General features: G+C 68.3%; 52 protein-coding genes (1 of these 52 cut by a window edge). 38 read left to right on the top strand and 14 right to left on the bottom strand.

All coding sequences use genetic code 11. The features are described 5' to 3' along the window. The 4 genes in view from argB to coaBC are tightly spaced (at most 42 nt apart) and all read right to left on the bottom strand, a layout consistent with a single transcriptional unit that may run on beyond the window. Positions 1–158, bottom strand: partial view of an acetylglutamate kinase gene (gene argB, locus MYL53_RS15175; RefSeq protein WP_247854789.1) — the start only. 745 nt of this gene lie to the left of the window's left edge; 158 of the gene's 903 nt are visible here — the first part of the coding sequence; its start codon is at positions 156–158; the stop codon falls past the left edge of the window. Between the two features lie 32 nt (positions 159–190). Then, on the bottom strand, positions 191–1,588 hold the full coding sequence (locus MYL53_RS15170) for a phosphomannomutase/phosphoglucomutase (protein ID WP_247854788.1): 1,398 nt from the start codon (positions 1,586–1,588) through the stop codon (positions 191–193). A 28-nt stretch (positions 1,589–1,616) separates the two neighbouring features. Then, positions 1,617–2,084, bottom strand: a complete 468-nt coding sequence (gene dut / locus MYL53_RS15165; RefSeq protein WP_247854787.1) for a dUTP diphosphatase — start codon at positions 2,082–2,084, stop codon at positions 1,617–1,619. 42 nt (positions 2,085–2,126) lie between these two features. After that, positions 2,127–3,356: a bifunctional phosphopantothenoylcysteine decarboxylase/phosphopantothenate--cysteine ligase CoaBC gene (coaBC, locus tag MYL53_RS15160; protein WP_247854786.1), complete on the bottom strand. Its 1,230-nt coding sequence runs from the start codon at positions 3,354–3,356 to the stop codon at positions 2,127–2,129. A 281-nt stretch (positions 3,357–3,637) separates the two neighbouring features. On the opposite strand from coaBC, the gene radC reads away from it, so the two are divergent. The 9 genes from radC to MYL53_RS15115 all read left to right on the top strand — a co-directional run bounded on the left by radC (position 3,638) and on the right by MYL53_RS15115 (position 11,942). Further along, complete coding sequence (gene radC / locus MYL53_RS15155) at positions 3,638–4,312, top strand: RadC family protein (RefSeq protein WP_247854785.1); 675 nt, start codon at positions 3,638–3,640, stop codon at positions 4,310–4,312. A 241-nt stretch (positions 4,313–4,553) separates the two neighbouring features. Further along, positions 4,554–4,790 (top strand): 50S ribosomal protein L28, encoded by a 237-nt coding sequence (gene rpmB / locus MYL53_RS15150; protein ID WP_035592734.1) that lies wholly within the window; start codon positions 4,554–4,556, stop codon positions 4,788–4,790. Between the two features lie 24 nt (positions 4,791–4,814). Continuing rightward, entirely contained in the window at positions 4,815–4,970 is a 156-nt protein-coding gene (rpmG, locus tag MYL53_RS15145) for a 50S ribosomal protein L33 (RefSeq protein ID WP_016856547.1), read from the top strand. 123 nt (positions 4,971–5,093) lie between these two features. After that, positions 5,094–5,915, top strand: a complete 822-nt coding sequence (mutM, locus tag MYL53_RS15140; RefSeq protein ID WP_247854784.1) for a bifunctional DNA-formamidopyrimidine glycosylase/DNA-(apurinic or apyrimidinic site) lyase — start codon at positions 5,094–5,096, stop codon at positions 5,913–5,915. A 91-nt stretch (positions 5,916–6,006) separates the two neighbouring features. After that, the gene (locus tag MYL53_RS15135; protein ID WP_247854783.1) at positions 6,007–7,203 is read left to right on the top strand and encodes a class I SAM-dependent rRNA methyltransferase; all 1,197 of its coding nucleotides are present in this window, start codon (positions 6,007–6,009) and stop codon (positions 7,201–7,203) included. Positions 7,204–7,267: 64 nt separating this feature from the next. Further along, positions 7,268–7,588 (top strand): putative signal transducing protein, encoded by a 321-nt coding sequence (locus tag MYL53_RS15130; RefSeq protein WP_247854782.1) that lies wholly within the window; start codon positions 7,268–7,270, stop codon positions 7,586–7,588. Positions 7,589–7,786: 198 nt separating this feature from the next. Continuing rightward, positions 7,787–8,902 carry an alanine dehydrogenase gene (gene ald, locus MYL53_RS15125; RefSeq protein ID WP_247854781.1) on the top strand — a complete coding sequence of 372 codons (1,116 nt, stop codon included), beginning with the start codon at positions 7,787–7,789 and terminating at the stop codon, positions 8,900–8,902. Between the two features lie 203 nt (positions 8,903–9,105). Continuing rightward, positions 9,106–10,131 carry a tryptophan--tRNA ligase gene (locus MYL53_RS15120; protein WP_247854780.1) on the top strand — a complete coding sequence of 342 codons (1,026 nt, stop codon included), beginning with the start codon at positions 9,106–9,108 and terminating at the stop codon, positions 10,129–10,131. Positions 10,132–10,262: 131 nt separating this feature from the next. Continuing rightward, a complete protein-coding gene (locus MYL53_RS15115) occupies positions 10,263–11,942 on the top strand; it encodes an NAD-dependent malic enzyme (RefSeq protein ID WP_282103617.1) in 1,680 nt (559 codons plus the stop codon). Between the two features lie 176 nt (positions 11,943–12,118). On the opposite strand, the gene acnA is transcribed toward MYL53_RS15115, so the two are convergent. Continuing rightward, entirely contained in the window at positions 12,119–14,866 is a 2,748-nt protein-coding gene (acnA, locus tag MYL53_RS15110) for an aconitate hydratase AcnA (protein ID WP_247854779.1), read from the bottom strand. A gap of 171 nt (positions 14,867–15,037) precedes the next feature. On the opposite strand from acnA, the gene MYL53_RS15105 reads away from it, so the two are divergent. The 3 genes from MYL53_RS15105 to trxB all read left to right on the top strand — a co-directional run bounded on the left by MYL53_RS15105 (position 15,038) and on the right by trxB (position 17,101). Further along, positions 15,038–15,247, top strand: coding sequence for a zinc ribbon domain-containing protein (locus MYL53_RS15105; protein WP_247854778.1), 210 nt, complete (start codon positions 15,038–15,040; stop codon positions 15,245–15,247). A gap of 172 nt (positions 15,248–15,419) precedes the next feature. Continuing rightward, positions 15,420–16,022, top strand: coding sequence for a peroxiredoxin (locus MYL53_RS15100; RefSeq protein ID WP_247854777.1), 603 nt, complete (start codon positions 15,420–15,422; stop codon positions 16,020–16,022). Between the two features lie 128 nt (positions 16,023–16,150). After that, positions 16,151–17,101 carry a thioredoxin-disulfide reductase gene (gene trxB, locus MYL53_RS15095; RefSeq protein WP_247854776.1) on the top strand — a complete coding sequence of 317 codons (951 nt, stop codon included), beginning with the start codon at positions 16,151–16,153 and terminating at the stop codon, positions 17,099–17,101. Between the two features lie 105 nt (positions 17,102–17,206). On the opposite strand, the gene MYL53_RS15090 is transcribed toward trxB, so the two are convergent. After that, a complete protein-coding gene (locus MYL53_RS15090) occupies positions 17,207–17,452 on the bottom strand; it encodes a SlyX family protein (RefSeq protein WP_247854775.1) in 246 nt (81 codons plus the stop codon). Between the two features lie 184 nt (positions 17,453–17,636). Between MYL53_RS15090 and MYL53_RS17295 the strand changes: the two genes are divergently transcribed. Further along, positions 17,637–18,101 (top strand): cold-shock protein, encoded by a 465-nt coding sequence (locus MYL53_RS17295; RefSeq protein WP_282103615.1) that lies wholly within the window; start codon positions 17,637–17,639, stop codon positions 18,099–18,101. 188 nt (positions 18,102–18,289) lie between these two features. Here the strand turns inward: MYL53_RS17295 and MYL53_RS15080 are convergent, their stop codons facing one another. From MYL53_RS15080 to map, 7 genes are all read right to left on the bottom strand, one after another. Beyond that, entirely contained in the window at positions 18,290–18,676 is a 387-nt protein-coding gene (locus MYL53_RS15080) for a hypothetical protein (RefSeq protein ID WP_247854774.1), read from the bottom strand. Positions 18,677–18,683: 7 nt separating this feature from the next. Beyond that, positions 18,684–19,859 (bottom strand): succinyl-diaminopimelate desuccinylase, encoded by a 1,176-nt coding sequence (gene dapE / locus MYL53_RS15075; RefSeq protein ID WP_247854773.1) that lies wholly within the window; start codon positions 19,857–19,859, stop codon positions 18,684–18,686. Between the two features lie 51 nt (positions 19,860–19,910). Continuing rightward, the gene (gene dapD / locus MYL53_RS15070) at positions 19,911–20,936 is read right to left on the bottom strand and encodes a 2,3,4,5-tetrahydropyridine-2,6-dicarboxylate N-succinyltransferase (RefSeq protein ID WP_247854772.1); all 1,026 of its coding nucleotides are present in this window, start codon (positions 20,934–20,936) and stop codon (positions 19,911–19,913) included. 42 nt (positions 20,937–20,978) lie between these two features. After that, a complete protein-coding gene (locus MYL53_RS15065; protein ID WP_247854771.1) occupies positions 20,979–21,317 on the bottom strand; it encodes an arsenate reductase in 339 nt (112 codons plus the stop codon). 16 nt (positions 21,318–21,333) lie between these two features. After that, positions 21,334–22,533: a succinyldiaminopimelate transaminase gene (gene dapC, locus MYL53_RS15060; protein ID WP_247854770.1), complete on the bottom strand. Its 1,200-nt coding sequence runs from the start codon at positions 22,531–22,533 to the stop codon at positions 21,334–21,336. A 91-nt stretch (positions 22,534–22,624) separates the two neighbouring features. Continuing rightward, on the bottom strand, positions 22,625–25,303 hold the full coding sequence (locus tag MYL53_RS15055; RefSeq protein WP_247854769.1) for a [protein-PII] uridylyltransferase: 2,679 nt from the start codon (positions 25,301–25,303) through the stop codon (positions 22,625–22,627). Positions 25,304–25,313: 10 nt separating this feature from the next. Next, a complete protein-coding gene (map, locus tag MYL53_RS15050) occupies positions 25,314–26,105 on the bottom strand; it encodes a type I methionyl aminopeptidase (RefSeq protein ID WP_247854768.1) in 792 nt (263 codons plus the stop codon). Positions 26,106–26,390: 285 nt separating this feature from the next. Here map and rpsB point away from each other — a divergent pair, with 285 nt between their 5' ends. The 17 genes from rpsB (at position 26,391) to tilS (ending at position 46,794) form a co-directional block, all read left to right on the top strand. Continuing rightward, a complete protein-coding gene (rpsB, locus tag MYL53_RS15045) occupies positions 26,391–27,131 on the top strand; it encodes a 30S ribosomal protein S2 (protein WP_247854767.1) in 741 nt (246 codons plus the stop codon). Between the two features lie 146 nt (positions 27,132–27,277). Continuing rightward, positions 27,278–28,147: a translation elongation factor Ts gene (gene tsf, locus MYL53_RS15040; protein ID WP_247854766.1), complete on the top strand. Its 870-nt coding sequence runs from the start codon at positions 27,278–27,280 to the stop codon at positions 28,145–28,147. A 110-nt stretch (positions 28,148–28,257) separates the two neighbouring features. Then, positions 28,258–29,022, top strand: coding sequence for a UMP kinase (gene pyrH, locus MYL53_RS15035; protein WP_247854765.1), 765 nt, complete (start codon positions 28,258–28,260; stop codon positions 29,020–29,022). 4 nt (positions 29,023–29,026) lie between these two features. Next, complete coding sequence (frr, locus tag MYL53_RS15030; protein ID WP_247854764.1) at positions 29,027–29,584, top strand: ribosome recycling factor; 558 nt, start codon at positions 29,027–29,029, stop codon at positions 29,582–29,584. Between the two features lie 70 nt (positions 29,585–29,654). Next, positions 29,655–30,413, top strand: coding sequence for a polyprenyl diphosphate synthase (gene uppS / locus MYL53_RS15025; RefSeq protein WP_247854763.1), 759 nt, complete (start codon positions 29,655–29,657; stop codon positions 30,411–30,413). Continuing rightward, the gene (locus tag MYL53_RS15020) at positions 30,406–31,212 is read left to right on the top strand and encodes a phosphatidate cytidylyltransferase (RefSeq protein ID WP_247854762.1); all 807 of its coding nucleotides are present in this window, start codon (positions 30,406–30,408) and stop codon (positions 31,210–31,212) included. Before uppS ends, MYL53_RS15020 begins: the two co-directional genes overlap by 8 nt. Further along, positions 31,209–32,393, top strand: a complete 1,185-nt coding sequence (ispC, locus tag MYL53_RS15015) for a 1-deoxy-D-xylulose-5-phosphate reductoisomerase (protein ID WP_247854761.1) — start codon at positions 31,209–31,211, stop codon at positions 32,391–32,393. Before MYL53_RS15020 ends, ispC begins: the two co-directional genes overlap by 4 nt. Positions 32,394–32,426: 33 nt before the next feature. Continuing rightward, a complete protein-coding gene (rseP, locus tag MYL53_RS15010) occupies positions 32,427–33,785 on the top strand; it encodes a sigma E protease regulator RseP (RefSeq protein WP_247854760.1) in 1,359 nt (452 codons plus the stop codon). 87 nt (positions 33,786–33,872) lie between these two features. Then, positions 33,873–36,230 (top strand): outer membrane protein assembly factor BamA, encoded by a 2,358-nt coding sequence (gene bamA, locus MYL53_RS15005; protein ID WP_247854759.1) that lies wholly within the window; start codon positions 33,873–33,875, stop codon positions 36,228–36,230. A gap of 239 nt (positions 36,231–36,469) precedes the next feature. Then, the gene (lpxD, locus tag MYL53_RS15000) at positions 36,470–37,507 is read left to right on the top strand and encodes a UDP-3-O-(3-hydroxymyristoyl)glucosamine N-acyltransferase (RefSeq protein ID WP_247854758.1); all 1,038 of its coding nucleotides are present in this window, start codon (positions 36,470–36,472) and stop codon (positions 37,505–37,507) included. 104 nt (positions 37,508–37,611) lie between these two features. After that, positions 37,612–38,055, top strand: coding sequence for a 3-hydroxyacyl-ACP dehydratase FabZ (gene fabZ, locus MYL53_RS14995; RefSeq protein ID WP_026068244.1), 444 nt, complete (start codon positions 37,612–37,614; stop codon positions 38,053–38,055). Further along, entirely contained in the window at positions 38,052–38,819 is a 768-nt protein-coding gene (gene lpxA, locus MYL53_RS14990) for an acyl-ACP--UDP-N-acetylglucosamine O-acyltransferase (protein WP_247854757.1), read from the top strand. Before fabZ ends, lpxA begins: the two co-directional genes overlap by 4 nt. Before the next feature lie 4 nt (positions 38,820–38,823). Next, positions 38,824–40,032, top strand: a complete 1,209-nt coding sequence (lpxB, locus tag MYL53_RS14985; protein ID WP_247854756.1) for a lipid-A-disaccharide synthase — start codon at positions 38,824–38,826, stop codon at positions 40,030–40,032. Then, on the top strand, positions 40,029–40,640 hold the full coding sequence (gene rnhB / locus MYL53_RS14980; RefSeq protein WP_247854755.1) for a ribonuclease HII: 612 nt from the start codon (positions 40,029–40,031) through the stop codon (positions 40,638–40,640). The genes lpxB and rnhB overlap by 4 nt, the downstream gene beginning before the upstream one ends. 103 nt (positions 40,641–40,743) lie before the next feature. Next, the gene (gene dnaE / locus MYL53_RS14975; protein ID WP_247854754.1) at positions 40,744–44,253 is read left to right on the top strand and encodes a DNA polymerase III subunit alpha; all 3,510 of its coding nucleotides are present in this window, start codon (positions 40,744–40,746) and stop codon (positions 44,251–44,253) included. Positions 44,254–44,380: 127 nt separating this feature from the next. Further along, positions 44,381–45,334: an acetyl-CoA carboxylase carboxyltransferase subunit alpha gene (locus tag MYL53_RS14970; protein ID WP_247854753.1), complete on the top strand. Its 954-nt coding sequence runs from the start codon at positions 44,381–44,383 to the stop codon at positions 45,332–45,334. A gap of 179 nt (positions 45,335–45,513) precedes the next feature. Continuing rightward, positions 45,514–46,794, top strand: a complete 1,281-nt coding sequence (gene tilS / locus MYL53_RS14965) for a tRNA lysidine(34) synthetase TilS (protein WP_247854752.1) — start codon at positions 45,514–45,516, stop codon at positions 46,792–46,794. A gap of 23 nt (positions 46,795–46,817) precedes the next feature. On the opposite strand, the gene ppx is transcribed toward tilS, so the two are convergent. Then, the gene (gene ppx / locus MYL53_RS14960; RefSeq protein ID WP_247854751.1) at positions 46,818–48,350 is read right to left on the bottom strand and encodes an exopolyphosphatase; all 1,533 of its coding nucleotides are present in this window, start codon (positions 48,348–48,350) and stop codon (positions 46,818–46,820) included. A gap of 444 nt (positions 48,351–48,794) precedes the next feature. Here ppx and rho point away from each other — a divergent pair, with 444 nt between their 5' ends. The 8 genes from rho to MYL53_RS14925 all read left to right on the top strand — a co-directional run bounded on the left by rho (position 48,795) and on the right by MYL53_RS14925 (position 55,154). Next, positions 48,795–50,054, top strand: coding sequence for a transcription termination factor Rho (gene rho, locus MYL53_RS14955; RefSeq protein WP_016853467.1), 1,260 nt, complete (start codon positions 48,795–48,797; stop codon positions 50,052–50,054). Between the two features lie 335 nt (positions 50,055–50,389). Next, positions 50,390–51,883 carry a 4-hydroxy-3-polyprenylbenzoate decarboxylase gene (gene ubiD, locus MYL53_RS14950; protein ID WP_247854750.1) on the top strand — a complete coding sequence of 498 codons (1,494 nt, stop codon included), beginning with the start codon at positions 50,390–50,392 and terminating at the stop codon, positions 51,881–51,883. Further along, positions 51,880–52,665 carry an NAD(P)H-flavin reductase gene (locus MYL53_RS14945; protein WP_247854749.1) on the top strand — a complete coding sequence of 262 codons (786 nt, stop codon included), beginning with the start codon at positions 51,880–51,882 and terminating at the stop codon, positions 52,663–52,665. The genes ubiD and MYL53_RS14945 overlap by 4 nt, the downstream gene beginning before the upstream one ends. Then, on the top strand, positions 52,662–53,375 hold the full coding sequence (gene folM, locus MYL53_RS14940) for a dihydromonapterin reductase (protein ID WP_247854748.1): 714 nt from the start codon (positions 52,662–52,664) through the stop codon (positions 53,373–53,375). The genes MYL53_RS14945 and folM overlap by 4 nt, the downstream gene beginning before the upstream one ends. Before the next feature lie 64 nt (positions 53,376–53,439). After that, the gene (locus MYL53_RS17290) at positions 53,440–53,568 is read left to right on the top strand and encodes a hypothetical protein (protein ID WP_282103611.1); all 129 of its coding nucleotides are present in this window, start codon (positions 53,440–53,442) and stop codon (positions 53,566–53,568) included. Between the two features lie 78 nt (positions 53,569–53,646). Then, entirely contained in the window at positions 53,647–53,793 is a 147-nt protein-coding gene (locus tag MYL53_RS14935) for a hypothetical protein (RefSeq protein WP_247854747.1), read from the top strand. A gap of 122 nt (positions 53,794–53,915) precedes the next feature. Beyond that, a complete protein-coding gene (locus MYL53_RS14930) occupies positions 53,916–54,080 on the top strand; it encodes a hypothetical protein (RefSeq protein WP_247854746.1) in 165 nt (54 codons plus the stop codon). A gap of 6 nt (positions 54,081–54,086) precedes the next feature. Then, positions 54,087–55,154, top strand: a complete 1,068-nt coding sequence (locus MYL53_RS14925) for a 3-deoxy-7-phosphoheptulonate synthase (RefSeq protein ID WP_247854745.1) — start codon at positions 54,087–54,089, stop codon at positions 55,152–55,154. The last annotated feature ends 491 nt before the right edge of the window (positions 55,155–55,645 follow it).

Genomic DNA, 55,645 nt, shown 5'->3' with positions numbered 1-55,645 from the left:
ACCATGTCGCGGGCGAAGGAATCGATCAGGGTGTCCTCGGTCATGGCGTTGCCGCCGTACTTGACCACCACGGTCTTGCCGGAGAAGCGCTGGATGTAGGGCAGGGCCTCCGAGAGCACCTCCACTACCTGGCGCGGGTCGCGGTTCTGTTCGCTCATGTCTTCCTTCCTGGTCGTGTCTTTGTCGTGGCTCACAGCGCGAGCTCGAGGTCCGGGGCCACCTGGGCGAGGGCGTCGGCAAAGCGGGCGCGGATGCGCTCGAGGGCGGCCTCGCTCTTGCCCTCGAAGCGCAGCACCAGCACCGGAGTGGTGTTGGAGGCGCGGCACAGGCCCCAGCCGTCCGGGTAGTCGACGCGGATGCCGTCGAGGGTGGTCTTGACGCCATCGTCGCCGAAGTCGCCTTCCCGGGCCAGTCGCGCCACCAGCTCGAACTTGGTCTCGTCGGTGACGCCGACGTTGATCTCCGGGGTGCCTATGTCCTGCGGATAGCGGGCGAAGAAGGCGTCGGCGTCTTCCGCCTGACGCGACAGCACCTCCAGCAGCCGGGCGGCGCCGTAGAGGCCGTCGTCGAAGCCGTACCAGCGCTCCTTGAAGAAGATGTGGCCGCTCATCTCGCCGGCGAGCTGGGCGCCGGTCTCCTTCATGCGCGCCTTGATCAGCGAGTGGCCGGTGCGCCACATCTCCGGGGTGCCGCCGGCCTCATCGATGACGCGGGCCAGGTTGCCGGTGCATTTGACATCGAAGATCACCCGCGCGCCGGGGTTGCGCTCGAGCATGTCCTCGGCGAAGGCCATCATCAGGTGATCGGGATAGATCAGCTGTCCCCGGGGCGTGATCACGCCCAGGCGGTCGCCGTCGCCGTCGAAGGCCAGGCCAATGTCGGCGTCGTGCTCGCGTACGGCGCGGATCAGGTCCTCGAGGTTCTCGGGCTTGCCCGGGTCCGGATGATGGTGGGGGAAGGTGCCGTCGATCTCGGCGAACAGCGGGATCGTCTCGGCCCCCAGGCGCTCGACCAGCTTGGGGCCGAGCTCGCCGGCCACGCCGTTGCCGCAGTCCACCACCGCCTTGAGCGGGCGCGTCAGGGCCACGTCGCCGAGGATGCGCTCGAGATAGGCCTCGCGCACGTCTTCCTCGTGCACCTCGCCGGCACCCTCGGCCAGGTCGCCTTCCTCGATCCGGCGGTGCAGGTCGGTGATCGCCTCGCCGGACAGCGTCTCGCCGCCGAGCACGATCTTGAAGCCGTTGTAGTCCGGCGGGTTGTGGCTGCCGGTGACCATCACGCCGGAGGCGGTGCCGTCGAGCACGTGGGTGGCGAAGTAGAGCACCGGGGTCGGCACCATGCCGATGTCGATCACGTCGCAGCCGCTGGCGGTCAGGCCGCGGGTCAGGGCGTCCTTGAGCCGCGGGCCGGAGAGGCGGCCGTCGCGGGCCACCACCACCCGGTTCTCGCCGCGGGCGAGGGCGGCACTGCCGATGGCCTGACCGATGCCTTCGACCCCGGCCTCGGTGAGGGTGTCATCGACGATGCCGCGGATGTCGTAGGCGCGAAAGATCGAGGCCGGAGCCTGGCGAGTGCTGTCCTGAGTCATGTCGTCGTCCCTGTGTGGAAAGTCGTTGTCAGTGGCGGCCCGAGCTGCCGAAGCCGCCGTCGCCGCGCAGGCTGGCGTCGAAGTCGTCGACCAGCTCGAGCTCGGCCTGCACCACCGGCACCAGCACGTACTGGGCCAGGCGCTCGAAGGGCTCGAGGGTGAAGGTCGTGCTGCCGCGGTTCCACACCGAGACCATCAGCTCGCCCTGATAGTCGGAGTCGATCAGCCCGACCAGGTTGCCGAGCACGATGCCGTGCTTGTGGCCGAGCCCGGAGCGGGGAAGGATCACGCCGGCCAGGCCCGGATCGGCGATGTGGATGGCCAGGCCGGTGCGCACCAGCTGGCAGTCGCCGGGCTCGAGCGTCAGTGGCGCGTCGAGCAGGGCGCGCAGGTCCATGCCGGCGGAGCCCTGGGTGGCGTAGTGGGGCAGGTGGTCGCGCATCCGCTCGTCGAGCAGTTTGACGGCGAGGCGGGGGCGGGCGGCGGTAGTCGGCATCGTGTGGCTTCCAGGAGTAAAAAGGAGCGATATCGGGTGGCGTCAGTCGGCGTCGTCGGTCGACGGGGCCAGGCGCTCGAGCGCGCGGCGGATCACGGCCTCGGCGAGTTCGGCCTTGGGCTGGGGCGGCAGGTCGGCCTGACCGGTGGTGTCGCCCTCGCGCCACAGCAGCAGAGCGGCGTTGTCGTCGGCGCCGAAGCCGAGCCCGGCGCGGGAGACGTCGTTGGCCACCACCATGTCCAGCTTCTTGCGCGCGAGCTTGTCGCGGGCGTAGGCGGCGAGGTCCCGGGTCTCGGCGGCGAAGCCGACCACGAAGGGTCGATCGGGCCTTGCGGCGACGGCGGCGATGATGTCGGGGTTCTTGACCAGGCGCAGGGTGAGGGTGTCCTCGCCGTCCTGCTTCTTGAGCTTGTGCTCGGCCGGCGCCTTGGCGCGGTAGTCCGCCACCGCGGCGCAGCCGATGAACAGGTCGCAGTCGCCGGCCAGGCGCTGGGCGGCGTCGTGCATCTCTCGGGCGCTTTCCACGTCGAGTCGCGCCACGCCCGCCGGCGTGGGCAGCGCCACCGGGCCGCTGATCAGCGTCACCCGGGCGCCGAGGGCGGTCGCGGCGGTGGCCAGGGCGTAGCCCATCTTGCCGGAGCTGTGGTTGGAGAGGTAGCGCACCGGGTCCAGCGGTTCGCGGGTGGGGCCGGCGGTGATCACCACGTGAAGGCCTTCGGCGGGGCGGTCGACGGGCGCGTTCAGGGCGGCCAGTATGGCCTCGGGCTCGAGCATGCGGCCGGGGCCCACGTCGCCGCAGGCCTGGTCGCCGCTGTCCGGGCCCAACAGTGTCCAGCCATCCTCGGCCAGCCGGCGGGCGTTGCGGGCGGTGGCCGGCTGGCGCCACATGGCCTGGTTCATGGCCGGTGCCATGGCCTTGTCGGCGTCGCTCGCCAGGCACAGGGTGGTGAGCAGGTCGTCGGCGTGGCCGTGGGCCAGCCGCGCCATCAGGTCGGCGGTGGCCGGGGCGATCAGGATCAGGTCGGCCCAGCGGGCCAGCTCGATGTGGCCCATGCCGGCTTCGGCTTCGGGATCGAGCAGCGAGGTGCGTACCGGCTCGCCGGTCAGCGCCTGCAGGGTCAGCGGAGTGATGAAGGCCTGGGCGCCGTCGGTCATCACGACGCGCACCTCGCAGCCGGCCTGCTTGAGCAGGCGGGCGAGCTGGGCGCTCTTGTAGGCGGCGATGCCGGCGCTGATGCCGAGCAGAACGCGGCGTGGAAGGGCTGTCGACATGGTCGTATCCGCGGCTGAATCCGGCCGTCTACCTTACCATTCGGCCGCACCCTTGCGTAGCCGCGCCCCTTTGCTCTCCTCCTCGGTCAAGCGCCACGGGGCTGATCCGTCATCGAGTCTCCGAGGAGGCGCTGTGAACCCATCCCTGGGCGCTACCGATGCCGTCCATGGCATAGGACCTCCTCTTCGACTCGCTGCCGGCGCCCCTGGTGCTGCGGCCGATGCCCGATCGCGCGCCTCGACTACAATGACATCGTGAAAAGACGGGCAGGGAGGCCGGGATGTCGATTCGTGACTGGCCGGAGGGCGAGCGCCCCCGGGAGAAGCTGCTGGCGCTGGGCTCCGAGGCGCTCTCCGACGCCGAGCTGCTGGCGATCTTCCTGCGCGTGGGCGTGACCGGGCGCTCGGCGGTGGACCTGGCCCGCGACCTGCTGTCGGCCTTCGGTGGCCTGCGGCCGCTGCTGGAGGCCGACCGTACGCGCTTCTGCGCCGAGCGCGGACTGGGCGAGGCCAAGTTCGTGCAGCTGCAGGCCACGCTGGAGCTGTCCCGGCGACACCTGGCCAGCCAGCTGGCGCGGGAGGACGCCCTGACCTCGCCGTCGCTGGTGCGCGCCTATCTGGCCTCGCGGCTGCGCCATCTTGGCCACGAGGAGTTCGCCGCGCTGTTCCTCGACAGCCAGCATCGGGTGATCCGCTTCGAGTCGCTGTTCCGCGGCACCCTCGACAGCGCCTCGGTGTATCCCCGCGAGGTGGCGCGCCGCGCCCTGGAACTGGGCGCCGGGGCGATCATCTTCGCCCACAACCATCCTTCCGGCGTGGCCGAGCCCAGCGATGCCGACCGGCGCATCACCGAGCGCCTCAGGGAGGCGCTTTCGCTGTTCGAGATCCGGGTGCTGGATCATTTCGTGGTCGGCGATGGCGAGGTGGTGTCATTCGCCGAGCGAGGGCTGCTATAATCCGCCGCGATCAAAACAGCAGAAGTCACAGTCGAGCTCGCCAGAGACGGTCCTCGTGGTCCAGTCGCCGGGTGGTATCACTGTATAATTCTGCACGTCGCTTGTCTGGCAGCGTTGACTCTGGTATAAAGTGCAGCCTTTGAATTCCCTTGGGTCAAATGACAGCGGGGTCGTCCCGGTTTTGCCCGACAGGTTTTGAACAATCAGGTACTCGTACCTGGCCAAGCGGTTGGAGGCTCTCATGTCCAAAGTATGTCAGGTTACCGGCAAGCGCCCGGTGACTGGTAACAACGTTTCACACTCCCAGCGCAAGACGCGTCGTCGTTTCGTGCCGAACCTGCACAGCCACCGTTTCTGGGTGGAGTCCGAGAAGCGCTTCGTCAAGCTGCGCGTCTCCTCCAAAGGCATGCGCATCATCGACAAGAAGGGCATCGAAGCGGTGCTCGGCGACATTCGCAAGCGCGGCGAAACCGTCTAAGCGTTTCCATAAGGGAGAAGACTCATGCGTGACAAGATTCGTCTGGTGTCCAGCGCCGGTACCGGCCACTTCTACACCACCGACAAGAACAAGCGGAACACTCCTGACAAGATGGAGATGAAGAAATTTGATCCGGTTGTTCGCAAGCACGTGATGTACAAGGAAGCCAAGATCAAGTAAGTCGGGATCCCCGCGGTTCCCGAGATCGCTTCCGCCGCAGGCCTCGGCCTGTCCTCAAGAACCCGGCCCGATGGTCGGGTTCTTGCGTATGATCGCCGCACGCCGCCGAGAGCAGGTCGCCCCATGCCCGAGTTGCCCGAAGTCGAGACCACCCGGCGCGGCATTGCCCCGCACGTGGAGGGCCGCGAGATCACCGAGGTGATCGTGCGCCAGTCCCGCCTGCGGGTGCCGGTGCCGGAGGACCTGATCGAGCGCCTGGTGGGTGCCCGCATCGGGCTGCTGGCGCGTCGCGCCAAGTACCTGTTGGTGCCCCTGGAGGGCGACGGCGGCACACTGCTGTGGCATCTCGGCATGTCCGGCAGCCTGCGCATCGCCCGGGTCGGCGAGCTGCCCAAGAAGCACGATCACGTCGACCTGGTGCTCGACGACGGCGCGGTGCTGCGCTATCACGATCCGCGGCGCTTCGGCTTCGTCGACTGGCTGGCCGGCGACGCCGAGCACGACTCGCGCCTGGCGAAGCTGGGTCCGGAGCCGCTGTCCGAGGCCTTCGACGGCGGGCGACTGTACGAGCTTTCGCGCCGGCGGCGCATGGCCGTGAAGCCCTTCCTGATGGACAATGCCGTGGTCGTCGGCGTCGGCAACATCTATGCCGCCGAGGCGCTGTTTCTGGCCGGCATCGATCCCCGGCGTGCCGCCGGACGGATCTCGCGCGAGCGCTATGATCGCCTGGCGGCCGCGGTCAGCGAGGTGCTGGCCGCCGCCATTACCCAGGGCGGCACCACCCTGCGCGACTTCGTCAGCGGCACCGGCGAGCCGGGCTACTTCGCCCAGCGGCTCAACGTCTATGGCCGCGACGGCCAGCCCTGCCGGCGCTGCGGCGCCGAGCTGCGCCTGGTGACCCTGGGCCAGCGGGCCAGCGTCTTCTGCGGCGAGTGCCAGAGCTGAGCGCCGCCACCCGATTCGATGCCCGGGCCCAAGGCCGGCATTCCCCGAACGTCCCCATGACGCCCACGACCTCCATGATGAGAGCCACGACATGACCGCCCTACGCTCACTGCGCCTGAAGAAGAACGCCGATCGCCGCCTCAAGGCGGGACATCTCTGGCTGTACTCCAACGAGATCGACACCCAGGCCACGCCGCTCAAGGACTTCGCACCCGGCGAGCAGGCCCAGGTCGAGGCCGCCAACGGCAAGGCCCTGGGCGTGGCCTACGTCAATGCTCACTCGCTGATCTGCGCCCGCCTGGTGTCCCGCGATCCGGGCATGCAGCTCGACCGCTCGCTGCTGGTCCACCGCCTGAACCAGGCCCTGGCCCTGCGCCAGCGCATGTTCGACAAGCCGTTCTATCGCCTGGTGCACGGCGAAGGCGACCTGCTGCCGGGGCTGATCATCGACCGCTTCGGCGACGTGCTGGTGGTGCAGCTCAATACCGCCGGCATGGAGGCCCAGCTCGAGCCGCTGCTCGACGCCCTGGACAAGGTGGTTTCCCCGAGCGCCGTGGTGCTGCGCAACGACACCTCCGGGCGCCGCCAGGAAGGTCTCGAGAGCCAGATCGAGGTGGTCAAGGGCACCCTGCCGGAGGCGGTGGAGCTCGAGGAGAACGGCGTGCGCTTCGTCGCCCCGGTGCTCGACGGCCAGAAGACCGGCTGGTTCTACGACCACCGCGTCAACCGCGCCTGGCTCAACCAGCACGTGGCCGGCAAGCGCGTGCTCGATCTGTTCAGCTACGTCGGCGGCTGGGGCGTGCAGGCCGCCGCCAGCGGGGCCAGCGAGGTGCTGTGCGTGGACGCCAGCGCCCCGGCGCTGGAGCGGGTCGCCGATAACGCCGCCCTCAACGGCCTGCACGAGCAGGTGGCGGTGGGTGAGGGCGATGCCTTCGAGGCCATGGCCGCGCTCAAGGCCGACGGCGAACAGTTCGACGTGGTGATCCTCGATCCGCCCGCCTTCATCAAGAAGCGCAAGGACACCACCGCCGGCGAGCGCGCCTACGGCAAGCTCAACCGAGAGGCCATGCGTCTGCTCGGCCGCGACGGCCTGCTGCTCTCGGCCTCCTGCTCGATGCATCTGGCGCCGGAGCGCCTGGTGGATACCGTGCGAGGCGCCGCCCGCCACCAGGACCGCCACGCCCAGATCCTGTTCCAGGGCCACCAGGGCCCGGATCATCCGGTGCATCCGGCGATTCCCGAGACCTCCTACCTCAAGGCCCTCGGCGTGCGCGTCTTCCGCGACTGATCGAGGCCTTCAAGAGCGGGGCGCGCCGGCCGGCGCGCCCCGTTTTTCCTTAACGCGAGCGCCCATGAACGACTTCGCCTTCGTCCGCGTCTTCTCCCACGCCAATCCGCTGCTGGTCGGCCACGTGGCCAATCTGCTGGAGGTCGCCGGCATCCCCGTCGAGCGGCGCAACCTGACGCTGGGCGGCGGTGCCGGCGAGCTGCCGCCGGGTGAGTGCGAGCCCGAGGTCTGGGTCGCGCCCCACAACCGTGAGCGGGCCGAGGGGCTGATCCACGAGGCCCTCGAAGGCCTGAGCGATCGGCCGGCCTGGACCTGCCCAGGCTGCGGCGAGCGTCTCGAGGGTGCGTTCGACGTCTGCTGGAACTGCGGCCGCTCCCGGCCCTGACGCCGGGCATCGCAAGGCGAAGACTGCTGTCGAGCGAATTGTGGTGTGAAGGCCTTTTTGCAGGACGACGTTCTGTGTCGATCGCCGGTTTCCTGAAAATCCTGTCTTTTGGAGCGCACCTGTCTGCGTGATCGTTCTGCTGTGCTGTAATGAGGTGGTGAGCCATTATCATCCATCGGCCAAGCACGGAGGATCGCCATGCAGATCGCCGTTCCGAAGGAAATCAAGAACCATGAATACCGCGTCGCCCTGACACCCAGCGGCGCTCGCGAGCTGATCGGCCGCGGCCACGTGGTGGTCGTCCAGGCCGGCGCCGGCGAGGGCGCCGGCTACCCGGATGCCGCCTACGAGGCCGCCGGGGCGCGCCTCGAGCCCGACGTGGCCAAGGTGTGGGCCGAGGCCGAGCTGATCCTCAAGGTCAAGGAGCCTCAGCCGGAGGAGGTCGCCAGGCTCTCGAAGGGGCAGACACTGTTCACCTACCTGCACCTGGCCGCCGAGGAAGACCTGACCCGCGGGCTGATGGAAAGCGGGGCCACCTGCATCGCCTACGAGACCATCACCGATCGTCAAGGCGGGCTGCCGCTGCTGGCGCCGATGAGCACCGTGGCGGGCCGTATGGCGGTGCAGGCCGGCGCCCACAGCCTGGAGAAGGCCCAGGGCGGCGCCGGCGTGCTGCTGCCGGGCGTGCCCGGCGTGGCGCCGGCCCGGGTCACCGTGATCGGCGGCGGCGTGGTCGGCGAGAACGCCGCGCGCATGGCGCTGGGGCTGGGCGCCGAGGTGACGGTGCTGGACAAGTCCATTCCTCGCCTTGAGACCCTCGACGACCGCTATCAGGGCCGCATGAAGACCGTGTTCTCCACCGCCGACGCCCTCGAGGAAGCGGCGCGCGAGTCCGACCTGATCATCGGCGCCGTGCTGGTGCCTGGTGCCGCCGCGCCCAAGCTGATCACCCGCGCCATGCTGGCGGAGATGAAGCCGGGCAGCGTGCTGGTGGACGTGGCCATCGACCAGGGCGGCTGCTTCGAGACCAGCCGGCCGACCACCCACGCCGAGCCCACCTATGTGGTCGACGGCGTGGTGCACTACTGCGTGGCCAACATGCCGGGCGCGGTGGCGCGCACCTCGACCCAGGCGCTGACCAACGCCACCCTGCCGTTCGTCGTCGCCCTGGCCGACAAGGGCTGGCAACAGGCGCTGGCCGACGACGCCCACTTCGCCGCGGGGCTCAACGTCCACGACGGCCAGCTGACCTATCGCGCCGTGGCCGAGGCCTTCGGGCTCGAGTACGTCGAGGCGGATAGGCTGATCGGTTGATCGCTGGATGAGTGAGGGGGTGTGAGGTGTAGGATTGAGGAGTGAGGAGTGAGGAGTGAGGAGTGAGGTGTAAGAGCGCGTGGCGCATGAGCGATCACGTTTGCCTCGCCCCTCGTCCCTCGCTCCTTCCCCGCGCCGGTCGCCTTGGCCGGGGCGCCGCGTTACCATAGCGGGCATTCGAGAGTCAGCTGAGTCCCGCTTTCATGACCGCATCATCCGACAAGACCCGTGTGCTGACGGGGATCACCACCACCGGCACCCCCCACCTCGGCAACTACGTCGGGGCCATCAAGCCCGCCATCGCGGCGAGCCAGGACCCGAGCGTCCAGTCCTACTACTTCCTCGCCGACCTGCACGCACTGATCAAGTGCCAGGACCCCAAGCGGGTCCAGCAGTCGCGCCTGGAGATCGCCGCCACCTGGCTGGCGCTGGGGCTCGATACCGACAACGCCATCTTCTATCGCCAGTCGGACATCCCCGAGATCGCCGAGCTGAACTGGATGCTGTCCTGCGTCTGCGCCAAGGGCCTGATGAACCGCGCCCACGCCTACAAGGCGGCGGTGGCCGATAACGAGGAGGCCGGCAGCCCCGACCCCGACCGCGGCATCACCATGGGCCTGTTCGGCTACCCGGTGCTGATGGCGGCGGACATCCTGATGTTCAACGCCAACAAGGTGCCGGTCGGCCGCGATCAGATCCAGCACATCGAGATGGCGCGCGACATGGGCGGGCGCTTCAACCATCTGTTCAAGGGTCAGTACTTCACCCAGCCCGAGGCGGTGGTGGACGAGCGGGTCCAGGTGCTCAACGGCCTGGACGGTCGCAAGATGTCCAAGAGCTACGAGAACACCATTCCGCTGTTCGTCTCCGAGAAGAAGTTGCAGAAGCTGGTCCGCAAGATCAAGACCAACTCGCTGGAGCCCGGCGAGCCCAAGGACCCGGACACCTGCACCCTGTTCCAGATCTACTCGGCCTTCGCCAGCGTCGAGGAGACCGCGGCCATGCGCACCGAGTACGAGAACGGCATCGGCTGGGGCGACGCCAAGAATCGCGTCTTCGAGTACCTGAACGCCCACCTGCGCGAGCCCCGCGAGCGCTACCAGGCGCTGCTGGAGGACCCCGGCCACATCGAGGCCGTGCTGAAGCAGGGCGCCGAGCGCGCCCGCGCCGAGGCCGCGCCCTTCATGGATCGGCTGCGCAAGGCGGTCGGCCTGGGCCAGTTTGTCTAGCCCGATGCCTCGACGTTGAGCCCCGCAACGGCGCCTTCGACCCTGGTCGGAGGCGCCGTTGTGGTAGAGTACCGACCAAGGCGCCGCAGAGCGCCATGGCCCGCATTCCCGACATGGAAAGAGAGAACTTGATGACCAGCGAAGCCAAGCGCCCCCTCTATGTGCCCTACGCCGGGCCGCCTCTGCTCGAAATGCCCCTGCTCAACAAGGGCAGCGCCTTCACCCGGGAGGAGCGCTTCGAGTTCAACCTCGTCGGCCTGCTGCCGCAGAACGTCGAGACCATCGAGGAGCAGGCGGAGCGGGCCTATCGCCAGTATCGCCAGTGCCAGACCGACCTGGATCGCCACATCTACCTGCGTGCCATCCAGGACGACAACGAGACCCTCTACTTCCGGCTGGTCTCCGAGCATCTCGAGGAGATGCTGCCGATCATCTATACGCCGACGGTCGGTCAGGCCTGCGAAGAGTTCTCCAACATCTACCGCAACCACCGCGGCCTGTTCGTTTCCTACCCCGACCGCGGCCGCATGGACGACATCCTGCGCAGCGCGACCAAGGACAACGTCAAGGTGATCGTGGTCACCGACGGCGAGCGCATCCTCGGCCTCGGTGACCAGGGCATCGGCGGCATGGGCATCCCGATCGGCAAGCTGTCGCTGTATACCGCCTGCGGCGGCATCAGCCCGGCCTACACCCTGCCGATCCAGATCGACGTGGGCACCAACAACCAGACCCTGCTCGACGATCCCATGTACATGGGCTGGCGCCATCCGCGTATCTCCCAGGAGGAGTACAACGCCTTCATGGCCGAGTTTATCACCGCCGTGAAGCGCCGCTGGCCGAATGTGTTGCTGCAGTTCGAGGACTTCGCCCAGGCCAACGCCCTGCCGCTGCTCGACCGCTACCGCGACGAGCTGTGCTGCTTCAACGACGACATCCAGGGCACCGCGTCCGTGTGCGTGGGTACCCTGATGGCGGCCTGCAAGGCTCGCGGCGAGAGCGTCAGCGACCAGCGCGTGGCGGTGGTCGGCGCCGGCTCGGCCGGCTGCGGTATCGCCGAGCAGATCGTGGTGGCCATGCAGGCCGAGGGGCTCTCCGAGGCCGAGGCGCGCCGGCGCATCTACATGGTCGATCGCGAGGGCCTGGTGACCGGCGACCAGGAGTGGCTGCGCGACTTCCAGCGCCGCCTGGCCCAGGAGGTGACGCTGGTCGCCGACTGGGACGGCCAGTCGCTGCTGGAGGTGGTCAAGCAGGTCAAGCCGACCGTGCTGCTCGGCGTCAGCGGCCAGCAGGGCATCTTCACCGAAGAGGTGATCCGCACCATGCACGCCGGCTGCGCCTCGCCGCTGGTGATGCCGTTGTCCAACCCGACCTCCCGCGCTGAGGCGGTGCCGGCGGACGTGATCCGCTGGACCGACGGCCAGGCCATGGTCGCCACCGGCAGCCCCTTCGCCCCGGTGGAGCACGGTGGCCGTTCCTACCCGATCGCCCAGTGCAACAACGCCTACATCTTCCCGGGCATCGGCCTCGGCGTGGTAGCGGCCGGCGCCAAGCGGATCACCGACACCATGCTGATGGCCGCCTCCCGCGCGCTGGCCGATGCGGCGCCGGTGGCGAAGACCGGCGAGGGCGCGGTGCTGCCGGCGCTGGCCGACATCCGCGAGCTGTCCAGGGCGATCGCCTTCGAGGTGGGCGCCGAAGCCCAGCGCGAGGGCGTGGCACTGAAGTCTGACGAAAAGACCCTGCGCGACGCCATCGAGCGCAACTTCTGGACGCCGGAATATCGCGCCTATCGTCGCCGGTCGTTCTGAGGCCGGGTAAGGGTAGGGGGAGTGAAGTGTGAGGAGTGAGGCGTCGGCCGCCGGCGCCTCATCGGTTGGAGCATGATCCCCTCACCCCTGAAGCCTCCCCCCCCTCGCCTAGAAACGCAAACGCCCCGCCGGTTGAACGGCGGGGCGTTTGCGTTTACGGCGTTCGGTCAGGCCTGTCAGGCCGTCCCAATCATCTTGCGCAGCACGTAGTGCAGGATGCCGCCGTGGCGGTAATACTCCAGCTCGTTGGCGGTGTCGATGCGGCACAGCGCCTCGAGCGTCTGCTCGCCCTTGTCGCTCTCGATGGTCACCTCGACCTTGCCGCCCGGGGTGAGATCGTCGAGGCCCTTGATGGAGACGCGCTCGTCGCCGGTCAGGCTCAGGGTCTCGCGGGTCTCGCCCTCGGGGAACTGCAGCGGCACCACGCCCATGCCGATCAGGTTGGAGCGGTGGATGCGCTCGTAGGACTCCGCCAGCACGGCGCGCACGCCGAGCAGCCGGGTGCCCTTGGCGGCCCAGTCGCGGGAGGAGCCGGTGCCGTATTCCTTGCCGGCGATCACCACCAGCGGGGTGCCTTCCTGCTGGTACTGCATGGCCGCGTCATAGATGGCCATCTGCTTGCCGGAGGGCACGTGGCGGGTCTCGCCGCCGACCACGCCGTCGAGCATCTCGTTCTTGATGCGCACGTTGGCGAAGGTGCCGCGCATCATGATCTCGTGGTTACCTCGTCGCGAGCCGTAGGAGTTGAAGTCCACCGGCTTGATGCCGCGCTCCTGCAGATAGCGGCCCGCCGGGCTGTCGGGCTTGATGGCGCCGGCCGGCGAGATGTGGTCGGTGGTCACCGAGTCGCCGAGCATGGCCAGCACGTGGGCGCGCTCGACGTCCTCGGTGGCGGCGGGCTCGCGGCCCATGCCCTCGAAGAACGGCGGGTGCTGGATGTAGGTGGAGTCGGCGTTCCACCGATACACCTCGCTCTCGGGGACCTCGATGGCCTTCCACACCTCGTCGCCCTCGAAGACCTCGGCGTACTCCTTGCGGTACATCTCGGTCTTGACCTGCTCCACCGCCTCGGCGATCTCGGCCTGGGAGGGCCAGATGTCCTGCAGGTAGACCGGCTTGCCGTGGCGGTCGATGCCCAGCGGGTCGCGGGCCAGGTCCTTGCGGACGTTGCCGGCCAGGGCATAGGCCACCACCAGGGGCGGCGAGGCCAGCCAGTTGGTCTTGACCAGCGGATGGACGCGGCCCTCGAAGTTGCGGTTGCCGGACAGCACCGAGGCCACCGTCAGGTCGCCGTCGGTGATCGCCTGCTCGATGGGCTCGTGCAGCGGGCCGGAGTTGCCGATGCAGGTGGTGCAGCCGTAGCCGACCAGGTTGAAGCCCAGGGCGTCGAGGTCGTCCTGCACGCCGCCGGCGGCCAGGTAGTCGGTGACTACCTTGGAGCCGGGGGCCAGCGAGGTCTTGACCCAGGGCTTGGTGTCGAGTCCGCGCTCCCGGGCGTTACGCGCCAGCAGGCCGGCGGCCATCATCACGCTGGGGTTGGAGGTGTTGGTGCAGGAGGTGATGGCGGCGATCACTACTGCGCCGGGGTCGAGGCGGAAGGCCTCGCCCTCGAGATCGACCGTCTGGCTGTCGTGGTGCTCGTAGCTCTCCTCGACGCCGACCGCGGTCTGGCCGCCCTCGGACATCAGCTTGCCGTTCTCGGCGGATTCGCCGAGCGGCTTGCCGTCGTCCTCCATCACCTTGGCGAAGGCCTGCGGCATGTCGGCCAGGGTGACACGGTCCTGGGGCCGCTTGGGGCCGGCCAGGCTGGCCTCGACGTCGCCCATGTCGAGCTCCAGGGTATCGCTGAAGATCGGCTCGGCGCCGGGCTCGCGCCACAGGCCCTGGGCCTTGCAGTAGGCCTCGACCAGGGCGATCTGCTCGTCGTCGCGGCCGGTCAGGCGCATGTAGGTGAGGGTCTCGTCGTCGACCGGGAAGAAGCCGCAGGTGGCGCCGTATTCCGGCGCCATGTTGGCGATGGTGGCGCGGTCCGCCAGCGGCAGGTCCTTGAGGCCGTCGCCGTAGAACTCGACGAACTTGCCGACCACGCCGCGGCTGCGCAGCATCTGGGTCACCGTCAGCACCAGGTCGGTGGCAGTGATGCCCTCGCGTAGCTTGCCGGTGAGCTTGAAGCCCACCACTTCGGGGATCAGCATCGACACCGGCTGGCCAAGCATGGCCGCCTCGGCCTCGATGCCGCCGACGCCCCAGCCGAGCACGCCCAGGCCGTTGATCATGGTGGTGTGGGAATCGGTGCCGACCAGGGTGTCCGGGTAGGCGAAGGTCTTGCCGTCCTCCTCCTTGGTCCACACCGTCTTGCCCAGGTACTCGAGGTTGACCTGATGACAGATGCCGGTGCCCGGCGGCACCACGCGGAAGTTGTCGAAGGCCTGCTGGCCCCAGCGCAGGAACTCGTAGCGTTCGCGGTTGCGCTCCATCTCGATGGCGACGTTGTCCTTGAAGGCGCTGGGATCGCCGAAGTGGTCGACCATCACCGAGTGGTCGATCACCAGGTCCACCGGCGACAGGGGATTGATGCGAGAGGGCTGCTCGCCGAGGGTCTCGACGGCGGCGCGCATTGAGGCCAGATCGACCACGCCGGGCACGCCGGTGAAGTCCTGCATCAGCACCCGCGCCGGGCGGTAGCCGATCTCGCGGTCGGACGAGGCGGTTTTCTGCCAGTCGACCAGCGCCTGCATGTCCTCGCGCTCGACGCCTTCCTGATCGGCGAAGCGCAGCTGGTTCTCGAGCAGGATCTTCAGCGTCATCGGCAGGCGATCGATGTCGCCCAGGGCCTCGGCAGCCTTGGGCAGGCTATGGTAATGGAAGGTGGTGCCGGCGGCGTCGAGGGTCTGCAGCGTCTCCGGTAGGGACGAAGTGCTCATGGGGTCCTCCTGTCACGGCGGGAAAGATCGAACCATCCTGGTCCGCTATAGATTACATGGTCATGATAGATGGCCTTTTCAACCATCGCGCCGACGGTGGGCCCGGCGCCCTTGAAAAGACGGCCGCGGCGCCCCATCTAACGGGGCAGCAAGACGGCCGGGGAGGACATTGTGCATGAGGAAGCGCTGGACAGCCACGCGGTGCGCTGCCCCTACTGCGACACCGGCTTCGACCTGCTGGTCGACCTTTCCCAGGGCAGCCACACGACCTGGGAGGACTGCCCGCAGTGCTGTGCGCCGATTCAGCTGCGCATCGAGGTGTCGCTGGCCGACGGCGAGCTCGAGTCGCTGACCCTGGGGCGCGACGACGAGGTGCTGTGAAGGCAAGTGCCGTGAGCCGCCACGACGCGCTTGTGCCGCCCCGCGCCGGCCATCGATTTTGACTATCCGTGCCATTGACTCGCTTCAGTGGTGCGGCGAGGATGCCTGACCTAGCGTAGGCATTCCGCTTTTACCCCCATGAATGCCATCACTCACACTCAAGGAGATCTGCATGAGCGTACTGGTTGGACGTCAAGCACCCGATTTCGAAGCCGCCGCCGTCCTCGGCAACGGCGATATCGTCGACAACTTCAAGCTGTCCGACAGCAACGGCAAGCTTCGCGTGCTGTTCTTCTGGCCGCTGGACTTCACCTTCGTGTGCCCGTCCGAGATCATCGCCCACGATAACCGTCTGGCGCAGTTCAAGGAGCTCGGCGTCGAGGTGATCGGTGTCTCCATCGATTCCCAGTTCACCCACCACGCCTGGCGCCTGACCGCGCCGGAGAAGGGCGGCATCGGTGAAGTCGGCTTCCCGATCGTGGCCGACGTCAAGCACGAGATCACCCAGGCCTACGGCATCGAGCATCCGGAAGCCGGCGTTGCCATGCGCGGCTCCTTCCTGATCGACGAGAACGGCGTCGTCCAGCACCAGGTCGTCAACAACCTGCCGCTGGGCCGCAACGTCGACGAGATGCTGCGCATGGTCAAGGCCCTGCAGTTCCACCAGAAGAACGGCGAAGTCTGCCCGGCCGGCTGGGACGAAGGCCAGGAAGGCATGAAGGACACCGCCGAAGGTGTCGCGAGCTACCTGGGCAACCACGCCGGCGCTCTCTAAGCCTGCGTGATGTCCTCCGGGGCGGCCTGCGGGCCGCCCCTCGCGTCAGCGGCCTTTGCGATGCCGACGGCTCGCCGCCATCGCCAAGCCCGTTGTTCCACCCCCTTTCGAGAATTGCGAGGTTCCCCATGAGCGAAGCGCGCCACGAACGCCTGATCATCCTCGGCTCCGGCCCGGCCGGCTACACCGCCGCCGTCTACGCGGCCCGCGCCAACCTGAAGCCGCTGCTGATCACCGGCATCCAGGCTGGCGGCCAGCTGACCACCACCACCGATGTGGACAACTGGCCGGGCGATGACACCGGCGTGCAGGGCCCCGAGCTGATGGAGCGCATGAAGCGCCATGCCGAGCGCTTCGACACCGAGGTGCTGTTCGACCATATCCACGAGGTCGAGCTGCGCGAGAAGCCCTACACCCTGAAGGGCGACAACGGCACCTACACCTGCGATGCCCTGATCATCGCCACCGGCGCCAGCGCCCGCTACCTGGGCCTGGACTCCGAGCAGAAGTTCATGGGCCAGGGCGTGTCCGCCTGTGCCACCTGCGACGGTTTCTTCTACCGCAACCAGGAAGTGGTCGTGGTCGGCGGCGGCAACACCGCCGTGGAAGAGGCGCTGTACCTCTCCAACATCGCCTCCAAGGTCACCCTGGTGCACCGCCGCGACAGCCTGCGCGCCGAGAAGATTCTCCAGGACAAGCTGTTCGAGAAGGCCGAGAACGGCAACGTCGAGCTGATCTGGAACCACACCCTGGACGAGGTGCTGGGCGACAACTCCGGCGTCACCGGGGCGCGTCTGAAGTCCACCGAGGATGGCAGCACGCGTGAGATCGGCGCGCCGGGTGTGTTCATCGCCATCGGCCACAGCCCGAACACCGGCATCTTCGAGGGCCAGCTGGACATGGCCGGCGGCTACATCAAGGTGCAGTCCGGCCTCGAGGGCAACGCCACCGCCACCAGCGTGCCGGGGGTGTTCGCCGCCGGCGACGTCATGGACCATGTCTATCGTCAGGCGGTGACCTCCGCCGGCACCGGCTGCATGGCGGCCCTGGACGCCGAGCGCTATCTGGACGAACTCTGAACTTCGGGCTTCGGGCTTCGGGCTTCGGGCTTCGGGCTTCGGGCTTCGGGCTTCGGGCTTCGGGCTTCGGGCTTCGGGCTTCGGGCATAGACTGATACCTCGTAGCTAGTAATGCGGCGGCACCTCGTCCTCCGGGCGGGGTGTCGTTGCATCTGCGTCCTGCAACGCCTGATGCTGTTCGCGCAGCCTGTGCTGCATCAGCTCGTTGAGGCGTTCCAGCTGCATCAGGCGCTTCTCCTGGGCGGCCACCGTGCGGTCCAGGGTGTCCAGCCAGTGTTCCTGGTAGGCCAGCCGGCTCTCCAGGGCTTCCAGGCGTGCCGCCGCGTCCGAGGGCGTGTCGTCGTCGTGCATGATAGACTCCTTATACCGTGTCAAGACTCATTCTGGCGCGGCCTGTCGCGGTCCTGCCCGCATCGTCGGCGTTCGCCGATGGATCGAGCAGTGTCGGCGCAGCCGGGTCGAGGGCGGCCTGCGGGCCGTTTGGTGCCTCGATCCCATCACATCCGTTCCCAACGACAGAGAGCATCCCAAGTTTATGAATCGAAAGGTCGTGTTTCGTTGCAGTATCGTTAGCCTGTTGCTGGCCGCGCCGGCGCCGCTGCTGATCGCCCTGTTCGTCCAGCTGACCGGCGGCGAACTGTCCCGCGAGCTGTTCGCCAGCCTCGAGGTCGGCGGCCTGGCGGAGGTCTATATCGCCGCGGTGCTGGCGGTCTTCCTGCTGCTGCTGGTGGCCACCCTGGCGATCAACGCCCTGACGCCCCAGCTGTCCAACATCGCCGAGGTCGAGGACGACGGCCGCGAGATCGGCGAGGTCAAGTGGTTCAACGTCAACAAGGGCTATGGCTTCATCACCCGCGACAGCGGCGAGGACGTCTTCGTCCACTTCCGCGCCATCCGCGGCCGCGGTCATCGCACCCTGGCCGAGGGCCAGAAGGTGAAGTACCACGTTTCGCGCAATGATCGGGGGCTGCAGGCCGATGACGTCACCGTCATCACCTGAAACGGGCCTGCGCTCGATCATACTGCGTTGGAAGGTCGTCTCGAGATGCTCATTTAGCTGCTAGTAAACTCCGCTCTCTCGACGACCTTCCGCCTTGTCTGATCTTCGCTCGGCGCCGTTTCCCCGACTGCTGTCTAATCGCCATCCAACGACATCGCCCCGCATTCGCGGGGCGATGTCGTTTCGGCTCACTGCCCCGAGTCGGGCCAGTCGATGGTGGCCTCGCCGCCGTCCGGCAGCACCTGCAGGAAGCGGTCCGGGTCGTCGCCGGGCTGCCAGCCGCCCAGCGAGCAGCGCACCTCGCAGCCTAGCCGCGCGGCGGCGGCGCGGGCGAGGTCGCTGTCGGTGGGCCAGGGTGATTCGGCGCTGTCCAGCCACAGGCTGGCGAAGCCGTCGGCGGCCTTCTCGACCAGCAGCACCGGGATCTCGGCCCCGTCGTGGCGGCCCTGGGTGCGCCAGCGATGCTTGCCGGCCGGCGTCAGCGGCGCGGCGTCGAGGGCCTCGCCGAGCCAGGCGTTCAGGGCGTCGGGCTCGACGCGGGCCAGATAGATCTCGATGTCGGGATAGCGTTCCATGGTGTCCTCAGGGGCGTGACGTGCCGTCGACGAACAGTCGGGTCATGATCGCTTCATAGACCCGGCTGAGATCGTCGAGGTCGGCGGCGCGGACCCGCTCGTTGACCTTGTGGATGGTGTCGTTTCGCGGGCCGAGCTCGACCACCTGGCTGCCCAGGGTGGCGATGAAGCGGCCGTCGGAGGTGCCGCCGGCAGTGGACAGCTCGGGGCGATGGCCCATCACGTCCTCGACGCCGCCGACCGCGGCGTCCACCAGTTCGCCCTCTGAGGTCAGGAAAGGCTCGCCGTTGAGGGTCCAGTCGATGTGGAAGTCCAGGCCGTGGGCCTCGAGGATCGCCTCGGTGCGCTGGCGCAGCGTCTCGTGGGTCAGGGCGGTGGAGTAGCGGAAGTTGAACACCACCTCCACCTCGCCCGGAATCACGTTGGTGGCGCCGGTGCCCGAGCGGATGTTGGAGACCTGGAAGCTGGTGGCCGGGAAGAACGCGTTGCCGCCGTCCCAGTGCTCGCGCACCAGGGCGTCCAGCGCCGGGGCGACCTCGTGGATCGGGTTGCGCGCCATGTGCGGGTAGGCCACGTGGCCCTGCACGCCCTTGACGTGCAGCACGCCGCCCAGCGAGCCGCGCCGACCGTTCTTGATCACGTCGCCGAGCCGGTCGGTGGAGGAGGGCTCGCCGACGATGCAGTAGTCGAGCCGGTCGTGGGTCTCGCGCAGGTGCTCGACCACGGCGCGGGTGCCGTCCACCGCCGGGCCTTCCTCGTCGGAGGTGATCAGGAAGGCCAGGCGGCCCGGATGCTCGGGATGGGCGGCCACGAAGCGCTCCACGGCGGTGATCATGGCGGCCAGGCTGCCCTTCATGTCGGCGGCGCCGCGGCCACACAGCATGCCGTCGTCATCGATGCAGGGCGCGAAGGGCGGGTGCTCCCAGTTCACCTCGGGGCCGCTCGGCACCACGTCGGTATGGCCGGCGAAGGCCAGCACCGGGCCATGATGGCCGCGCACCGCCCAGAAGTTCTCGACGTCGCCGAACGGCAGGCGCTCGATGACGAAGCCCAGGCGCTCCAGGCGTTCGATCATCATGGCCTGGCAGCCCAGGTCGTCGGGGGTCACGGAGGGGCGGCGCATCAGCGCCATGGCGAGTTCGAGGGTCGGGGAGAGCGTAGGCTCGGAGCTGGTCGAGGTCATGCGGGATTCCGGCGGGCCGCACCCCGGCGCCCGAAGGCGCCGGGGCAGGGCTCAGTTGTGGGCGTGCAGGGCTTCGTTGAGCGCGATGGCGCTCTTGTTGGTCAGGCACTCGATGCGGCCGTTCTGGGAGTTGCGGCGCAGCAGCAGATCATCCTGGCCGGCAAGCTCGCGAGCGGCCACGACCTCGACCTCCTGGCCCTGGTCGTCGAGCACGGCGACCTTGGCGCCGGCGGTGATGTAGAGGCCGGCTTCCACGGTGCAGCGGTCGCCCAGCGGGATGCCGATGCCGGCGTTGGCGCCGATCAGGCAGCCTTCGCCGACCTTGATGATGATGTTGCCGCCGCCGGACAGGGTGCCCATGGTGGAGCAGCCGCCGCCCAGGTCGGAGCCCTTGCCGACCATCACGCCGGCGGAGATGCGGCCTTCGATCATGCCCGGACCTTCGGCGCCGGCGTTGAAGTTGACGAAGCCCTCGTGCATCACGGTGGAGCCTTCGCCGAGGTAGGCACCCAGGCGCACGCGGGCGGTGTCGCCGATGCGCACGCCGGTCGGCACCACGTAGTCGGTCATCTTGGGGAACTTGTCGACGCAGTCCACCGACAGGGTGCGGCCTTCCAGGCGCGCCTTGAGACGCCGGGCCGGCAGCTCCTCGATGTCGATCGGGCCTTCGCTGGACCAGGCGATGTTGCGCAGCAGGCCGAACATGCCGGTCAGGTCGGTGCCGTGCGGCTTGACCAGGCGATGCGACAGCAGGTGCAGCTTGAGGTAGACCTCCGGGGCGCTCTGCGGCGGCAGGTCCTCGGCGATGAAGGTCGCCACCAGCGGACGCTGGCTGGCCGCCATGGCCTCGGCGAGCTCGGCCTGGTCGGCGTGGCCGGCGCTCTTCAGGGCCTCGGCCAGCGCGGCGCAGTGCTCCGGCAGGAAGCTGACGGCGGCGTTGCCCGCGGGAGCGTCGAGCACCTTGGCGGCGGCCTCGGTCAGGGCGGCGTCCGGGTTCAGCAGCGGCGCCGGGTAGTAGATCTCGAGCCAGTCGCCCTGAGTGTTCTGGGTACCGATTCCGAGTGCAAAGCTGAGCATGAGGGGGTCCTCTCGATGGGGTTCAGGTCGGCCAGGGGCCGCCTAGAGGTGGTCGTAGTCGCCGTCGCGGAAGCCGACGAGAATCTCGTCGCCGGTGTCCAGCAGCGGGCGCTTGATCAGGGTGGGATGGGCCATCATCAGCCGGCGGGCCTTGTCGCCGTCGATGTCCGCCTTGTCCTCGTCGGGCAGCTGGCGCCAGGTGGTGCTGCGCTTGTTGAGCAGGGTCAGCACCGGCACCCGCTCGAGGATGTGCTCGAGCAGCGGGGCGGACAGGCCGTCCTCGCGCAGATCGTGGAACTGAAAGGGCTGGCCCCGACCTTCCAGGGCCTTGCGCGCCTTGCGGCAGGTATCGCAGTTCTTGATGCCGAACAGCGTCATCATGGCGGTCTCTCCTGAGTCAGGCGTGGCGTTCGACGTGGCGGCGCAGGCGGCGGGCGGCCTCGACGGTGGCGCCGAGCTCGTCCACCAGCGCCAGGCGGATGCGGCCGGCGCCGGGGTTCACGCCGCCGGCGCCGGGGCGGCCCATGTAGCTGCCCGGCAGCACGCTGACGTGCTGCTCGGCGAACAGCGAGCGGGTGAAGGCCTCGTCGTCGCCGCCGGGTACCGCCGGCCACAGGTAGAAGCTGGCCTCGGGGGCGGGGAAGTCCATCACCGGGGTGAGGATCTCGGTTACCGCGGCGAACTTCTCGCGGTAGGCGTCGCGGTTGGCGCGCACGTGGGCCTCGTCGTTCCAGGCGGCGATCGAGGCGTGCTGCAGCGGCAGCGACATGGCGCAGCCGTGATAGGTGCGGTAGCGGCGGAAGGCCGCCAGCAGCTCGGCGTCGCCGGCCACGAAGCCCGAGCGCAGCCCCGGCAGATTGGAGCGCTTGGACAGCGAATGGAACACCAGGCAGCGCCGGTAGTCGTGGCGGCCGAGCTCGGCGCAGGCCTGCAGCAGCCCCGGGGGTGGGGCGGCCTCGTCCAGGTAGAGCTCCGAATAGCACTCGTCGGCGGCGACGATGAAATCATGCTCGTCGGCCAGGGCGATCAGCTTCTTGAGCTCGTCGAGCGGCGTCACCGCGCCGGTGGGGTTGCCCGGCGAGCAGGTGAAGACGATCTGCACGTCGCGCCAGGTCTCGGCCGGCACGGCGTCGAGATCGGGGCGAAAGCCGTGCTCGGCGCGGCAGTCGAGGTAGAGCGGCGTGCCGCCGGCCAGCAGGGTGGCGCCCTCGTAGATCTGGTAGAAGGGATTGGGCACCGCGACCCGCGCCGGTCGGCTGCGGTCCAGGGCCGCCTGGACGAAGGCGAAGATCGCCTCGCGGGTGCCGTTGACCGGCAGCACCTGGCTGCCGGCGTCGAGGTCCTCGAGGGCGAAGCGCCGTTCGGCCCAGTCGGCGATGGCGCCGCGCAGCTCGGGCGTGCCGGGAGTGGCCGGATAGCGGGCCATGTCGCCGAGGTGCGCGGTCAGCGCTTCCAGGGCGCCGGCATAGGGGGCGTGGCGCGGCTCGCCGATGGTCAGCGGGATGTGCGCCAGGTCCGCGGGCGGCATCACGTCGGCCTTGAGAGCGGCGAGCCTCTCGAAGGGGTAGGGCTTGAGGGCGTCGAGATCGGGGTTCATGGGTGTCCAGTGGCCGTGTTCGGCGTCGTTATATTGTCGCGTGGCAAGGCGCCGATTATAGGGAACCCCCGGTGGGGCCTCAAACGAGGCCTCAGCCGCTGACGTCGAGCACTTCGATCAGCCGCTCGCGCAGGCGCTGCTGGCGCTCGGGGTCGGTGATCGGGACACCGGCGCGGTCGGTGATGAAGAACACGTCCTCGACCCGCTCGCCCAGGGTGGCGATCTTGGCCGCCGAGAGGGCGATGTGCTGCTCCATGAAGATGCGCCCGACCCGGGCCAGCAGGCCGGGGCGGTCCGGGGCGGTGAGCTCGAGCAGGGTGCGCCCGCTGTTCGCGTCCTGCTCGATGGTGACCTGGGTCGGTACCCGGAAGTGCTTGAGCTGACGCGGGGTGTGGCGGCTGACGATCTGCGGATAGTCGTCCGGGTCGTCGAGCTCTTCCACCAGGTGATGGTGGATTTCCTCCAGCCGCGCCGGCTCGCGGATCGCCAGGTTGTCGTCGTCGAGCACGATGAAGGTGTTGAGGGTCCAGTCGTTGCTCGAGGTGGCGATGCGGGCATCGTGGATCGACAGGCCGAGCTGCTCCATGGCCGCCGAGGTGGCGGCGAACAGGTTGTCCACCGAGCGGGTATGGATGAACACCTTGGTGCCGCCTTCGGCCATGTCGGCGGTGGGGGCGCTGATCATCACCAGCGGCAGCTCGCTGCCCTGGTGGGCGAGAATGCCCTGGGTCTGCCAGGCGATCTCGCTGGGCGCGTACTGCAGGAAGTAGTCCTCGCCGAGCGATTCCCACAGCCGGTCGACGCGGTCCATGTCGGCGCCCACCGTGGCCAGCAGCGAGTGCGCCTCCTCGCGGGTCTCGCGCACTGAGTCGTCGCGCTCCAGCGGATTCTCGAGGCCGCGGCGCAGGGCGCGCTTGGTCTCGGCGTGCAGCTGGCGCAGCAGCGAGGCGCGCCAGCCGTTCCACAGCGTCGGGTTGGTGGCGGTGATGTCGGCTACGGTCAGCACGTACAGGTAGTCGAGGCGGGTCTCGTCGCCGACCTCGCGGGCGAACTCGCTGATCACTTCCGGGTCGCTGATGTCGCGCTTCTGGGCCACCATCGACATCAGCAGGTGATGCTCCACCAGCCAGGCCACCAGCCGGGTGTCGCGGCCGGAGAGGCCATGCAGGGCGGCGAAGGCCTCGACGTCGCGGGCGCCGATCAGCGAGTGGTCGCCGCCGCGGCCCTTGCCGATGTCGTGGAACAGCCCGGCGATCCACAGCAGGTCCAGCTTCGGCAGCTGCTGGATCAGCGCCGCGGCCACCGGGTAGGTCTCGCGGGCCTCGGGCTTGCGGAAGTTGTGGATGCACTTGAGCAGGCGCAGGGTGTGGGCGTCCACGGTATAGATGTGGAACAGGTCGTGCTGCATCAGCCCAACGGCCTGGCCGAACACCGGCAGGTACTTGCCGAGCACGCCGTAGCGGTTCATGCGCCGGAGCTGGCGGGCGACGTTGCCGCTGGCACGCAGCAGCGCCATGAACAGCCGCTGGTGGCGCGGATCCTCGCGGTAGCGGTCGTCGATCAGATGGCGATGGTCGCGGATCAGGCGGATGGTGTCGGCGCGCACGCCTTCGATTTCCGGGTGCTCGGCCATGAGCAGGAACAGCTCGAGCAGCGCCGAGGGCGTCTCGCGGAATACGCTTCGCGAGCGGGCCTGGATGTAGCCGCCGGTGATCTCGAAGCGGGCGTTGAGCGGCACCGTCTCGAGCGCTTCGACGTCGCGCAGGATGGCCTCGTCGAAGTGCTGCAGCAGCATGTCGTTGAGGCCGGCGAGCGCGGTCACGTGCCGGTAGTAGCGCTTCATGAACTGCTCGACGGCGAGGCGCTCCGGGGTGTCCCGGTAGCCGAACATCTCGGCGATGGTCGCCTGGTGATCGAACAGCAGGCGGTCCTCGGCGCGACCGGTGAGCATGTGCAGGGCGTAGCGGACCTGCCACAGGAAGGCCTGGCCCTGGCTGAGGATGCGCAGCTCGGCGTCGTTCATGAAGCCGATGTCGACGATGTCCTCGTAGCGCTCGCTGGCGAAGTGGCGCTTGGCGACCCAGCCGATCATCTGGATGTCGCGGAGCCCGCCGGGCGAGCTCTTGATGTTGGGCTCGAGGTGATACTCGGAGTTGTTGAAGCGATAGTGGCGAGCGATCTGTTCCTGCCACTTGGCCTCGAAGAAGCGGTCTGCGGGCCACAGTCGGTCGGTGGCGATGCGCGCCTGCATCGCCTCGCGCAGCCGCTCGGGGCCGGCCAGGGTGCGCGACTCGAGCAGGTTGGTGATCACCGTGACGTCGGCGGCGGCCTCGCGCTCGCAGTCGGACAGCGAGCGCACGCTCTGGCCGATCTCCAGGCCGATGTCCCACAGGAAGGTGATGAAGGCGGTCAGCGGCTCGCGGAAGGGCTCGTCGTCATCGTGCTCGAGCAGCAGCAGCAGGTCGATGTCGGAGTGGGGGTGCAGCTCGCCCCGGCCGTAGCCGCCCACGGCGAGCAGGGCGATGCCCTCGGGCCAGTCATGCTGCTGCCAGGCCAGCGCCAGCAGGCGGTCGAGGCACCAGGCGCGGCCGTGGACCAGGTCGCGGATGTCGGCGCCGGCGTGGAAGCGCTCGTCGAGCCGGGCCTGGATCTCGGCCAGCGCCGCCTTGAATGGCGCGATCGGCGAGCGGCTGCCCGTCAGCTCGGCGCGAAACGCCTCGACGTCGAACAGCGTCTCGTCGGGCGTGAAGGCGTAGTGGTGCAGCAGCATGGCGGCCGGCTCAGTGAGCGAGGAAGGAGAGGTCTTCGTCGCTGCGCGCGGTGAGTACCTCCACGCCGTTGGCGGTGACCAGCAGGGTGTGCTCCCACTGGGCGGTGAGCCCCTTGTCCTTGGTGACCGCGGTCCAGCCGTCGCGCAGTACCTTGGTGCGGTGGTCGCCCACGTTGATCATCGGCTCGATGGTGAAGCACATGCCTTCCTCGAGGGCGATGTCGGCCTCCGGCGCGTAGCCGTCGTAGTGCAGCACCTGCGGCTCCTCGTGGAAGCCGGCGCCGATGCCGTGGCCGCAGAAGTCACGCACCACCGAGTAGCCGTTGGCCTCGGCGTGCTGCTGGATGACGCGGGCCAGCTCGGAGAGATGGACGCCGGGACGCACCAGGGCGATGCTCTTGTAGAGGCATTCCTGGGTGACGCGGCACAGGCGGCTGCCCTGGATGCTCTCGCCGACGATGAACATCACGCTGGAGTCGCCGTGGTAGCCGTCGGGCGTCTTCACCGTGACGTCCAGGTTCATGATGTCGCCCTTCTTCAGCTTCTTGCCGTCGTCGGGGATGCCATGACAGACCACGTGATTGATCGAGGTGCACACCGACTTGGGGAAGCCGTGATAGTTGAGCGGGGCGGGGGTGGAGCCGAGCTCGTCGACAATGTAGTCGTGGCAGCGCCGGTCGATCTCGCCGGTGCTGACGCCGGCCTGGACGTAGGGGGCGATCATCTCGAGCACGCTGGCGGCCTGGCGGCCCGCTTCGCGCATCTTCTCGATCTCGTCGGGCGTCTTGATGGGTACGTTCATGGAGTCTCGGAGTCGGAAGTGGTGTCGCCGGTATCGGAGGGCGCGGGAGCGTCGGGCGACTTCATCTTGGAAGTGATCCATGGTATAAAGCTGCGCGCTTTCCTGCAATCGTCCGATCCTTTCGCCGCCGAGTGCGGCCGGTCGACGTCGCCGGGGCGCGATATATCAAAGCAATGCCTTGAAAACACACATGCACCGGCACATGGTCCCGGGTGCCGTCGGCGCGTCCGATGGTCGGATCCATGGGGTGCATGGAGGCCTAACCCGATTTACCAGGAGTCATCCATGGCACACGTCAACATGCGTGATCTGCTCAAAGCAGGCGCCCACTTCGGTCACCAGACCCGTTACTGGAACCCGAAGATGAGCAAGTTCATCTTCGGCGCTCGTAACAAGATTCACATCATCAACCTCGAGCATACCCTCCCGGCCCTGAACGAGGCCATCGAGGTGGTCGAGAAGATGGCCGCCGCGAACAACAAGATCCTGTTCGTCGGCACCAAGCGCAGCGCCAGCAAGATCGTCAAGGAAGAGGCCAAGCGCGTCGGCCAGTCCTACGTCAATCATCGTTGGCTCGGCGGCATGCTGACCAACTTCAAGACGATCCGTCAGTCCATCAAGCGTCTGCGTGAACTCGAAACCATGCACGAAGATGGTACCTTCGAGAAGCTGACCAAGAAGGAAGTCCTGATGGCGACCCGCGAGCAGGACAAGCTCGAGCGTTCCATCGGCGGTATCAAGGACATGGGCGGCCTGCCCGACGCGCTGTTCGTGATCGACGTCGATCACGAGCGCATCGCCATCAACGAGGCGAACAAGCTGGGCATCCCGGTCATCGGCGTGGTGGATACCAACTCCGATCCGGATGGCGTCGACTACGTGATTCCGGGCAACGATGACTCCATCCGCGCCATCCAGATCTACGTCAAGGCCGTCGCCGACGCCTGTGCACGTGCGAAGGAAGGTCGTCCCGACGAGTTCGTCGAGGTCACCGAAGACAACGCCAGCGACGCCGCCGCCGAGTGATCGTCGGCCCGCCCGGGCGCCGGCTGGCGATGACGCCGGCCGGCGCCGGGAGCGGCTCGAGCGCCGCGCCCCAGGGCGGGTGATGGACGTGCCGGGCTCAGGCCCGGTTTCCACATTCCAGGTCGAACCATTCAGAGGACACTACCATGGCAGCTATCAGCGCCTCTCAGGTCAAGGAACTGCGCGAGCGCACCGGGCTCGGCATGATGGAGTGCAAGAAGGCCCTTACCGAGGCCGGCGGTGACATCGACACCGCGATCGAGAACCTGCGCAAGAACTCCGGTCTCAAGGCCGCCAAGAAGGCCGGCCGCACCGCCGCCGAAGGCGCCGTGGTCACCCGCGTGGCCGAGGACGGCAGCTACGGCGTGATGGTCGAGATCAACTCCGAGACCGACTTCGTCGCCCGTGACGACAACTTCAAGGCCTTCGCCGATCGCGTCGCCGATGCCTTCTTCGCCGCCAAGAGCGAAGATGTCGCCGCCATCATGGAAGGCGAGCTGGAAGAAGCTCGCGAGCAGCTGGTCCAGAAGATCGGCGAGAACATCGGCGTGCGTCGCAGCGTCGTCGTCGAGGCCCCGGAAGGCGGCCGCGTGGGCGCCTACGTCCACGGCGACCGCATCGGCGTGCTGACCACCCTCAAGGGCGGCACCGCCGACGCGGCCAAGGACGTGTCCATGCACGTGGCCGCCATCAATCCGGCCGTCGCGCTGCCGGAAAACATGCCGCAGGACAAGCTGGACGCCGAGAAGGCGATCATCCTGGCCCAGCCGGACATGGCCGGCAAGCCTGAGCAGATCGCCGAGAAGATGGTCCAGGGCCGTCTGAAGAAGTATCTGGCCGAGAACAGCCTGACCGAACAGCCGTTCGTCAAGGACCCGAACCAGACCGTGGCCGAGTACGTCAAGGCCGCCGGTGGCGAGGTCGTTGGCTTCACCCGCTTCGAAGTGGGCGAGGGCATCGAGAAGGAAGAGGTCGACTTCGCCAAGGAAGTCATGGAACAGGCCCAGCGCGGCTAAGGCGCTTGCCGGTTCCAGCATGAAGATGGCGTGCGCGAAAGCGCACGCCTTCGCGTATCCGGCCGGTACGTCCGGCCATCCAGATTCCTCGAGTTTCCGGGAGACATGCCATGAGCAGTGCCGAGCCACTTTCCACCAAGACCGACAAGCCTCGCGCCGAGGTCTCGAAGTACAAGCGCATCCTGCTCAAGCTGTCCGGGGAAGCCTTGACCGGCGACGCCGAGTTCGGCATCGACCCCAAGGTGCTGGACCGCATGGCGCTGGAGATCGGCCAGCTGGTCGGCATCGGCGTTCAGGTCGGTATCGTGGTCGGCGGTGGCAACCTGTTCCGCGGTGCCGCGCTGCACGAGGCGGGCATGGAGCGCGTCACCGGCGACCACATGGGCATGCTGGCCACGGTGATGAACGCCCTGGCGATGCGCGACGCCCTGGAGCGTTCCAACATCCGTTCGCGGGTGATGTCGGCGATTCCCATGAGCGGCGTGGTGGAGCACTATGACCGCCGTACGGCGATTCGCTACCTGACCTCCGGCGACGTGGTGATGTTTTCCGCCGGCACCGGCAACCCCTTCTTCACCACCGACTCCGCGGCCTGCCTGCGCGGCATCGAGATCGACGCCGACGTGGTGGTCAAGGCCACCAAGGTGGACGGGGTCTACGACAAGGATCCGGTCAAGCACGCCGATGCGGTCAAGTACGAGCAGCTGTCCTACGATGATGCGCTCGACCAGAAGCTCGGGGTCATGGATTTGACCGCCATCTGCCTGGTGCGGGACCATGACATGCCGGTGCGCGTGTTCAACATGAACAAGCCGGGGGCGCTGCTGAACCTGGTGGTGGGCGGCCGGGAAGGCACGCTGATTGATAGAGGGTGAGATCGTGATTGACGAGATCCAGAAGGACGCAGAAAGCCGCATGAAGAAGAGCCTCGACGCTCTTCATCACAACTTCAACAAGATCCGCACCGGCCGGGCGCATCCCAGCATCCTGGATGCGGTGACCGTCGATTACTACGGCGGCCAGGTGCCGATCAACCAGGTGGCCTCGGTCAACATCGAGGACGCCCGGACCCTGACCGTGGTGCCCTGGGAGCAGCAGATGGTGCCGAAGGTCGAGAAGGCCATCATGACCGCCGAGCTGGGCCTCAACCCGGCCAGCGCCGGCAACGTGATCCGCGTGCCGATGCCGATGCTGACCGAGGAGACCCGCAAGGGCTACATCAAGCAGGCGCGTCAGGAGGCCGAGAGCGCCCGGGTGGCGGTGCGCAACGTGCGCCGCGACGCCAACGGCGACATCAAGGCGCTGCTCAAGGACAAGGACATCACCGAGGACGAGGCGCGTCAGGGTGAGGAGGCCATCCAGAAGCTCACCGACAAGATCGTCGCCGAGATCGACAAGACCCTGGAATCCAAGGAACACGACCTGATGCAGGTCTGAGGACGGCCGGCGGCATCGCCCGATGCCGCCGTTCACGGAGCGCCCCGTCCCACCCGCCATGCGAGACACCATGACGTCACCCGAGTCTCCCCAGCCCCGCGCCGACGGGGAACGCCTGCCGCATCACGTCGCCATCATCATGGATGGCAACAACCGCTGGGCCAAGGCCCGCGGCATGTCCGGCGTGCGCGGCCACCATGCCGGCGTCGAGGCCGTGCGTGCGGTCATCCGCCGGGCCGCCGAGCGTGGCATCGAGACCCTGACGCTGTTCGCCTTCTCCAGCGAGAACTGGAAGCGTCCGGCGGTCGAGGTCAGCGCCCTGATGGAGCTGTTCCTGATCGCCCTCAAGCGTGAGGTCAAGAAGCTGCATCAGCACGATATCCGCCTGTCGGTGATCGGCGATCGCAGTGGCTTCTCGTCGGCGATCCAGAAGCACATCGAGCAGGCCGAGGCGCTGACCGCCGGTAATCGGGGGCTTCACCTGGTGATTGCCGCCAACTACGGCGGCCAGTGGGACATCGCCCAGGCCGCCCGACAGCTGGGCGAGCGGGTGGCCGCGGGCGATCTCGCCCCCGAGGCGATCGACGAGACGGCGCTCGAGGCCGAGCTGACGCTGCCGGCGCCGGTGGATCTGTGCATCCGTACCAGCAACGAGAAGCGCATCTCCAACTTCCTGCTCTGGCAGCTGGCCTACGCCGAACTCTACTTCTCCCCGGTGCTGTGGCCCGACTTCGATGGCGATGCCTTCGACGCGGCCCTGGCCGATTTCGCCGGGCGCAAGCGCCGCTTCGGCATGACCGATGACCAGGTCGAGGCTCAGGGTGCTTAAGCAGCGACTTCTCACCGCCGCCTGGCTGGCGCCGCTGGCGCTGGCCGGCCTGTTCGGTCTCACCGGCAGCGCCTTCGCGCTGTTCACCGCGGCCATCGTGCTGCTCGGCGCCTGGGAGTGGGCCAACCTGGCCGGTCTCGATGCCGGCGCCCGCCGCTGGAAGCCCGTGCTGGGCCTGGGGGCGCTGATGGCGCTACTGGGTGTGACCGGGCAGCATCTGGCGAGCTGGCCGCTGTGGCTCGGCGCGCTGGGCTGGCTGGTCAACCTGCGCTGGGTGATCGGCTATCCGGCGCGCCTCGATCAGTGGCGCTCCACCGGCATGCGCCTGGCCATGGGGTTATGGGTGCTGCTGCCGGCCTGGGTCGGCTTCAACCAGCTGCGCGAGAGCGGCAGCGTGTGGCTGCTGTTCGTGCTGCTGCTGGTGTGGGGGGCCGATATCGGCGCCTACTTCGTCGGCAAGTCCCTCGGCAAGCGCAAGCTGGCGCCCCGGGTCAGCCCCGGCAAGACCCGTGAGGGTGTGATCGGTGGCCTGGTGGTGACCGAGCTGCTGGCGCTGGTGTTCGCCGACTGGCAGGCCCTGTCGCTCGGCGCCACCCTGGCGCTGCTGGCCGTCACCGCCGTGGTCACCCTGGCCTCGGTGGTCGGTGACCTGCTCGAGAGCATGCTCAAGCGCCATCGCGGCATCAAGGATTCCAGCCAGCTGCTGCCCGGCCACGGCGGCGTGCTCGACCGCATCGACAGCCTGTGCGCCGCGGTGCCGCTGTTCGCCCTGCTGCAGGCCGGAGGATTCGGCGCATGAGCCAGCCCCAGGCCGTCACCGTGCTGGGCGCCACCGGGTCGATCGGCGTCAGCACCCTGGACGTGCTGGCGCGGCATCCCGAACGCTATCGCGTCCACGCCCTCACCGCTCACCGCTCCCGCGAGACGCTGCTCGAACAGTGCCGGGCCCACGCGCCGGCACTGGCCGTGCTCGACCGCGAGGCCGACGCCGCCTGGCTGCGCGAGCGGCTGAGCGCGGCGGGGCTCGCCACCGAGGTGCGCTGTGGCCCCGAGGCGCTGGTCGAGGTCAGCGAGGCAGCGGAGGTCGAGGTGGTCATGGCGGCCATCGTCGGTGCCGCCGGCCTGCTGCCGACGCTCGCCGCGGTGCGCGCCGGCAAGCGGGTGCTGCTGGCCAACAAGGAAGCGCTGGTGATGTCCGGGTCGCTGTTCATGGACGCCGTGGACCGTCACGGCGCGACCCTGCTGCCGATCGATTCCGAACATAACGCCATCTATCAGTGTCTACCCGTCGAGCATCGCGGCGGCCTCTCGCGCCACGGCGTCACCCAGCTGCTGCTGACCGCCTCCGGCGGGCCCTTCCGCGGCTGGTCCGCCGAGGCGCTGGCCGGGGTCACCCCCGAGCAGGCCTGCGCCCATCCCAACTGGTCGATGGGGCGCAAGATCTCGGTGGACAGCGCCACCCTGATGAACAAGGGGCTCGAGCTGATCGAGGCCTGCTGGCTGTTCGACGCCCGGCCGTCGCAGATCCAGGTGGTGGTGCATCCCCAGAGCGTGATCCACTCGATGGCCGCCTACGCCGACGGCTCGGTGCTGGCCCAGCTGGGCAACCCGGACATGCGCACGCCGATCGCCTACGGGCTGTCGTGGCCGCAGCGCATCGACGCCGGAGTGGAGGCGCTGGACCTGTTCCAGATCGCGCGGCTCGACTTCGAGCCCGCCGACGAGGCCGCCTTCCCCTGCCTGCGGCTGGCCCGCGAGGCGATGGAGGACGGGGGCACGGCGCCGGCGGTGCTCAACGCCGCCAACGAGGTGGCCGTGGAGGCCTTCCTCGACGGCCGGCTGGGCTTCGCCGAGATCGGCGAGCTGGTGGCGCGGGTGCGCGAGGCCTGCCCGGTGGCGCCTGCCACCGAGCTGGAGGGGATTCTCGCCGCCGATGCCCGGGCGCGCCGCGAGGCGCAGGCCCGGCTGGAGCGCCGCTAGCGGCGGATATCGTTCATTCAATCGGAGATAGCCATGGGTCTGATCCAGAACGTACTGGCCGTGATCGTGGTGCTCGGCCTGCTGATCACCTTCCATGAGTTCGGCCACTTCTGGGTCGCCCGGCGCTGCGGCGTCAAGGTGCTGCGCTTCTCCGTGGGTTTCGGCAAGCCGCTGTGGTCGCGGGTCGACCGCCACGGCACCGAGTTCGCCGTGGCCGCCATCCCGCTGGGCGGCTACGTCAAGATGCTCGACGAGCGCGAGGGGCCGGTGCCCGAGGGCGAACGCCACCTGGCCTTCAACCACAAGGGCGTGTGGCAGCGCATCGCCATCGTCGTCGCCGGCCCGCTGGCCAACTTCCTGCTAGCGCTGGTCGCCTACTGGCTGCTGTTCGTGGCCGGCACCTCCACCGTGGTGCCGGTGATCGGCGGGGTCGCCCCCGATTCGCCGGCCGCCCGCGGCGGTCTTGCCGCCGGGCAGGAGATCACTGCGGTGCAGGGCGAGGCCGTGCGCTCCTGGGAAGACATCAACCTCGAGCTGGTCGCGGCCATCGGCGCCAGCGGCGAGCTGACGGTGAGCGCTCGCGACGAGGGCGCCGGGACGGCCCGCGAGCATCGCCTGCCGGTGCAGGACTGGCTGGTGCGCCAGGATCCGCCGCGGCCGCTGGAAACGCTCGGCGTGACGCCCTGGCGGCCGCAGATCCCCGCCGTGCTCGGGCAGGTGGTGGACGGCGAGCCGGCCGCCGCGGCCGGGCTCGAGGCCGGCGACGAGATAGTCGCCATCGACGGCGAGCCGGTGGCCGACTGGGCCGATTTCGTGCGTCGCGTCCGCGGCCATCCCGGCGAGGCGCTGTCGCTGAGCGTGCGTCGCGACGGCGAGCACCTGACGCTGACGCTGACGCCGCGTTCCCATACCCTCGAGGACGGCACCGTCATCGGCCATGTGGGCGCCGGCGTGGCCTCGGTGTCCTGGCCGCAGGAGTATCGCCGGGAGATCCGCTACGGGCCGCTGGCCGCGGTGGGGCAGGCGGTCTCGCGGACCGGCGAGATGGCCGTGCTGACGCTGGACTCGATCCGCAAGATGCTGGTGGGGCTGATCTCGCCGTCCAATCTTTCCGGGCCGATCACCATCGCCCGTATCGCCGGCGACTCCGCCCGCTCGGGGCTCGAGAGCTTCATCAGCTTCCTGGCCTATCTGTCGATCAGCCTCGGCGTGCTCAACCTGCTGCCGATCCCGGTGCTCGACGGCGGCCACCTGCTGTATTACCTGGTGGAGGCGGTCCGGGGGCGTCCGGTGTCCGAGCGGGTCCAGGCGATCGGCCTGCGCATCGGCCTGACGCTGGTCGGCACGCTGATGCTGATGGCGCTGTATTTCGACCTGATGCGGCTCTGGTAGCCGGACCCTGGCTTGTCAGTTGCCCGTGCAAATGTATAAGGTGCCTGTCTGGACAGGTAGGCAGATCAACGCGAGCGAATCGACTGCATGAAGATCAAGACCATCGGACTGGCGGCGCTGCTGCTCGCCGGTGCCGCCAGCGGCACGGCACAGGCAGAATCCTTCGACGTAAAGGACATACGAGTGGAGGGGCTGCAGCGCGTATCGGCGGCCTCCGTCTTCAATGCCTTTCCTGTCAATGCTCCCGAGCGCGTCGACGAGCGCGAGCTGGCCAAGGCGGCCCAGCAGCTGTTCGCCACCGGGCTGTTCGAGGACATCCACCTGGCGCGCCAGGGCGATGTGCTGATCATCCAGGTGGAAGAGCGCCCGACCATCACCAGCCTCAACATCGAGGGCAACAGCCAGATTCCCGAAGAGGATCTGCGTGACGGTCTGCGCGAGGCCGGCCTCGACGAAGGGCAGGTGCTGCAGCTCTCGACCCTGGAGGAGATCCAGCGCGAGCTGTCCGGCGTGTATCAGGCCCAGGGGCGCTACAGCGCGTCCATCGATACCGAGGTCGAGCAGCTCGGCGAGGGCCGGGTGCAGGTCAACATCAACATCGACGAAGGCGCGGTGGCCAAGATCCGCCAGATCAATATCGTCGGCAACCAGGCCTTCGACGACGACACCCTGCGCGACGTGCTCGAGCTGGAGGATCATCCGGGCTGGTTCTTCGGCTGGTTCTCCAGCGACGAATACTCCCGCCAGGCGCTCTCCGGCGACCTGGAGCGGCTGCGTTCCTACTACCTGGATCGCGGCTACGTGAACTTCAATATCGACTCGACCCAGGTCTCCATCGGCCCCGACAAGTCGAAGATCTTCATCACCATCAACGTCAACGAAGGGCAGCGCTATCGCATCGGCGACGTCCACTTCGCCGGCGACCTGCGCATTCCCGAGCGCGAGGCCCGCGAGCTGCTGCAAGTGAAGAGCGGCGAGACCTTCTCGCGCAGCGACGTGACCGCCTCCTCCGAGGCGCTGCGCTCTCGCCTCGGCGCCGAGGGCTTCGCCTTCGCCAACGTCGACGGCATCCCCGAGACGCGCAGCGACGGCACCGTCGACCTGACGTTCCGGGTGCAGCCCGGCTCCCGCGCCTACGTGCGGCGCATCAACTTCGTCGGCAACACCACCACTCAGGACGAGGTGCTGCGCCGTGAGATGATCCAGATGGAAGGCGCGCCGGCTTCCACCGAGTCGATCAGCCAGTCCCGCGAGCGCCTGGAGCGGCTGGGCTTCTTCAAGCAGGTCGAGGTGCAGACCGAGCCGGTGCCCGGCTCCGACGACCAGCTCGACGTGACCTACAACGTCGAGGAGCAGCCGTCCGGCTCGATCTCGGCGAGCCTCGGTTTCTCCCAGAGCGCCGGCGTGATCTACGGCGCCTCGCTGTCCCAGAACAACTTCCTGGGCACCGGCAACCGGGTCAACATCGGCGCCCAGCGCAGCGACACCTACACCAATCTGAACTTCGGCTATACCGATCCCTACTGGACCCTCGACGGCATCTCGCGCGGTTACAACCTGTTCTACCGCGAGACCGACTACGAAGACTCCGACATCTCGACCTACTCCACGGACGCCTACGGCGGTGGCATCAGCTTCGGCTACCCGATCAACGAGCTGACCCGCCTCAACTTCGGCGCTGACGTCGAGGATCTGACCGTCGAGACGTACGACGACACGGCCTCGGAGATCAAGCGCTACGTCCAGGATCAGGGCGACAACGCCCAGACCTTCAAGCTGACCGCGAGCTGGACCCGCAACGACCTGAACCGCGGCATCATGCCCACCGCCGGCAACTACCAGCGCCTGTCGCTGGAGACCGCGGTGCCCGGCAGCGACGCCGAGTACTACAAGCTGCGCGCCCGGGCCCGGCAGTTCTTCCCCATGAACGAGGAGCAGACCTGGTCGCTCAAGCTGCACGGCGAGGTGGGCTACGCTGACAGCATCGGCAACGACCCCTATCCGTTCTACGAGAACTTCTACTCCGGCGGCCTGGGCTCGGTGCGTGGCTTCACCAGCAACACCCTGGGGCAGCGCACCACGCCGCCCACCGACAGCAGCGACAACGAGGACCGCACCCTGGGCGGCAACGTGCTGGTCGAAGGGGGGCTGGAGCTGATCTTCCCGATGCCCTTCGTCGAGGACAAGCGCTCGGTGCAGCCCTCGCTGTTCCTCGATGGCGGCAACACCTTCCTCACCGACTGCTATGACGTGCTCGACGAGGACAGCAGCAATGCCAGCTGCAATTCGGGGGTCGATCTGGGCGATCTGCGTTACAGCGTGGGCCTCGGCGTCTCCTGGCTGACGCCGGTGGGGCCGCTGACCTTCAGCGTCGCCGAGCCGCTCAACGAAGAGGACGGCGACGACACCCAGTTCTTCCAGTTCTCGCTGGGTCAGACTTTCTAGCACGGCCGTCGACGCGCCGCCGCCTCGCGGGACGAGGAGGCGAGGCGAACGTCACGGTCCCGGGGCCTCGGCTCACGCCATCGGCGGAGCCGGGGCCCATCGATATCGAACCGGTGCGGCGGTCGAGGGGCCTCAGAGGGCCGACGCGGCCCGCCGCGCCAGACGGGGTGGCGAGTGCGGGCGACCGGGGGGTCGGCCGCCGCCATCGCAGAGAGCTTCCAACCGAACATCGGGTTCCCATGACTCAAGACACTCCTTCCCTGACGCTGGCCGAGATCGCCGCGCAGCTGGGGGCCGGCCTCCAGGGTGACGGCGAGCGCCGCGTGCGTGGCCTGGCCACGCTGCGCGATGCCGGGCCCGATCAGATCGCCTTCCTGGCCAACCGCGCCTACCTCAAGGACCTGCCCGAGACCCGCGCCGCGGCGGTGCTGCTGCATCCGAGCCATGCCGACGAGTCCCCGGTGCCCTGCCTGACCCTCGACAATCCCTACCTGGGCTATGCCCAGCTGTCGCGGCTGTTCGATCCACTGGCCGGCCGCGAAGCATCGGGCGTGCATCCCTCGGCGGTGGTGGCCGAGGACGCGCGGCTGGGCGAGGGCGTGGCGATCGGCCCCCAGGCGGTGATCGAGGCCGGCGTCGAGCTCGGCGACGGCGTGGTGATCGGCCCCGGCTGCGTGGTCGGCGCCGACACCCGGATCGGGGAAGGTTCGCGGCTGCACGCCAACGTCACCGTCTATCATGGGGTCAGCATCGGTGCGCGGGTGATCCTGCACAGCGGCTGCGTGATCGGTGGCGACGGCTTCGGCTTCGCCCATGACGGCGCCGGCTGGCACAAGATCGCCCAGCTCGGCGGGGTGGTGCTGGGCGACGACGTCGAGGTGGGCAGCTGCTCGAGCATCGACCGCGGCGCCCTCGGCGACACCGTGATCGGCGAGGACGTCAAGATCGACAGCCAGGTACAGATCGCCCACAACGTGCAGATCGGCGCCCACAGCGCGCTGGCCGGCTGCGTCGGCATCGCCGGCTCGACCCGGGTCGGGCGGCACTGCATGCTGGGCGGTGGCGTGGGCCTGTCCGGCCATCTGACGGTGTGCGACGGCGTGCAGGTCACCGGCATGAGCCTGGTGACCAATTCGATCCACGAGCCGGGCGTCTACTCTTCCGGTACCGGCGCCATGGAGAACGCCCAGTGGCGCCGGAGCGCGGTGCGCTTCAAGCAGCTGGACGATATCGCCCGCCGCCTGCAGCGTCTGGAAAAAGCCGGACGCGATGCTTGAGGCCACCCCTTCGGGCGGTATAATCCCCGCCCGTCCGTCGCCACGCGCGCGGCGACGGCCGCGCCCGCGATGCGGGGCATTCTGTCATTTCAGAGGTCGCTACGATGGTAATGGACATAAACGAGATTCGTGAGTATCTGCCCCACCGCTATCCCTTTCTGCTGGTGGACAGGGTGACGGAGCTCACCCACGGCGAATCCATCGTTGCCTACAAGAATGTCAGCATCAACGAGCCGTTCTTCAATGGCCACTTCCCGCACCACCCGATCATGCCGGGCGTGCTGGTGGTCGAGGCGCTGGCCCAGGCCTGCGGCATCCTCGGCTTCAAGACCGTCAACAAGCTGCCCGCCGACGGCTACGTCTACTACCTGGTCGGCAGTGACAACGTGCGCTTCAAGCGCCCGGTGATGCCCGGCGATCAGCTGGAGCTGCGCGCCGACGTGATCCGCGAGAAGCGCGGCATCTGGAAGTTTCAGTGCAAGGCCAGCGTCGCCGGCGAGGTCGCCTGCGAGGCCGAGATCACCTGTGCCGAGAGGAAGGTCGCTTGATTCATCCCACCGCCATCGTAGACCCGGGCGCGCGCCTGGCCGATGACGTCGAGGTCGGCCCCTTCAGCGTGATCGGCGCCGACGTCGAGATCGGCGCCGGTTCGCGGATCGGCCCCCATGTGGTGATCCAGGGCCCCACGGTGATCGGCGAGCGCAACCGGATCTTCCAGTTCGCCTCGGTCGGCGAGGAGTGCCAGGACAAGAAGTACGCCGGCGAGCCCACCCGGCTGGTGATGGGCGACGACAACGTCGTGCGCGAGGGGGCGACCCTGCACCGCGGCACCGTCCAGGATCGCGGCGAGACCACCATCGGCTCGCGCAACCTGTTCATGGCCTACGTTCACGTCGGCCACGACTGCGTGATCGGTGACGACTGCATCCTGGCCAACCAGGTGACCCTGGCCGGGCACGTCAAGCTGGGCGACTTCGTGATCATCGGCGGCCTGTCGGCCATCCACCAGTTCTGCCACTTCGGCGACCATGCCATGGCCGGGGGCGGCTCGATCATCACCAAGGACACCCCCGCTTACGTGATGATCAACGGCAATCCCGCCGCGGCCCACGGTCTCAATCTGATCGGCCTGCGCCGTCGCGGCTTCTCCAGCGAGGCGATCCGCGCCCTGAGCGAGGCCTACAAGATGGTCTACCGCCAGGGACTGACCGTGGAGCAGGCGCTGACCGAGATCCGCACGCACTACGCGCTGCCCGAGACCGAGGCGTTCGCCGCCTCCATCGAGGCCTCGACCCGCGGCATCGTGCGCTGAGCCGATGACGATCGCGCGCGTGTACCTGGTGGCCGGTGAGCTCTCCGGCGACATCCTCGGCGCCGGCCTGATGCGCGAGCTCAAGGCCCGCCATTCGGGCGTCGAGTTCCGGGGCATCGGCGGGCCGCGCATGATCGAGGAGGGCATCGACAGCCGTTTCCCGCTGGAGACCCTCTCGGTGATGGGGCTGGTCGAGGTGCTCAAGCATCTGCCGGGCCTGGTACGCGTGCGTCGCACCCTGCGCCAGGACGCCCTCGACTGGCGGCCCGACATCGTGATCGGCATCGACGCGCCGGACTTCAACCTCGGGCTCGAGCGACAGCTGCGCGAGGCCGGCCTGACCACCGCCCACTACGTCAGCCCCTCCGTGTGGGCCTGGCGCCAGGGCCGGGTCAAGGGCATTGCCCGCTCGGTGGACGCCATGCTGACCTTCCTGCCCTTCGAGGCCGCCTTCTACGCCCGCCACCGGGTGCCGGTGGCCTTCGTCGGCCATCCGCTGGCCGATGAGCTGCCGCTGGTCAACGATCGCAGCGCCGCCCGCGAAGCGCTCGGTCTGCCCGCCCTGGGCGTGTCCGACGAGGCCCCGCTGCTGGCCGTGCTGCCGGGCTCCCGGGCCAACGAGATCCGCTTCCTGGGCGCCACCTTCCTCGACACCGCCGAGCGGCTGTGCCGCGAACGCGAGGCGCTGCGGGTGGTGATTCCCGCCGCGACCCCGGCGCGGCGCGCCGAGCTGGAGACGCTGCTCGAGGGCCGCAAGGCGCTGCGCGAGCGGGTGATCCTGGTCGATGGCCGGTCCCGCGAGGCCATGGTGGCCAGTGACGCCGTGCTGCTGGCCTCCGGCACCGCGGCGCTGGAGGCCATGCTGTGCCACCGCGCCATGGTGGTGGCCTACCGCATGGCGCCGATGACCCACTGGCTGGCCAAGCGGCTGGTCAAGACCGAATGGATCTCGCTGCCCAATCTGATCGCCCGGGAGACGCTGGTGCCGGAGCTGATCCAGGACGACGCCAGCCCCGAGGGCATCGCCGCCGAGCTCAGCGTGCTGCTCGACGACGGCGAGGCGCGCCAGGCCCTCGAGGCGCGCTTCGCGGCCATGCACGCAGGCCTGCAGCGCGGCGCCAGCCGCCGCGCGGTGGACGCCGTCGAGGCGCTGGTGGCCCGCCAAGCGCTGCCCGCCTCGGTGGCGCCCGAGGCGCTGGAGGAAGGCGCATGAAGGCCGAGGACTTCCCGCCGCTGGTCGTCGACTATCGCGGCACCCATCTGGCCGGGGTCGACGAGGTCGGGCGCGGCCCGCTGGTCGGTCCGGTGGTGGCCGCCGCGGTGATCCTCGATCCGGCCGCGCCGATCGACGGGCTGACCGACTCCAAGAAGCTGACCGCCAGGCGCCGCGAGGCGCTGGACGCCCGGATCCGCGAGCGAGCCCTGGCCTTCGCCGTGGCCGAGGCCAGCCCCGACGAGATCGATAGTCTGAACATCTATCACGCCACGCACCTGGCCATGCGGCGGGCCATCGATGCGCTGTCGCCGGCCGCGGAATATCTGCTGGTGGACGGTAATCGGCTCCCCGGGCATCATGTGCCGGGGCAGGCGGTAGTGAAGGGCGATGCCCGTCATCCGGCGATCGCCGCGGCCTCGATCCTGGCCAAGGTGGCCCGCGACGCCGACATGCTGGCGCTGGACGCGCGCCATCCCGACTACGGTTTCGCCCGCCACAAGGGCTACCCGACGCCCGAGCATCTGGCCGCGCTGACGCGCCTCGGCGCGCTGCCCGAGCACCGGCGCTCCTTCGCGCCGGTCAAGCGTCAGCTGAACCTGCTCTAGATCATCTAGCCTGTTGGACGGGGCGTCGAGACGGGCCGTGCCGGCCGGTCTCCGCTCCGGTGACAGCGTCGACTTATTTCCTTTCACCAAGCCCGAGTCCGCCATGACCGCTCCCTTCGTTCATCTCCGTGTGCACAGCGAATTCTCCCTGGTCGATGGCCTGGTGCGTCTCAAGCCGCTGATCAAGGCGGCGGGCAGCCAGAACGTGCCCGCGCTGGCGCTCACCGACGAGGCCAACCTCTTCGCCCTGGTCAAGTTCTACGGCGGCGCCCAGGGCGCCGGCCTCAAGCCGATCATCGGCGGCGACTTCTGGCTCGCCAACCCCCACGACGAGGCGCACCCCTACCGGCTGACGCTGCTGGCGATGAACGATGTCGGCTATCGCAACCTCACCGAGCTGATCTCGCGGGGCTGGATGGAAGGCCAGAAGGATGGCGTGGCGCTGCTGGACCGCCGCTGGGTGCTCGAGCAAAGCGAGGGGCTGATCGCCCTGTCCGGCGGCCGCGAGGGCGACGTCGGCCGTCACCTGCTGACCGATCACCACGCCGAGGCCCGGGCCTTGCTCGAGGAATGGCAGGCCGCCTTCCCGGGGCGCTACTACCTGGAACTGACCCGTACCGGCCGGCCGCTGGAAGAGGAGTGCGTGCACCTCTCGGTGGATCTCGCCGTTACGACCGGCACCCCGGTGGTGGCCACCAACGACGTGCGCTTCCTCGAGCGCGAGGACTTCTGGGCTCACGAGACCCGGGTCTCGATCGGCGAGGGCAAGGCGCTGGACGACCCGCGCCGCGAGCGTCGCTACACCGAGGAGCAGTACTTCAAGAGCCCCGAGGAAATGGCCGAGCTGTTCGCGGACATTCCCGAGGCGCTGGAAAACAGCGTGATGATCGCCGCGCGCTGCAACGTCGACGTGCGCCTGGGTGAGATCTTCCTGCCGGAATACGGCATCCCCGAGGGCATGACCCAGGAGGAGTTCTTCCGCAAGATCTCCCACGACGGCCTGACCGAGCGCCTGGATTTCCTCTACCCGGTGGAGAAGTATCCGCGCGACGGCGCCGAGTACGCCGAGATCGATGCCCGCTACCGCAAGCGGCTCGACTTCGAGCTCGACATCATCCTGCAGATGGGCTTCCCGGGCTACTTCCTGATCGTGATGGATTTCATCCAGTGGGCCAAGGACAACGACGTCCCGGTGGGCCCGGGGCGGGGCTCCGGCGCCGGCTCGCTGGTGGCCTACGCGCAGAAGATCACCGATCTGGATCCACTCGAGTACGACCTGCTGTTCGAGCGCTTCCTCAACCCCGAGCGCGTCTCGATGCCCGACTTCGACGTCGACTTCTGCATGGAGAAGCGCGACCGGGTGATCGACTACGTGGCCGAGCGCTACGGCCGCGATGCCGTCTCGCAGATCGTCACCTTCGGCACCATGGCCGCCAAGGCGGTGGTGCGCGACGTGGCCCGCGCCCAGGGCAAGCCCTACTCGCTGGGTGACAAGCTGTCCAAGCTGATTCCGTTCGAGGTCGGGATGACCCTGGCCAAGGCCATCGAGGACGAGCCCCAGCTCAAGGAGTTCCTCGACGCCGACGAGGAGGCCCAGGAGATCTGGGACATGGCGGTCAAGCTCGAGGGCATCACCCGCGGCACCGGCAAGCACGCCGGCGGCGTGGTGATCGCGCCGACCAAGCTCACCGACTTCGCGCCGCTGCTGTGCGACGAGGACGGCAACGGCCTGGTGGTGCAGTTCGACAAGAACGACATCGAGGACGCCGGGCTGGTCAAGTTCGACTTCCTGGGCCTGCGCACCCTGACCATCATCGACTGGGCGCTGGAAATGGTCGACAAGGTGCGCGCCTCCGAAGGGCAGGGGCCGTTGAACATCGACGCCATCCCACTCGATGACAAGCCGACCTTCGAGATGCTCAAGAAGGCCGAGACCACGGCGGTGTTCCAGCTCGAATCCCGCGGCATGAAGGAGCTGATCAAGCGCCTGCTGCCGGACTCGCTGGAAGACATGATCGCCCTGGTGGCGCTGTTCCGCCCGGGCCCGCTGCAGTCGGGCATGGTCGATGACTTCATCAACCGCAAGCACGGCCGGGCGGAGATTTCCTATCCCCACCCGGACTACCAGCACGAGCTGCTCAAGCCGGTGCTGGAGCCCACCTACGGCATCATCCTGTATCAGGAGCAGGTGATGCAGATCGCCCAGGTGATGGCGGGATACTCCCTGGGGCAGGCCGACATGCTGCGCCGCGCCATGGGCAAGAAGAAGCCCGAGGAGATGGCCAAGCAGCGCGCCGGTTTCATGGAGGGCTGCGCCGAGAATGGCATCGACAAGGATCTGGCGGGCAACATCTTCGACCTGGTGGAGAAGTTCGCCGGCTACGGCTTCAACAAGTCGCACTCGGCGGCCTATGGCCTGGTGTCCTATCAGACCGCCTGGCTGAAGGCGCACTATCCGGGGCCCTTCATGGCGGCGGTGATGTCCACCGAGATGGACAACCTCGACAAGGTGGTACCGCTGATCGAGGAATGCCGCCACATCGGGCTCACGGTGACGCCGCCGGACGTCAACGTCGGCGGCTACAAGTTCACCGTCGATGCCGAGGGTCGGGTGGTCTACGGCCTGGGCGCGATCCGCGGCGTCGGCGAGGGCCCCATCGGCGCCATCGTCGAGGCCCGTGAGGAGGGCGGTGCCTTCCGCGACCTGTTCGACTTCTGCAAGCGGGTCGACCCCAAGCGCATGAACAAGCGCACTCTCGAGGCGCTGATCCGCTCCGGGGCACTGGACAATCTGGGGCCGAGCCGCGCGGTGATGGCCGCCTCGCTGGAGGCCGCGCTCAAGGCCGCGGCCCAGAACCAGACCAACCAGAACCTGGGCATGATGGACATGTTCGGCGAGGCCTTCGCCGCCTCGGACGAGGAAGACGACGCCGACGTCTACGCCGACTACCGCGGCGTCCGCGACTGGACCGACAAGGAGCGCCTGGGCGGCGAGAAGGACACCCTAGGGCTCTATCTCACCGGCCATCCCATCGACGAGTACGAGAAGGAGCTCGAGCGCTTCGTCTCCACCCGCATCGGCGACCTCAAGCCGTCCCGCGAGCCGCAGCGCGTCGCCGGACTGGTGGTCGGCATGCGCACCATGAAGTCCAAGCGCGGCGACACCATGGCCTTCGTCACCCTGGATGACCGCACCGGCCGCATCGAGGCCTCGCTGTTCGGCGAGCTGTTCGATCAGGTGCGCAACCGCCTGGACACCGATCAGGTGCTGATCGTCGAGGGCGAGGTGCAGAGCGACGACTACTCGGGCGGGCTTCGCCTGCGCGGCAAGGACATCACGCCGATGGTCGACGCCCGCACCCGCTACGGCCAGGCGGTGGAGCTGGCGCTGGACGGCGAGCGCGCCAACGGCCGGCTGGTCGACAGCCTGCGCGACAGCCTGGCGCCCTATCGCAGCGGCGAAGGCCTGCCGGTGCGGCTGCGCTACCGCAGCGCCGCGGCCAGCGGCTGGCTGGAACTGGCCGAGGAATGGCGGGTCACGCCCTCCGACGAGCTGTTGATCGCGCTGCGCGAGGTCGAGGGCCAGGACGGCGTTCGCCTGCGCTACCGTTGATTCCGACTGCACCGACAATGTGCAGGCACCCTGGCTCGTCTTGCGTGGACGTGTCAGGGTGCGATAATGCACACCGTTTGACGCTTCCCCCCGGTCGCCTCTTCGGCCGACGAGACAAGGCTATCCCATGAACCCCAACTACCTAGACTTCGAACAGCCCATCGCCGAGCTCCAGGCCAAGATCGAGGAGCTGCGCCTGGTCGGCAACGACAGCCAGGTCAACCTGAGCGACGAGATCGGCCGGCTCGAGGAGAAGAGTCGCAAGCTCACCGAGTCGATCTTCAAGGATCTGACCGCCTGGCAGGTGTCTCAGCTGTCGCGCCACCCGCAGCGCCCCTACACCCTCGACTATCTCGAGCACGTCTTCACCGACTTCGACGAGCTGCACGGCGATCGCAACTTCGCCGACGACGCGGCCCTGGTCGGCGGCGTGGCGCGCCTGAACGACAAGCCGGTGATGGTCATCGGCCACCAGAAGGGCCGCGACGTCAAGGAGAAGGTGCGTCGCAACTTCGGCATGCCGCGCCCCGAGGGCTACCGCAAGGCCTGCCGCCTGATGGAGATGGCCGAGCGCTTCAAGATGCCGGTGCTGACCTTCATCGACACCCCCGGCGCCTATCCGGGCATCGATGCCGAGGAGCGCGGCCAGAGCGAGGCCATCGCCTACAACCTGGCGGTGATGTCGCGGCTCAAGACGCCGATCGTCTCCACCGTGGTGGGTGAGGGTGGCTCCGGCGGCGCGCTGGCCATCGGCGTGTGCGACGAGCTGGCCATGCTGCAGTACTCCACCTATTCGGTGATCTCGCCCGAGGGCTGCGCCTCCATCCTGTGGAAGAGCGCCGAAAAGGCCTCCGATGCCGCCCAGGCCATGGGCATCACCGCCGAGCGCCTTAAGGAGCTGGGCTTCGTCGATACCCTGATCCCCGAGCCGCTGGGCGGCGCGCATCGCAAGCCGGTGGACACCGCCGAGCGCATCCGTACCGCGCTGACCGAGAGCCTCGAACGCCTCGAGGGCATGGAGACCGACGAGCTGCTCGAGCGTCGCTACAAGCGCCTGATGTCCTACGGCGCCCCCGTCTGATATCGGGCCTTTCTGCGCTCGATCTGGCGGTGTTGGAGAAGACCTCATCCTGCTCATTTAGCCGCAAGTAAACTCCGCGGCTTCGGTCTTCTCCGCCTAGCCAGATCGTCGCTCGAAGAGGCCTCTGGCTTGGGTGGTGACAGCGTTGCCATCGACATGCCTGAGATGGCTCTCTATTCATGACCCTCGAGCTTTCTTCCCTGCAAGCCACGATCGACAGCGCCCTGGCGGAGACCCCGCCGGGGCGCTGCGTGTGGGTGGCGCTCTCCGGCGGGCTCGATTCCGCGCTTCTGCTGACCCTGGCCGCCGATGCCTGCCGGCGCCATCCGCGGCCGCTGCGGGCGCTGCACGTGCATCACGGCCTGCAGGCCGCCGGCGACGGCTTCGAGCGCCACTGCCGGCGGCTGTGCTCGCGCCTCGGGGTGCCGCTGTTCGTGGAGCGCGTTGCGGTCGATGCCGCGGCGGGGCGGGGGCTCGAGGGCGAGGCTCGCGAGGCGCGCTATGCGGCCTTCGTGCGTCGCGTCGCCGCCGGCGAGACCCTGTGGCTGGCCCAGCACCGCGACGACCAGGCCGAGACCTTCCTGCTGGCGGCGCTGCGCGGTGCCGGCTCTCGCGGGCTCGCGGCCATGCCGCCGATGCGCGACCTCGACGGGCGTCGCCTCGTCCGCCCGCTGCTCGACGCTCCCCGTGCGGCGCTGGAGGCCGAGGCCGGGTCTCTGGCCCTTGCCTGGGTCGAGGACCCGAGCAACGCCGACACCGCCATGGATCGCAACTTCCTGCGCCATCGGGCGCTGCCGCTGCTGGCCGAGCGCTGGCCGGACGCCGCGGAGGCGCTCGCGCGCAGCGCGGCGCTGGCCGGTGAGGCCGACGGCCTGCTCGAGGAGTTCGCCGCCGAGGATCTGGCGCGACTCGGCGGCGATCCCGCGCGTCTTTCCTGCGAGGCCCTGCGCGGGCTCTCACTGCCGCGCCGCCGGCTGCTGATTCGCCACTGTCTCGAGCGAGAGGGCCTGCCACGGCCGCCGGCCGCTCGTCTCTCGACGCTGCTCGAACAGCTCGAGGCGCGCCGCGACGCCGAGGTCCGCGTCGTCTGGGAGAGCGCCGAGGCGCGGGTCTGGCGCGGGGCGTTGTACCTGCTGGCGCCGGCGGCGTCGCTGCCGACCGCGTGGCGCGCCGACTGGGATGGCCGAGCGCCGCTGTCCACGCCGCTGGGGGTGCTGACGAGAGGGCTGCTTCGTGAGGATAGGGAACCGGTCAGGCTGACGCTGGTGCCGCGGTTGGGCGGCGAGCGGCTGCGCCTGGCGGGCCGAGGACGACGCGATCTCAAACGCCTGCTGCAGGAGTGGGGCCTGCCGCCCTGGGAGCGGGCCGGCCTGATCGTCGCCTGGCACGGCGATGACGTGGTGGCGGTGGGGCGGCCCTCGGGCTGGCTGGCCTGCGCCGAGGGCTGGCGACGCGGCTGAGTGGGCTCGGCCGGCGTCCGGGGTCAGTCGGCGTCGAGGATCAGCGTCAGCTCGGCGGCCTGCTGGTAGGCGGCTTCCTGTTCCAGGTCGGCGAGCAGCAGGCCGGATTCCTCCGCGGCGAGGCCGAGCCGCAGGCCGGCATCGCCCTCGGCTGCGAGCGTCGGCGCCTCGGGCGGCTGTTCGGGTCGCGAATGGTTGAGGATCACCGCCAGGCGCAGCAGTCGGGCCAGCCGCGACATGGCGGGTCGCTCGGTGGCGGGCAGTGCCTGCCACTCCTTGAGCGGGAACTTGCGCCGGTGGGCGCGGACCAGGAAGGCCAGCTGGCGCTGATCGGGGCGCGAGAAGCCGGCCAGGTCGGAGTGCTCCAGCAGGTAGGCGCCGTGGCGGTGGAACTGGCTGTGGGAGATCGCCAGGCCGATCTCGTGGAGCCGGCTGGCCCACTCCAGGAAGCGCGCCTGATCCTCGCCGAGCTGCCAGGCCTTGCGCACCTGCGCGAACAGCGCCAGCGCCGTGGCGGCGACGTTGTCGGCCTGGCGCGCATCGACGGCGTAGAGGCGCTCGAGGTTGGCCAGGGTCTTGAGCCGCGAGTCCTCGGGGCTGTTGCGGCCGGCCAGGTCGTAGAGCACGCCTTCGCGCAGGGCGCCGTCGGAGTAGCGCATCTCCTCCAGCTCGAAGGCTTCGAAGATGGCGCCGAGAATGGCGATGCCGGCGGGGAAGACGCGGGCGCGGTCGGCCTTGAGGCCGTCCATGGCGACCTTGTCCAGGCGCTTGCACTTGAGCAGTCGCTTGCGCAGGTCGGCAAGGCCCTGGCGGGTGATCACGCCCTCGGGCGACGTGCCGGTGGCGGCGATCACCGCCGCGGCGGCCTTGATGGTGCCGCTGGAGCCGACCGGATCGCTCCAGCCGAGCTTCTGGAACGGTTTGCGGATATTGGCCAGTTCGGAGAGCGCGGCCAGTTCGGCGCGGCGCATGCGCTTCTCGGTGATCTCGCCGCCGTCGAAGAAGCGTCGCGTATAGGTCACGCAGCCCATGCTCAGGCTTTCCAGAGCCTGGGGCTCGAAGTGCTCGCCGATGATGAACTCGGTGGAGCCGCCGCCGATGTCGACGATCAGCCGGCGGCCGTCTTCGGCCACGGCGTGTGCGGCGCCCAGGTAGATCAGGCGCGCTTCCTCACGGCCGGCGATGATCTCGATGCGGGTGCCGAGCAGCGCCTCGGCGCGATCGATGAAGTCCTGGCTGTTGTCGGCGTCGCGCAGGGCGTTGGTGCCGACCACGCGCAGGTCTCCGGGCGCGATGTCCTCGAGGAAGGGGGCGAAGCGGGCCAGACAGTCCAGCGCCCGGGTCATGGCGTCCTCGTTGAGTCGGCCGTCGTCGTCGATGCCGGCGGCGAGCTGCACCTTGTCGCCCTGGCGGGCGACGACCTGCAGGCGATCGTCTCGATAGTTGGCCACCAGCAGGTGAAAGCTGTTCGAGCCGAGGTCGATGGCGGCAAGTCGGCGGGGAGCGAGGTCGGGGTCGCCGGCAGCGAGGGAGGGCCGGTCCGTGGGCGTGGTCATGGCGGATCCTTCAGAGGCACTGGCCAAAGGTTGCGGGCCTCCCTCAGGCTTGTCAATCGCGCCGGGGCGGGGAGGACGCCCGGGTATTGCGTTTCCCTTCGGCCTTGACTAGTATCGGGTCGTTCGCCTGTTCCGAATGCTTCCCGACCGTACATGGCAACCACGCCACGGTCATTTTTCCAAGTCGTCAGTTAGCCCTCTGCAATCAGCCTTCTTCGCGGCCCACGGCCCGATGCGCTGATTTCAGGCGAAAACGAACCTGCTCCCTCGCTTCCGAGACTGGCCCGGCACCTTCATTGGTCGCCTGCCCGTGGCCATGACCCGCATTCGACGAGAGGCAGCCTGTCCGGGCTCTGAACGCATCCACGCGGCGTTAATGTCTCGCCTCTTTTCTCATACGGCGCACGACTGCCCGGCTTTCACGAGCAACTTCTGAACACACCGATGAATCTTACCGAACTCAAGCAAAAGCCCGTGCCGGAACTCCTGGAGATCGCCCGCGAGATGGGCATCGACAACCTGGCACGTTCCCGCAAGCAGGACATCATCTTCGCCATCCTCAAGAAGCACGCCAAGAGCGGCGAGGCCATCTACGGCGACGGCGTGCTGGAAATCCTGCAGGACGGGTTCGGCTTCCTGCGCAGTGCCGACAGTTCCTACATGGCCGGCCCCGATGATATCTATGTGTCGCCTTCCCAGATCCGGCGCTTCAACCTGCGCAAGGGCGATTCCATCTCCGGCAAGATTCGTCCGCCCAAGGAAGGGGAGCGTTACTTCGCACTGTTGAAGGTCAGCGAGATCAACTTCGACAAGCCGGAGAACGCCAAGCACAAGATCCTCTTCGAGAACCTCACGCCGCTGTTCCCCCAGGAGCGGCTGCGCATGGAGATCGGCAACGGTTCCACCGAGGATCTCACCGCGCGGATCATCGATCTGACCGCTCCCATCGGCAAGGGCCAGCGCGGCCTGCTCGTCTCGCCGCCCAAGGCGGGCAAGACGCTGATGCTGCAGAACATCGCGACCTCGATCACGCGTAACAACCCCGAGTGCCACCTGATCGTGCTGCTGATCGACGAGCGGCCCGAGGAGGTCACCGAGATGTCGCGCACCGTGCGCGGCGAGGTGGTGGCCTCGACCTTCGACGAGCCGCCGGCCCGCCACGTGCAGGTCGCCGAGATGGTGATCGAGAAGGCCAAGCGCCTGGTCGAGCACAAGAAGGACGTGGTCATCCTGCTCGACTCCATCACCCGTCTGGCGCGCGCCTACAACACCGTGGTGCCGTCTTCCGGCAAGGTGCTGACCGGCGGCGTCGACGCCCACGCCCTCGAGAAGCCCAAGCGCTTCTTCGGCGCGGCGCGCAACATCGAGGAAGGCGGCAGCCTGACCATCATCGCCACGGCGCTGGTCGATACCGGCTCCAAGATGGACGAGGTGATCTTCGAGGAGTTCAAGGGCACCGGCAACATGGAGGCCCACCTGGACCGCAAGCTCGCCGAGAAGCGCGTCTACCCGGCTCTCAACATCCGTCGCTCCGGCACCCGCCGCGAGGATCTGATCGCCTCCGAGGACGAGATGCAGCGCATGTGGATCCTGCGCAAGCTGCTCAACCCGATGGACGACACCGCGGCCACCGAGTTCCTGATCGATCGCCTGAAGGATACCAAGACCAACCTCGAGTTCTTCGAGGCCATGAAACGGCGTTGATCCTCTCGGCAGGATGAGGTCGGATCTAACGGCTGGCCTGACGTCGCGGCTATCTCGGCGACAGGCCTTCGCGGAGGCGCTGTGAACCCATCCATGGGCGCTACCGATGCCCTGCGGCGCTCTCGCGTCCTGCTCCGCTTGCAGGGCCGGTGCTGGCCATCCATGGCCAGCCCGTTCGGAGGAATCCTCCTCACCCCTGGCATAGGACCTCCGCTTCGGCCTGTCCCCGACGCCGCTTCGCTAGAGCGGTGATCACATCGCCCAGGCGCAGCATCCCGAAGGGGCAGCATGCTATGCTGCCCCTTTTGCGTCGTTCGGGATAACGGGAAGGCCGCATGAAGTACAAGGACCTGCGCGAGTTCATCGCCGCGCTGGAAGAGCAGGGCGAGCTCAGGCGCGTCACCGCCGAGGTGGATCCCTACCTCGAGATCACCGAGATCTGCGACCGCACCCTGCGGGCCGGCGGACCGGCGCTGCTGTTCGAGAACGTCAAGGGCCACGACATGCCGCTGCTCGGCAACCTCTTCGGCACGCCTAAACGGGTCGCCCTGGGCATGGGCCAGGAATCGGTCAGCGCGCTGCGCGAGGTCGGCGAGCTGCTGGCCTTCCTCAAGGAGCCGGAGCCGCCCAAGGGCTTCCGCGACGCCCTCGACAAGCTGCCGGTCTACAAGCAGGTGATGAGCATGGGCCCCAAGCGGCTCAAGCGCGCGCCGGTGCAGGAGGTGGTGCTCGAGGGCGATGACGTCGACCTCGATCGCCTGCCGATCCAGCACTGCTGGCCCGGCGACGCCGCGCCGCTGGTGACCTGGCCGCTGGTGATCACCAAGGGGCCGCGCAAGTCGCGCCAGAACCTCGGCATCTATCGCCAGCAGAAGCTCTCGCGCAATCGCCTGATCATGCGCTGGCTGTCCCATCGCGGCGGCGCCCTGGACTATCAGGAGTGGTGCCGCGAGCATCCCGGCGAGCCCTTCCCGGTGGCGGTGGCGCTGGGCGCTGACCCGGCGACCATCCTCGGCGCCGTGACGCCGGTGCCGGACTCGCTCTCCGAGTACGCCTTCGCCGGGCTCTTGAGAGGTTCGCGCACCGAGCTGGTCAAGTGCGGCCACGCCGACCTCGAGGTGCCGGCCTCGGCCGAGATCATCCTCGAGGGCTTCCTGTACCCCGACGATACCGCCCCGGAAGGCCCCTACGGCGATCACACCGGCTACTACAACGAGGTGGAGACCTTCCCGGTGTTCACGGTCACGCGCATGACCATGCGTCGCGATGCCGTCTATCACTCCACCTACACCGGCCGTCCGCCGGACGAGCCCGCGGTGCTGGGGCTGGCGCTGAACGAGGTGTTCGTGCCGATCCTGCGCCGCCAGTTCCCCGAGATCGTCGACTTCTACCTGCCCCCGGAAGGCTGCTCCTACCGCATGGCCGTGGTGACGATGAAGAAGCAGTATCCCGGCCACGCCAAGCGGGTGATGATGGGCGTGTGGAGCTTCCTGCGCCAGTTCATGTACACCAAGTTCGTGGTGGTGCTCGACGACGACGTCAGCGCCCGCGACTGGCAGGACGTGATCTGGGCCATCACTACCCGCATGGACCCGGCGCGGGACACGGTGATGGTGGAGAACACGCCCATCGACTACCTGGATTTCGCCTCCCCGGTGGCGGGCCTGGGCTCCAAGATGGGCCTGGACGCCACCGACAAGTGGCCCGGCGAGACCGACCGAGAATGGGGCACGCCCATCGTCATGGACGAGGCCGTCAAGGCCCGCGTCAGCGAGCGCTGGAACGAGCTGGGCATTGAACTCCCCGATAACGACAAGAGGCATTCATGACGGCAAGGACCCTGACCTGCCAGGTCGTCGAGGTCGAGGACCTCACCCCCGACGTCTTCCGGGTGCGCCTGGAAGGCCGCGCCGAGGCCATGGCCCACGCGCCCGGCCAGTATCTGGAGATGGAGCTCGACCCCGAGACCTGGGTGCCGTTCTCCATCGCCAGTGCCCATTCGGGCGACGGCCGCCTGGAGCTGCACATCCAGCACTGGCCGGAGCGCTCCAACTCGGCGCGACTGCGCGAGCTGCTGGTGGAGGCGCAGCATCTGACCCTGCGGCTGCCGAGCGGCGACTGCGTGCTAGACCCCGGCAGCACACGCCCGCTGTTGCTGGTGGCCGCCGGCACCGGTTTCGCCCAGATGAAGGCGATCGTCGAGGCGGCGCTGCACGCCGATCCGGCGAGGGAGATCGCCCTGTGGTGGGCGGCCAAGGAGCGCCGCGAGCTCTATCTCGAGAGCCTGGCCCGGGAGTGGGCGGCTCAGCATCCGAACGTGGCCTTCCATGCGGTCGCCGAGCAGGGCATGAGCGACGACTTCGCCGCCGAACGCGTCCAAGGGCATGCCGGACGCATCGACGCGGCGCTGGGCGAGGCCCTGGACGACGTTGACGTCTCCGGCCATGACGTCTATCTCTCCGGCTCGCCGGGGATGGTCTACGCCTGCGTCGACGTGCTGGCCTCGCTGGGCCTCGAGCCGTCGCGGGTGTTCTCCGACGTCTTCGCCTACGCGCCGCGCGATCCGCTGGTGCCCACCGTGGGCAGCCTGGTGAGGGAAGGGCGGGCATGAGCGCCTCGCCGATCCTGATTACCGGTGGCGCCCAGCGCCTGGGGCGGCACTGTGTCGAGCGCCTGGTCGACGAGGGGCATCCGGTGATCATCAGCTACCGCCGCGAGCGCGAGGAACTCGAGGCGCTGCGGCGCCGCGGCGTCGTCACCCTGCAGGCCGACTTCGCCAGCCAGGAAGGCATCGAGGATTTCCTCGAACGCCTGCGGGCCGAGACGTCCTCGCTGCGCGCCATCGTCCACAACGCCAGCGACTGGGCGCCGGACGTCGCCGGGCCCGAGGCCGGGGACAACTTCGAGCGGCTGTTCCGGGTGCACATGCTGGCGCCGTACCTGATCAACCTCGGCGCCCGCGATCTGCTCGAGGCCTGCAGCGAGCCGATGCGCGACATCGTGCACATGACCGACTTCGTGGCCAGCAAGGGCTCGCGCAAGCACGCCGCCTACGCCGCCTCCAAGGCCGGGCTCGAGAACCTGACGCTGTCGTTCGCCGCCATGTATGCGCCGTCGATCCAGGTCAACGCCATCGCCCCGGCGATGATCATGCTCAATGACGACGATGACGAGGCCTACGCCGAGAAGGCCAGGGCCAAGTCGGCGATGGGACTGATCCCGGGGCCTGGCGTGATCCACCAGAGCCTGCGCTACCTGCTCGATAACCGCTACGTGACGGGCATTACCCTGCCGGTGGATGGCGGACGTCATTTGCGCTGATGCTCGCCGCCGAACGGCAATCTGCCTAGACTGGCGATATTTCCGAGGCGACGAGGAGGCCTCCATGCCGATGCATGATGATGAGTTCCACGACGACAGCGGACTGCTGGCCGTCTTCCTGGGCCTGGCGGTGCTGGTCGGCATGAGCTGCCTGCCGGCTACCATCGCCTGGATCCGGCTCGCCACCGGCTGAGCCTTGCCATCCGGTCCGCGAGCGGGCAGGATGGAGTCAGTTTTCAGGACATCCTTAACACGAACCGTCGAGAGCCCCATGACACCGAGCCCGTCCCTGATCCCGCGCAGCCCGATCACCGCCTCCCCGGCGGTCATGGCCCGTGGTCACGAGACCGTCTCCGCTGTCGCCTGTTATTGGCAGGGCTACTGGTTTAGCGCCGGCGTGCCGGCGGCCGAGTCCTGATCGCACAGGACGACGCCGCGAGGCACGCCCGCCAAGGGTTGCCTCCGATACTCAGAACCCCCGGACGGCAGCCCCGCCCGGGGGTTCTGCGTTTCTGATATTCAACACTCGAGGAGACACTCATGACCGCATTCGATCGCCACCATGCCGAGTTCCGCACCCTGGGCCGGGACTATTACGGCTATGGCTGGCGATTTATCGACGTGCGGTCGGCTCAGTGCGCCACCTCCGACCGTGGGCTTGCCGGTGGCATGACCTTGTCCCGATCTTCATGCTCACGGAGTTGATGCCCCATGAACGCCCCCGTATCCCTTGCGACCACCGCTGAATCCGCCACCCGACGCAGCGCCCGTGCGCTGCCCACGCCGGCCGAGCTTCATCATGCCCTGTCGCTCGAGCCGGCGCTGGTCAGGCGCATCGAGGGCCAGCGCCAGGCCATTCGCGACATTCTCGCCGGTCGTGACGACCGCCTGCTGGTGGTCGTTGGTCCCTGTTCGATCCACGATCCCGAGTCCGCCCTCGAGTACGCCCGTCGCCTGGCCGAACTGGCGCCGCTTGTCGAAGATCGTCTGCTGCCGGTGATGCGTGTCTACGTCGAGAAGCCGCGCACCACGATCGGCTGGAAGGGGCTGGCCTACGATCCGGATCTGGACGGCAGCGGTGATCTGGCGCGCGGCCTGGAGCTATCCCGCTCGCTGATGCGCGAAATCGCCGGCCTCGGCCTGCCGGTGGCCACCGAGCTGCTGCAGCCGATGCTGGCGCCCTACCTCGATGACGTGCTGAGCTGGGTGGCAATCGGCGCCCGCACCACCGAGTCCCAGCTGCATCGCGAGCTGGCAAGCGGCCTGGATGCGGTGGTCGGCTTCAAGAACGCCACCAGCGGCGATCTGCAGGTGGCGGTGGACGCCATGCGTGCCGCTGCTCATTCGCATCAGCACTTCGCCATGGGGCCCGACGGCCATCCCGAGATGCGCGAGACGCCCGGCAATCCGCATACCCATGCGGTGCTGCGCGGCGGCCACGGTGAGCCCAACTTCCGCGCGCCTCAGGTGGCGGCGGCGCGGCGGACCCTGGAGGGCGCCGGCCAGAATCCGCGGCTGATGGTCGACTGCAGCCATGCCAACGCGCAGAAGGATCATCGCCGCCAGAGCGAGGTGATGCTCGACGTGCTGAACCAGCGCCTGGCGGGCGACGATGCCTTGATGGGGCTGATGCTGGAGAGCCACCTCCACGAGGGCAAGCAGCCGCTGGTCCCCGGCAAGCTGCGTCACGGGGTCTCGGTCACCGACGCCTGTATCGGCTGGGAGACCACCGAGCATCTGCTGACGACGGCGGCCGAGCGCCTGCGCCAGGGCAGCTGATCCGAGCCGTCCGGTAAGGCAGTGCGCCTCGCTCTTCTCTGGAGAGCGAGGCGTCTTGCTGTTGAAGGGGAGGACTTTTCTGCGCTCGCCACCTTCCTGAAAATAGTCCTTGCGTCGCGGCGGGAGAATCCGTAAAGTACGCATCCGCTGCCGGCGACGGGCAACGTTGCAGGCGGTGATGAGTGGTAGAAGCACTTGTTTTTCTTGGGGTTTTTCGAAGGTTGTCGAAAACGCCCGATTGACAAGTCCGCCGGAAACGGTAGAATGCTCACCGCTCGATCGGACATCGCTTCAGACACTGGAGTCGATCGCTCGGTCATCCGCTTCGCTTCCTCGGAGGCTTGAAGGTCACCGGTTGACACGGCGCGCCGATCACGTAGAATACGCCTTCCTCGCAGGGCGCCGGCCGAACGGCCAGGCAGATGCGAGACGCTCTTCTCTTCGTTGAGTCGAGCTGCTCTTTAACAATCGATCAGATAATTCATGTGGGC

The sequence above is a fragment of the Halomonas getboli genome, assembly GCF_023094245.1.
Taxonomy (GTDB): Bacteria; Pseudomonadota; Gammaproteobacteria; order Pseudomonadales; family Halomonadaceae; genus Halomonas; species Halomonas getboli.
Note: the sequence above shows the minus strand (reverse complement) of the source record. Positions and strands in the feature narration are given on the sequence as shown.

What these genes read in the sequence shown, in the direction of transcription:
- MYL53_RS15170 (WP_247854788.1), bottom strand. Translation starts at nt 1,588, where the DNA reads ATGACTCAGGACAGCACTCGCCAGGCTCCGGCCTCGATCTTTCGCGCC.
- dut (WP_247854787.1), bottom strand. Translation starts at nt 2,084, where the DNA reads ATGCCGACTACCGCCGCCCGCCCCCGCCTCGCCGTCAAACTGCTCGAC.
- coaBC (WP_247854786.1), bottom strand. Translation starts at nt 3,356, where the DNA reads ATGTCGACAGCCCTTCCACGCCGCGTTCTGCTCGGCATCAGCGCCGGC.
- radC (WP_247854785.1), top strand. Translation starts at nt 3,638, where the DNA reads ATGTCGATTCGTGACTGGCCGGAGGGCGAGCGCCCCCGGGAGAAGCTG.
- rpmB (WP_035592734.1), top strand. Translation starts at nt 4,554, where the DNA reads ATGTCCAAAGTATGTCAGGTTACCGGCAAGCGCCCGGTGACTGGTAAC.
- rpmG (WP_016856547.1), top strand. Translation starts at nt 4,815, where the DNA reads ATGCGTGACAAGATTCGTCTGGTGTCCAGCGCCGGTACCGGCCACTTC.
- mutM (WP_247854784.1), top strand. Translation starts at nt 5,094, where the DNA reads ATGCCCGAGTTGCCCGAAGTCGAGACCACCCGGCGCGGCATTGCCCCG.
- MYL53_RS15135 (WP_247854783.1), top strand. Translation starts at nt 6,007, where the DNA reads ATGACCGCCCTACGCTCACTGCGCCTGAAGAAGAACGCCGATCGCCGC.
- MYL53_RS15130 (WP_247854782.1), top strand. Translation starts at nt 7,268, where the DNA reads ATGAACGACTTCGCCTTCGTCCGCGTCTTCTCCCACGCCAATCCGCTG.
- ald (WP_247854781.1), top strand. Translation starts at nt 7,787, where the DNA reads ATGCAGATCGCCGTTCCGAAGGAAATCAAGAACCATGAATACCGCGTC.
- MYL53_RS15120 (WP_247854780.1), top strand. Translation starts at nt 9,106, where the DNA reads ATGACCGCATCATCCGACAAGACCCGTGTGCTGACGGGGATCACCACC.
- MYL53_RS15115 (WP_282103617.1), top strand. Translation starts at nt 10,263, where the DNA reads ATGACCAGCGAAGCCAAGCGCCCCCTCTATGTGCCCTACGCCGGGCCG.
- acnA (WP_247854779.1), bottom strand. Translation starts at nt 14,866, where the DNA reads ATGAGCACTTCGTCCCTACCGGAGACGCTGCAGACCCTCGACGCCGCC.
- MYL53_RS15100 (WP_247854777.1), top strand. Translation starts at nt 15,420, where the DNA reads ATGAGCGTACTGGTTGGACGTCAAGCACCCGATTTCGAAGCCGCCGCC.
- trxB (WP_247854776.1), top strand. Translation starts at nt 16,151, where the DNA reads ATGAGCGAAGCGCGCCACGAACGCCTGATCATCCTCGGCTCCGGCCCG.
- MYL53_RS15090 (WP_247854775.1), bottom strand. Translation starts at nt 17,452, where the DNA reads ATGCACGACGACGACACGCCCTCGGACGCGGCGGCACGCCTGGAAGCC.
- MYL53_RS17295 (WP_282103615.1), top strand. Translation starts at nt 17,637, where the DNA reads ATGAATCGAAAGGTCGTGTTTCGTTGCAGTATCGTTAGCCTGTTGCTG.
- MYL53_RS15080 (WP_247854774.1), bottom strand. Translation starts at nt 18,676, where the DNA reads ATGGAACGCTATCCCGACATCGAGATCTATCTGGCCCGCGTCGAGCCC.
- dapE (WP_247854773.1), bottom strand. Translation starts at nt 19,859, where the DNA reads ATGACCTCGACCAGCTCCGAGCCTACGCTCTCCCCGACCCTCGAACTC.
- dapD (WP_247854772.1), bottom strand. Translation starts at nt 20,936, where the DNA reads ATGCTCAGCTTTGCACTCGGAATCGGTACCCAGAACACTCAGGGCGAC.
- MYL53_RS15065 (WP_247854771.1), bottom strand. Translation starts at nt 21,317, where the DNA reads ATGATGACGCTGTTCGGCATCAAGAACTGCGATACCTGCCGCAAGGCG.
- dapC (WP_247854770.1), bottom strand. Translation starts at nt 22,533, where the DNA reads ATGAACCCCGATCTCGACGCCCTCAAGCCCTACCCCTTCGAGAGGCTC.
- MYL53_RS15055 (WP_247854769.1), bottom strand. Translation starts at nt 25,303, where the DNA reads ATGCTGCTGCACCACTACGCCTTCACGCCCGACGAGACGCTGTTCGAC.
- map (WP_247854768.1), bottom strand. Translation starts at nt 26,105, where the DNA reads ATGAACGTACCCATCAAGACGCCCGACGAGATCGAGAAGATGCGCGAA.
- rpsB (WP_247854767.1), top strand. Translation starts at nt 26,391, where the DNA reads ATGGCACACGTCAACATGCGTGATCTGCTCAAAGCAGGCGCCCACTTC.
- tsf (WP_247854766.1), top strand. Translation starts at nt 27,278, where the DNA reads ATGGCAGCTATCAGCGCCTCTCAGGTCAAGGAACTGCGCGAGCGCACC.
- pyrH (WP_247854765.1), top strand. Translation starts at nt 28,258, where the DNA reads ATGAGCAGTGCCGAGCCACTTTCCACCAAGACCGACAAGCCTCGCGCC.
- uppS (WP_247854763.1), top strand. Translation starts at nt 29,655, where the DNA reads ATGACGTCACCCGAGTCTCCCCAGCCCCGCGCCGACGGGGAACGCCTG.
- ispC (WP_247854761.1), top strand. Translation starts at nt 31,209, where the DNA reads ATGAGCCAGCCCCAGGCCGTCACCGTGCTGGGCGCCACCGGGTCGATC.
- rseP (WP_247854760.1), top strand. Translation starts at nt 32,427, where the DNA reads ATGGGTCTGATCCAGAACGTACTGGCCGTGATCGTGGTGCTCGGCCTG.
- bamA (WP_247854759.1), top strand. Translation starts at nt 33,873, where the DNA reads ATGAAGATCAAGACCATCGGACTGGCGGCGCTGCTGCTCGCCGGTGCC.
- lpxD (WP_247854758.1), top strand. Translation starts at nt 36,470, where the DNA reads ATGACTCAAGACACTCCTTCCCTGACGCTGGCCGAGATCGCCGCGCAG.
- fabZ (WP_026068244.1), top strand. Translation starts at nt 37,612, where the DNA reads ATGGTAATGGACATAAACGAGATTCGTGAGTATCTGCCCCACCGCTAT.
- lpxB (WP_247854756.1), top strand. Translation starts at nt 38,824, where the DNA reads ATGACGATCGCGCGCGTGTACCTGGTGGCCGGTGAGCTCTCCGGCGAC.
- rnhB (WP_247854755.1), top strand. Translation starts at nt 40,029, where the DNA reads ATGAAGGCCGAGGACTTCCCGCCGCTGGTCGTCGACTATCGCGGCACC.
- dnaE (WP_247854754.1), top strand. Translation starts at nt 40,744, where the DNA reads ATGACCGCTCCCTTCGTTCATCTCCGTGTGCACAGCGAATTCTCCCTG.
- MYL53_RS14970 (WP_247854753.1), top strand. Translation starts at nt 44,381, where the DNA reads ATGAACCCCAACTACCTAGACTTCGAACAGCCCATCGCCGAGCTCCAG.
- tilS (WP_247854752.1), top strand. Translation starts at nt 45,514, where the DNA reads ATGACCCTCGAGCTTTCTTCCCTGCAAGCCACGATCGACAGCGCCCTG.
- ppx (WP_247854751.1), bottom strand. Translation starts at nt 48,350, where the DNA reads ATGACCACGCCCACGGACCGGCCCTCCCTCGCTGCCGGCGACCCCGAC.
- rho (WP_016853467.1), top strand. Translation starts at nt 48,795, where the DNA reads ATGAATCTTACCGAACTCAAGCAAAAGCCCGTGCCGGAACTCCTGGAG.
- ubiD (WP_247854750.1), top strand. Translation starts at nt 50,390, where the DNA reads ATGAAGTACAAGGACCTGCGCGAGTTCATCGCCGCGCTGGAAGAGCAG.
- MYL53_RS14945 (WP_247854749.1), top strand. Translation starts at nt 51,880, where the DNA reads ATGACGGCAAGGACCCTGACCTGCCAGGTCGTCGAGGTCGAGGACCTC.
- folM (WP_247854748.1), top strand. Translation starts at nt 52,662, where the DNA reads ATGAGCGCCTCGCCGATCCTGATTACCGGTGGCGCCCAGCGCCTGGGG.
- MYL53_RS17290 (WP_282103611.1), top strand. Translation starts at nt 53,440, where the DNA reads ATGCCGATGCATGATGATGAGTTCCACGACGACAGCGGACTGCTGGCC.
- MYL53_RS14935 (WP_247854747.1), top strand. Translation starts at nt 53,647, where the DNA reads ATGACACCGAGCCCGTCCCTGATCCCGCGCAGCCCGATCACCGCCTCC.
- MYL53_RS14930 (WP_247854746.1), top strand. Translation starts at nt 53,916, where the DNA reads ATGACCGCATTCGATCGCCACCATGCCGAGTTCCGCACCCTGGGCCGG.
- MYL53_RS14925 (WP_247854745.1), top strand. Translation starts at nt 54,087, where the DNA reads ATGAACGCCCCCGTATCCCTTGCGACCACCGCTGAATCCGCCACCCGA.